Origin of the sequence: Caldibacillus thermoamylovorans, assembly GCF_000751775.1 — a bacterium.
Lineage (GTDB): Bacteria > Bacillota > Bacilli > Bacillales > Caldibacillaceae > Caldifermentibacillus > Caldifermentibacillus hisashii.
The window spans coordinates 57,672-115,342 of sequence record NZ_CCRF01000045.1; the positions used below are offsets into that span (position 1 = coordinate 57,672).

At 37.8% G+C, this 57,671-nt stretch carries 58 protein-coding genes (2 of these 58 cut by a window edge); 57 read left to right on the forward strand and 1 reads right to left on the reverse strand.

From position 1 onward, the window contains the following. The 14 genes from BT1A1_RS07370 to spoVM form a co-directional block, all read left to right on the forward strand. On the forward strand, window positions 1-2,290 hold the 3' portion of the coding sequence (locus BT1A1_RS07370) for a calcium-translocating P-type ATPase, SERCA-type (protein ID WP_034769673.1). It extends 383 nt beyond the left edge of the window; only the last 2,290 of its 2,673 coding nucleotides appear in the window; its start codon lies beyond the left edge, outside the window; it ends in the stop codon at window positions 2,288-2,290. A 202-nt stretch (window positions 2,291-2,492) separates the two neighbouring features. Then, a complete protein-coding gene (locus BT1A1_RS07375; RefSeq protein ID WP_034769674.1) occupies window positions 2,493-3,356 on the forward strand; it encodes a YicC/YloC family endoribonuclease in 864 nt (287 codons plus the stop codon). An 81-nt stretch (window positions 3,357-3,437) separates the two neighbouring features. Beyond that, complete coding sequence (gene gmk, locus BT1A1_RS07380) at window positions 3,438-4,055, forward strand: guanylate kinase (protein ID WP_034769677.1); 618 nt, start codon at window positions 3,438-3,440, stop codon at window positions 4,053-4,055. Then, window positions 4,056-4,250: a DNA-directed RNA polymerase subunit omega gene (gene rpoZ, locus BT1A1_RS07385; protein WP_034769680.1), complete on the forward strand. Its 195-nt coding sequence runs from the start codon at window positions 4,056-4,058 to the stop codon at window positions 4,248-4,250. Between the two features lie 262 nt (window positions 4,251-4,512). Further along, window positions 4,513-5,712, forward strand: coding sequence for a bifunctional phosphopantothenoylcysteine decarboxylase/phosphopantothenate--cysteine ligase CoaBC (gene coaBC, locus BT1A1_RS07390; protein WP_034769683.1), 1,200 nt, complete (start codon window positions 4,513-4,515; stop codon window positions 5,710-5,712). Between the two features lies 1 nt (window position 5,713). Beyond that, a complete protein-coding gene (priA, locus tag BT1A1_RS07395; RefSeq protein WP_034769685.1) occupies window positions 5,714-8,140 on the forward strand; it encodes a primosomal protein N' in 2,427 nt (808 codons plus the stop codon). 26 nt (window positions 8,141-8,166) lie between these two features. Further along, entirely contained in the window at window positions 8,167-9,114 is a 948-nt protein-coding gene (gene fmt / locus BT1A1_RS07400; RefSeq protein ID WP_034769859.1) for a methionyl-tRNA formyltransferase, read from the forward strand. Then, entirely contained in the window at window positions 9,107-10,447 is a 1,341-nt protein-coding gene (rsmB, locus tag BT1A1_RS07405) for a 16S rRNA (cytosine(967)-C(5))-methyltransferase RsmB (RefSeq protein WP_034769687.1), read from the forward strand. The genes fmt and rsmB overlap by 8 nt, the downstream gene beginning before the upstream one ends. Window positions 10,448-10,514: 67 nt before the next feature. After that, entirely contained in the window at window positions 10,515-11,294 is a 780-nt protein-coding gene (locus BT1A1_RS07410; RefSeq protein WP_034769861.1) for a Stp1/IreP family PP2C-type Ser/Thr phosphatase, read from the forward strand. Beyond that, on the forward strand, window positions 11,273-13,225 hold the full coding sequence (gene pknB, locus BT1A1_RS07415; protein WP_034769689.1) for a Stk1 family PASTA domain-containing Ser/Thr kinase: 1,953 nt from the start codon (window positions 11,273-11,275) through the stop codon (window positions 13,223-13,225). The genes BT1A1_RS07410 and pknB overlap by 22 nt, the downstream gene beginning before the upstream one ends. Before the next feature lie 27 nt (window positions 13,226-13,252). Next, on the forward strand, window positions 13,253-14,140 hold the full coding sequence (rsgA, locus tag BT1A1_RS07420) for a ribosome small subunit-dependent GTPase A (RefSeq protein ID WP_034769690.1): 888 nt from the start codon (window positions 13,253-13,255) through the stop codon (window positions 14,138-14,140). Next, a complete protein-coding gene (rpe, locus tag BT1A1_RS07425) occupies window positions 14,137-14,799 on the forward strand; it encodes a ribulose-phosphate 3-epimerase (RefSeq protein ID WP_034769692.1) in 663 nt (220 codons plus the stop codon). The genes rsgA and rpe overlap by 4 nt, the downstream gene beginning before the upstream one ends. After that, window positions 14,796-15,449 (forward strand): thiamine diphosphokinase, encoded by a 654-nt coding sequence (locus BT1A1_RS07430; protein ID WP_034769694.1) that lies wholly within the window; start codon window positions 14,796-14,798, stop codon window positions 15,447-15,449. Before rpe ends, BT1A1_RS07430 begins: the two co-directional genes overlap by 4 nt. A 124-nt stretch (window positions 15,450-15,573) precedes the next feature. Further along, window positions 15,574-15,654, forward strand: a complete 81-nt coding sequence (spoVM, locus tag BT1A1_RS18630) for a stage V sporulation protein SpoVM (protein WP_072012668.1) — start codon at window positions 15,574-15,576, stop codon at window positions 15,652-15,654. A 153-nt stretch (window positions 15,655-15,807) separates the two neighbouring features. Here spoVM and rpmB read toward each other — a convergent pair whose 3' ends face one another. Continuing rightward, window positions 15,808-15,996: a 50S ribosomal protein L28 gene (rpmB, locus tag BT1A1_RS07435; RefSeq protein WP_034769697.1), complete on the reverse strand. Its 189-nt coding sequence runs from the start codon at window positions 15,994-15,996 to the stop codon at window positions 15,808-15,810. 225 nt (window positions 15,997-16,221) lie between these two features. On the opposite strand from rpmB, the gene BT1A1_RS07440 reads away from it, so the two are divergent. From BT1A1_RS07440 to BT1A1_RS07650, 43 genes are all read left to right on the forward strand, one after another. Next, entirely contained in the window at window positions 16,222-16,584 is a 363-nt protein-coding gene (locus BT1A1_RS07440) for an Asp23/Gls24 family envelope stress response protein (RefSeq protein WP_034769699.1), read from the forward strand. Window positions 16,585-16,601: 17 nt separating this feature from the next. Further along, window positions 16,602-18,275, forward strand: a complete 1,674-nt coding sequence (locus BT1A1_RS07445; RefSeq protein ID WP_034769701.1) for a DAK2 domain-containing protein — start codon at window positions 16,602-16,604, stop codon at window positions 18,273-18,275. A 151-nt stretch (window positions 18,276-18,426) separates the two neighbouring features. Further along, window positions 18,427-19,089, forward strand: a complete 663-nt coding sequence (gene sdaAB / locus BT1A1_RS07450) for an L-serine ammonia-lyase, iron-sulfur-dependent subunit beta (protein WP_034769703.1) — start codon at window positions 18,427-18,429, stop codon at window positions 19,087-19,089. Between the two features lie 38 nt (window positions 19,090-19,127). Then, window positions 19,128-20,009, forward strand: coding sequence for an L-serine ammonia-lyase, iron-sulfur-dependent, subunit alpha (sdaAA, locus tag BT1A1_RS07455; RefSeq protein ID WP_034769705.1), 882 nt, complete (start codon window positions 19,128-19,130; stop codon window positions 20,007-20,009). Next, window positions 19,990-22,065 carry an ATP-dependent DNA helicase RecG gene (gene recG, locus BT1A1_RS07460; protein ID WP_051989059.1) on the forward strand — a complete coding sequence of 692 codons (2,076 nt, stop codon included), beginning with the start codon at window positions 19,990-19,992 and terminating at the stop codon, window positions 22,063-22,065. The genes sdaAA and recG overlap by 20 nt, the downstream gene beginning before the upstream one ends. A gap of 129 nt (window positions 22,066-22,194) precedes the next feature. Then, window positions 22,195-22,776 carry a transcription factor FapR gene (gene fapR / locus BT1A1_RS07465; RefSeq protein WP_034769707.1) on the forward strand — a complete coding sequence of 194 codons (582 nt, stop codon included), beginning with the start codon at window positions 22,195-22,197 and terminating at the stop codon, window positions 22,774-22,776. Next, window positions 22,773-23,762 (forward strand): phosphate acyltransferase PlsX, encoded by a 990-nt coding sequence (gene plsX / locus BT1A1_RS07470; protein ID WP_034769708.1) that lies wholly within the window; start codon window positions 22,773-22,775, stop codon window positions 23,760-23,762. The genes fapR and plsX overlap by 4 nt, the downstream gene beginning before the upstream one ends. 43 nt (window positions 23,763-23,805) lie before the next feature. After that, the gene (gene fabD, locus BT1A1_RS07475; protein ID WP_034769709.1) at window positions 23,806-24,753 is read left to right on the forward strand and encodes an ACP S-malonyltransferase; all 948 of its coding nucleotides are present in this window, start codon (window positions 23,806-23,808) and stop codon (window positions 24,751-24,753) included. Then, window positions 24,750-25,493 (forward strand): 3-oxoacyl-[acyl-carrier-protein] reductase, encoded by a 744-nt coding sequence (gene fabG, locus BT1A1_RS07480; RefSeq protein WP_034769710.1) that lies wholly within the window; start codon window positions 24,750-24,752, stop codon window positions 25,491-25,493. The genes fabD and fabG overlap by 4 nt, the downstream gene beginning before the upstream one ends. A 124-nt stretch (window positions 25,494-25,617) precedes the next feature. After that, entirely contained in the window at window positions 25,618-25,851 is a 234-nt protein-coding gene (locus BT1A1_RS07485) for an acyl carrier protein (RefSeq protein ID WP_034769711.1), read from the forward strand. Between the two features lie 322 nt (window positions 25,852-26,173). After that, window positions 26,174-26,917, forward strand: a complete 744-nt coding sequence (rnc, locus tag BT1A1_RS07490) for a ribonuclease III (RefSeq protein ID WP_043988601.1) — start codon at window positions 26,174-26,176, stop codon at window positions 26,915-26,917. Between the two features lie 23 nt (window positions 26,918-26,940). Then, window positions 26,941-30,498, forward strand: a complete 3,558-nt coding sequence (gene smc, locus BT1A1_RS07495; RefSeq protein WP_034769712.1) for a chromosome segregation protein SMC — start codon at window positions 26,941-26,943, stop codon at window positions 30,496-30,498. Window positions 30,499-30,540: 42 nt separating this feature from the next. After that, on the forward strand, window positions 30,541-31,533 hold the full coding sequence (gene ftsY, locus BT1A1_RS07500) for a signal recognition particle-docking protein FtsY (protein WP_034769713.1): 993 nt from the start codon (window positions 30,541-30,543) through the stop codon (window positions 31,531-31,533). Between the two features lie 297 nt (window positions 31,534-31,830). Continuing rightward, window positions 31,831-32,169 carry a putative DNA-binding protein gene (locus BT1A1_RS07505; protein ID WP_034769715.1) on the forward strand — a complete coding sequence of 113 codons (339 nt, stop codon included), beginning with the start codon at window positions 31,831-31,833 and terminating at the stop codon, window positions 32,167-32,169. An 11-nt stretch (window positions 32,170-32,180) separates the two neighbouring features. Next, the gene (gene ffh / locus BT1A1_RS07510; protein WP_034769717.1) at window positions 32,181-33,527 is read left to right on the forward strand and encodes a signal recognition particle protein; all 1,347 of its coding nucleotides are present in this window, start codon (window positions 32,181-32,183) and stop codon (window positions 33,525-33,527) included. 145 nt (window positions 33,528-33,672) lie between these two features. Continuing rightward, window positions 33,673-33,945 (forward strand): 30S ribosomal protein S16, encoded by a 273-nt coding sequence (rpsP, locus tag BT1A1_RS07515; protein ID WP_034769719.1) that lies wholly within the window; start codon window positions 33,673-33,675, stop codon window positions 33,943-33,945. A gap of 8 nt (window positions 33,946-33,953) precedes the next feature. Then, the gene (locus BT1A1_RS07520) at window positions 33,954-34,187 is read left to right on the forward strand and encodes a KH domain-containing protein (RefSeq protein WP_034769723.1); all 234 of its coding nucleotides are present in this window, start codon (window positions 33,954-33,956) and stop codon (window positions 34,185-34,187) included. Window positions 34,188-34,261: 74 nt separating this feature from the next. Continuing rightward, window positions 34,262-34,648, forward strand: coding sequence for a YlqD family protein (locus BT1A1_RS07525; protein WP_034769726.1), 387 nt, complete (start codon window positions 34,262-34,264; stop codon window positions 34,646-34,648). Between the two features lie 11 nt (window positions 34,649-34,659). Beyond that, window positions 34,660-35,178, forward strand: coding sequence for a ribosome maturation factor RimM (gene rimM / locus BT1A1_RS07530; protein WP_034769729.1), 519 nt, complete (start codon window positions 34,660-34,662; stop codon window positions 35,176-35,178). Next, window positions 35,178-35,912, forward strand: coding sequence for a tRNA (guanosine(37)-N1)-methyltransferase TrmD (gene trmD / locus BT1A1_RS07535; RefSeq protein ID WP_034769731.1), 735 nt, complete (start codon window positions 35,178-35,180; stop codon window positions 35,910-35,912). Before rimM ends, trmD begins: the two co-directional genes overlap by 1 nt. A gap of 165 nt (window positions 35,913-36,077) precedes the next feature. Beyond that, window positions 36,078-36,422 carry a 50S ribosomal protein L19 gene (rplS, locus tag BT1A1_RS07540; RefSeq protein ID WP_034769733.1) on the forward strand — a complete coding sequence of 115 codons (345 nt, stop codon included), beginning with the start codon at window positions 36,078-36,080 and terminating at the stop codon, window positions 36,420-36,422. 288 nt (window positions 36,423-36,710) lie between these two features. After that, a complete protein-coding gene (lepB, locus tag BT1A1_RS07545) occupies window positions 36,711-37,238 on the forward strand; it encodes a signal peptidase I (protein WP_034769736.1) in 528 nt (175 codons plus the stop codon). Between the two features lie 47 nt (window positions 37,239-37,285). Beyond that, entirely contained in the window at window positions 37,286-38,173 is an 888-nt protein-coding gene (ylqF, locus tag BT1A1_RS07550) for a ribosome biogenesis GTPase YlqF (RefSeq protein ID WP_034769738.1), read from the forward strand. Then, window positions 38,157-38,939 (forward strand): ribonuclease HII, encoded by a 783-nt coding sequence (locus BT1A1_RS07555; RefSeq protein WP_034769741.1) that lies wholly within the window; start codon window positions 38,157-38,159, stop codon window positions 38,937-38,939. Before ylqF ends, BT1A1_RS07555 begins: the two co-directional genes overlap by 17 nt. A 23-nt stretch (window positions 38,940-38,962) precedes the next feature. Further along, window positions 38,963-40,216 carry a hypothetical protein gene (locus BT1A1_RS07560; RefSeq protein ID WP_034769744.1) on the forward strand — a complete coding sequence of 418 codons (1,254 nt, stop codon included), beginning with the start codon at window positions 38,963-38,965 and terminating at the stop codon, window positions 40,214-40,216. After that, window positions 40,213-40,494: an EscU/YscU/HrcU family type III secretion system export apparatus switch protein gene (locus BT1A1_RS07565; RefSeq protein ID WP_034769746.1), complete on the forward strand. Its 282-nt coding sequence runs from the start codon at window positions 40,213-40,215 to the stop codon at window positions 40,492-40,494. The genes BT1A1_RS07560 and BT1A1_RS07565 overlap by 4 nt, the downstream gene beginning before the upstream one ends. Window positions 40,495-40,628: 134 nt before the next feature. Further along, the gene (gene sucC / locus BT1A1_RS07570) at window positions 40,629-41,792 is read left to right on the forward strand and encodes an ADP-forming succinate--CoA ligase subunit beta (RefSeq protein ID WP_034769750.1); all 1,164 of its coding nucleotides are present in this window, start codon (window positions 40,629-40,631) and stop codon (window positions 41,790-41,792) included. A gap of 57 nt (window positions 41,793-41,849) precedes the next feature. Then, entirely contained in the window at window positions 41,850-42,752 is a 903-nt protein-coding gene (gene sucD, locus BT1A1_RS07575) for a succinate--CoA ligase subunit alpha (RefSeq protein ID WP_034769752.1), read from the forward strand. 64 nt (window positions 42,753-42,816) lie between these two features. Continuing rightward, window positions 42,817-43,704 (forward strand): DNA-processing protein DprA, encoded by an 888-nt coding sequence (gene dprA / locus BT1A1_RS07580; RefSeq protein WP_034769753.1) that lies wholly within the window; start codon window positions 42,817-42,819, stop codon window positions 43,702-43,704. Window positions 43,705-43,989: 285 nt separating this feature from the next. Then, window positions 43,990-46,065 carry a type I DNA topoisomerase gene (gene topA / locus BT1A1_RS07585; RefSeq protein ID WP_034769755.1) on the forward strand — a complete coding sequence of 692 codons (2,076 nt, stop codon included), beginning with the start codon at window positions 43,990-43,992 and terminating at the stop codon, window positions 46,063-46,065. A gap of 517 nt (window positions 46,066-46,582) precedes the next feature. Then, window positions 46,583-47,479 (forward strand): tyrosine recombinase XerC, encoded by an 897-nt coding sequence (xerC, locus tag BT1A1_RS07590; protein WP_034769757.1) that lies wholly within the window; start codon window positions 46,583-46,585, stop codon window positions 47,477-47,479. Between the two features lie 18 nt (window positions 47,480-47,497). Further along, the gene (hslV, locus tag BT1A1_RS07595; protein WP_095141134.1) at window positions 47,498-48,040 is read left to right on the forward strand and encodes an ATP-dependent protease subunit HslV; all 543 of its coding nucleotides are present in this window, start codon (window positions 47,498-47,500) and stop codon (window positions 48,038-48,040) included. A 39-nt stretch (window positions 48,041-48,079) separates the two neighbouring features. Continuing rightward, a complete protein-coding gene (gene hslU / locus BT1A1_RS07600) occupies window positions 48,080-49,489 on the forward strand; it encodes an HslU--HslV peptidase ATPase subunit (protein WP_034769865.1) in 1,410 nt (469 codons plus the stop codon). A gap of 77 nt (window positions 49,490-49,566) precedes the next feature. Then, window positions 49,567-50,343: a GTP-sensing pleiotropic transcriptional regulator CodY gene (codY, locus tag BT1A1_RS07605; protein ID WP_034769761.1), complete on the forward strand. Its 777-nt coding sequence runs from the start codon at window positions 49,567-49,569 to the stop codon at window positions 50,341-50,343. Window positions 50,344-50,695: 352 nt separating this feature from the next. Next, window positions 50,696-51,097, forward strand: a complete 402-nt coding sequence (flgB, locus tag BT1A1_RS07610) for a flagellar basal body rod protein FlgB (protein WP_034769763.1) — start codon at window positions 50,696-50,698, stop codon at window positions 51,095-51,097. Window positions 51,098-51,099: 2 nt separating this feature from the next. Further along, window positions 51,100-51,543 (forward strand): flagellar basal body rod protein FlgC, encoded by a 444-nt coding sequence (flgC, locus tag BT1A1_RS07615; RefSeq protein ID WP_244996521.1) that lies wholly within the window; start codon window positions 51,100-51,102, stop codon window positions 51,541-51,543. A gap of 74 nt (window positions 51,544-51,617) precedes the next feature. Next, on the forward strand, window positions 51,618-51,911 hold the full coding sequence (fliE, locus tag BT1A1_RS07620) for a flagellar hook-basal body complex protein FliE (protein WP_095141161.1): 294 nt from the start codon (window positions 51,618-51,620) through the stop codon (window positions 51,909-51,911). A gap of 56 nt (window positions 51,912-51,967) precedes the next feature. Next, complete coding sequence (gene fliF, locus BT1A1_RS07625) at window positions 51,968-53,566, forward strand: flagellar basal-body MS-ring/collar protein FliF (protein ID WP_034769771.1); 1,599 nt, start codon at window positions 51,968-51,970, stop codon at window positions 53,564-53,566. Window positions 53,567-53,578: 12 nt separating this feature from the next. Continuing rightward, a complete protein-coding gene (fliG, locus tag BT1A1_RS07630) occupies window positions 53,579-54,589 on the forward strand; it encodes a flagellar motor switch protein FliG (RefSeq protein WP_034769772.1) in 1,011 nt (336 codons plus the stop codon). Beyond that, window positions 54,582-55,343, forward strand: coding sequence for a flagellar assembly protein FliH (fliH, locus tag BT1A1_RS07635; protein ID WP_051989060.1), 762 nt, complete (start codon window positions 54,582-54,584; stop codon window positions 55,341-55,343). The genes fliG and fliH overlap by 8 nt, the downstream gene beginning before the upstream one ends. After that, window positions 55,340-56,662: a flagellar protein export ATPase FliI gene (gene fliI / locus BT1A1_RS07640; RefSeq protein WP_034769774.1), complete on the forward strand. Its 1,323-nt coding sequence runs from the start codon at window positions 55,340-55,342 to the stop codon at window positions 56,660-56,662. Before fliH ends, fliI begins: the two co-directional genes overlap by 4 nt. Continuing rightward, entirely contained in the window at window positions 56,659-57,099 is a 441-nt protein-coding gene (gene fliJ / locus BT1A1_RS07645; RefSeq protein ID WP_034769775.1) for a flagellar export protein FliJ, read from the forward strand. Before fliI ends, fliJ begins: the two co-directional genes overlap by 4 nt. Before the next feature lie 7 nt (window positions 57,100-57,106). Next, window positions 57,107-57,671, forward strand: partial view of a MotE family protein gene (locus BT1A1_RS07650; RefSeq protein ID WP_034769776.1) — the 5' portion only. 35 nt of this gene lie beyond the right edge of the window; 565 of the gene's 600 nt are visible here — the first part of the coding sequence; the start codon lies at window positions 57,107-57,109; the stop codon falls past the right edge of the window.

The following is a 57,671-nucleotide window of genomic DNA, read 5'->3' on the forward strand; positions in this document are numbered from 1 at the left end:
TTCTAAAGAAATTGTCCCGGGTGATATTCTCCGTTTTGCCAGTGGTGACAGGATTAGTGCGGACATCCGTTTATTCGAAATAAGTAGTTTAGAAATTGAGGAATCGGCCTTAACCGGTGAATCCGTCCCCGCAGTTAAAGAAATTGCACCAATTCATGGCGAAAATATCGGTCTCGGGGATCTGAACAATATGGCTTTCATGGGTACCATGGTGACGAGGGGAAGCGGAAAAGGGGTTGTCATTGGAACTGGTATGAAAACAGCAATGGGGCAAATTGCTGATTTATTGCAAACCGAACAAAACTTACAAACCCCATTGCAAAGAAGACTTGAACAACTCGGGAAAATATTAATTGTCGTTGCTTTGGTTTTAACTTTACTCGTTGTCGCAATCGGAGTTTGGCAAGGCCATGATTTGTATACGATGTTTTTATCCGGTGTTTCACTAGCTGTTGCGGCGATTCCAGAAGGGCTTCCGGCAATTGTGACGATCGCCTTATCACTTGGTGTGCAACGGATGATTAAGAAAAATGCGATTGTCCGAAAACTTCCGGCTGTTGAAACATTAGGCTGTGCTTCGGTCATTTGCTCCGATAAAACCGGAACAATGACCCAAAATAAAATGACGGTTACACATTTATGGGCAAATGATCAAACTTGGACCGTTTCAGGACAAGGGTATGAACCACAAGGCCATTTTACTCGAAATAATCAAACAATGAATCCTGCCCAAGATGACCATTTTTATAAATTATTGAGTTTTAGTATGCTTTGTAATCATGCAGCTTTGATAGAGGAAAAAGGTAAATATCACGTTGACGGGGATCCGACTGAAGGTGCTTTGCTCGTTTCCGGGATGAAAGCAGGTTTGTCAAGAGATCATTTATTGCAGGAATATCGCATTATTCAAGAGTTTCCGTTTGATTCTTCTAGAAAAATGATGACGGTCATTGTGGAAGATAAAAAAGGACATCGTTTTGCAATTACGAAAGGCGCTCCCGATATTTTAATCAGCTTAAGTGAGTCAGTATATGTTGGTGGAAAAAAACAATATATGTCGCAAATTTGGACTAATAGGCTGCAAACAACGGTCGAACGCCTTGCTTCACAAGCACTCCGAACGATTGCCGTTGCCTATAAGCCGGTTCCAAACCGGTTATTCAATCATGAGGCAGAAGTGGAAAATGAATTGGTTTTTATCGGTTTACAAGGCATGATCGATCCGCCTAGACCTGAGGTGAAAGCAGCAATCCAAGAATGTAAAGCAGCCGGTATAAAAACGGTGATGATTACCGGGGACCATGTGATAACAGCTCGGGCAATAGGGGAACAACTTGGGATTTTAAATAGAGACGACTTTGTTTTGGAAGGCAGGAAGTTGGAGTCGATGTCGCTTAAGGAATTGGATGAGATTGTCGATAATGTTTCCGTTTTTGCACGCGTCTCACCGGAACATAAATTAAAAATAGTCAAAGCACTGCAAAATAAAGGCCATATCGTCGCAATGACCGGTGACGGGGTAAACGATGCCCCGGCAATTAAAGCGGCCGATATCGGTATTGCAATGGGCATAAACGGGACGGATGTTGCAAAAGAATCTTCGGCATTAATCTTACTCGATGATAATTTTGCAACAATTAAAGCGGCGATCCATGAAGGGCGCAATATTTATGAAAATATTCGTAAATTCATTCGCTACTTACTCGCTTCTAATGTTGGGGAAATATTGGTCATGTTATTTGCCATGATTCTGGCATTACCTTTGCCACTTGTTCCGATTCAGATTCTATGGGTAAACCTGGTAACGGATGGACTGCCGGCAATGGCATTAGGACTCGATCAACCTGAGGGAGATGTGATGAAGAGAAAACCAAGACATCCGAAAGAAGGTGTGTTTGCAAGGAGACTTGGCTGGAAGGTGATTTCGCGGGGATTTTTAATCGGCGTGGCTACTTTACTGGCATTTCTTATTGCATATAAACAAAACCCGGATCATTTAGAATATGCGCAAACGGTCGCCTTTGCTACCCTTGTGTTAGCCCAGTTGATTCATGTTTTTGATTGCCGCAGTGAGCATTCTATTTTTGCGAGAAATCCGTTTGGCAATCCGTATTTAGTCTGGGCAGTTCTATCCAGTGTGGTTTTAATGATTATTGTGATTTATTTTCCGCCGCTGCAAACGGTTTTCCATACCGTGGCAATTGTTCCGACAGACTGGTTGTTGATTTTGGCAATGGCAGCTATTCCAACATTTTTACTTGCAGGTTCATTATTTATAAGAAAAAAATAGAGAATGTGATATAATAACGAAAGGGAATCTGGATTCAACCAATTTCCTTTCTTTTTTTAGCTAATAGGAAAGTATAAATTTTTCAATTTCTACTTTCCTAACGCATAAGTGCTCTTGCGGCTCTGCTCTCGCCTAAAGGCTCAGCAATCGCCGAGTTTTCTTTATACATTAATATAGTTGCTTTTATGGAAAAGGTGATGTTATGGTAATGAGTATGACAGGTTTTGGCAGGAGTGAGAGAGACGGGATTGTTGTTGAAATTCGCTCAGTCAATCACCGGTATTTCGATTTCCATACCCGAATTCCGCAGCCATTACTAAAATTGGAAGAGAAAATTAAAAAAATATGTCAACAATATGTCGTACGTGGCCGTGTTGATTGTTCCATTAATATTTCCACATCCGTGCCGACAAATCGTGGATTACATATTGACTGGAATCTTCTGGACGAGTATTATCAATTCATAAACAATTTAAAGGAACGTTATCAACTACATGAAGAAATCGGGATTACCCACTTTTTGCAACATGATGGTCTTATTTCCGTAATTGAACAAGAAGTCGTCAACCCGGAAATGGAAAATACCATTATCATTGCAGTGGAAGAGGCTGTCCAGCAATTACGGAAGATGCGGATCATAGAGGGGAAAGCTTTACAAAATGAAATTGCCAACTACTTGGAATTAATGGATTCATTTGTTCAAGAAATTTTCGAGGCGGCACCAATTGTAAAAGTTGAATATGAGGAAAAACTTCGAAAAAAAATATGCGAATATACCAGTGGTCTTTTTGATGAAACAAGGGTGCTGACAGAGGTCGCCATATTTGCAGATAAAATTGATATTTCCGAAGAGCTAACGCGTTTAAATAGTCATATAAATCAATTTCGAAAATCGCTTAACTCTATGGAACCGATTGGGCGAAAATGTGATTTTCTTGTCCAGGAGATGAATCGGGAAGTCAATACAATCGCAGCAAAAGCAAATCATGCGAATATAAGCAATAAAGTAGTTGAATTGAAAAGTATTATTGAAAAAATTCGGGAACAAGTTCAAAATATTGAATGATCCATATTTTATCGTTTATAAATATAAACCATACATAATATTAGTGTTTTTTATCAATGATTATTTAGGGCAGGTGAAACAATGGAAACAGATAAGGGATTGTTAATTGTTCTTTCCGGTCCGTCCGGAGTCGGGAAAGGAACGGTAAGAAAAGCGGTATTTTCTGAGCCGGATATTAGTTTTGAATATTCTATTTCAGCAACTTCACGACCGATGAGACCAGGTGAAATTGATGGAGTCGATTACTTTTTTAAAACGAGAGAGCAATTTGAACAAATGATTCAAGATGGGGAACTGCTTGAATATACCGAGTATGTCGGAAATTACTACGGAACGCCTGTTCAATATGTAAAAGATACTTTATCAGAAGGAAAAGATGTATTTCTTGAGATCGAAGTAGAAGGCGCAAAACAAGTAAGGGAAAAATTCCCTGATGGTTTATTTATCTTTTTAATTCCACCAAGTTTGAGTGAATTGGAGAACCGGATCAAAACGAGGGGAACGGAATCTGATGAATTAATCAAAAATCGGATGCTTGTTGCTCGTGAAGAATTAAAAATGATGAATTTATATGATTATGTTATTGAAAATGATCGGGTTGATCATGCCGTAAAAAAAATAAAAGCCATCGTTATCGCTGAACATTGTCGGCGAACCCGAATAGAAAAAAGAATAAAAAAATTACTGGGGGTAGATTAAATGTTATATCCTTCGATCGATTCTTTATTGGAAAAAGTAAACTCGAAATATTTGTTGGTCACCATTGCTTCAAAACGTGCCCGGCAAATGCAAGAATTGAATGATTACCAACTAGATCATTACGTTTCCCAAAAAAATGTCGGAAAAGCATTAGAGGAAATTAACGACGGCGTTTTAGTGAAAGATGCAGAATAAAAAAGGCACCAAGGTTTTTTAAAAAATTCAGATAAAAGAGTGGAGCAATCGGATGTACCGATTGCTTTCTTCCTTTTATACATTAAAGAATATATAAATTTGGACGCCCAAGTTTTCTTTATTCTAATAGCACTTCTCTATTTTTATGGTATGATTGTACAAAGGTAATCATTGCTCGGGTAACATCATTCGTGACATGCAATTCATCTAAAATTGAATCAACCTTTTTGAAAAGAAACTTTCAGTGAAAAGAGGTAAAAACATGCAGAAAAAAGTATTGTTGTGTGTATCCGGCGGAATTGCTGCATATAAAGCCGTCCAGTTAACAAGTAAACTAACGCAAAATGGTTTTGATGTGAAAGTAATGATGACAGGAAATGCGACAAAATTTGTTACGCCTTTATCTTTTCAGGCGATTTCCCGCAATGATGTATATACAGATACTTTTGATGAAAAAGACCCGGCAAAAATTGCTCATATTGACTTAGCCGATTGGCCGGATGTCATTATAATTGCACCGGCGACAGCGAATATCATTGGAAAATTGGCAAACGGGATTGCAGATGATATGGTATCGACGACTTTACTCGCTACAGAGAAACCTGTATTTATTGCACCGGCCATGAATGTTCATATGTATAATCACCCCGTTGTCCAAGAAAATATAGCGCGTTTGAAATCATTCGGATATCATTTTATCGAGCCGAGTGAAGGTTATTTGGCTTGCGGGTATGTTGGCAAAGGAAGGCTTGAAGAACCTGAAATCATTGTTGAGCATGTAAAAACATTTTTTGTTCAAAACAAGCAACAATTTTTACGAGGAAAGACGGTGTTAATTTCCGCCGGTCCAACCCGAGAAAAGATTGATCCGGTTCGTTATTTATCTAATTATTCATCGGGAAAGATGGGCTATGCGATTGCCGAAGTGGCGCAACATTTGGGGGCAAATGTGATCCTTATTTCCGGTCCGGTGAGCCTGGAAGTGCCCGTCGGAGTACAGATCATCCGGGTTGAAAGTGCTGAGGAGATGTATGAAGCGGTTCTGCAGTATTTTGATGAAGCCGATATTGTTATTAAGTCTGCCGCTGTCAGTGATTACCGGCCGAAAAAAATCTTACAACAAAAGATGAAAAAACAATCACAGGAACTTGTCATCGAATTGGAACGTACAGTCGATATTTTAGCAGAATTAGGAAAAAGGAAAAAGGCTCAATTTTTAATAGGGTTCGCTGCTGAAACGAATCATGTTGAAGAATACGCGAAACAAAAATTACAGAGTAAAAATGCGGATATGATCGTCGCCAATAATGTCATGCAAGAAGGGGCCGGGTTCGGAACGGATACGAATATAGTAACCTTTTATAAAGCGAACAATGAAAAGAAACAATTTCCTAAATTAACGAAACATGAAGTCGCATATGAAATTTTAAAAGAAGCATATGAAGCAAAAAAGGGCGAGTAGTATGAATAGAATTGCAAGTGTAATCGTTGATGTACCAACCGCACAAACGGATCGGTCATTTGATTATTTGATTCCTGATGAATTAAAGGATAATTTGGAAGTGGGCATGCGCGTCATTGTCCCTTTTGGTAACAGGCAGGTTCAAGGTTTTGTTATTGCTTTTAAAGAAACATCCACCGTGTCCGGTTTAAAAGAAATTATCGAACCAATGGATATTGAACCTGTTCTTAATCAGGAACTTTTACAGTTGGGGGAATTTTTGGCTAATGAAACACTTTGCTTAAAAATTTCCGCCTATCAGGTCATGTTGCCTCCTGCGTTAAAAGCAAAGTATGACAAATATATAACGTTAGCGAAGGATCGAGAAATCGGGGAATTGCCAAAGGAACTGGAACCTCTCTTTTTGAAACAGAAAAAAGTAAACTGGAAAGACGCGGAAAAGCTCGTACCATCATCCTATTTGTATCGACAAGCACGGGCAGGTTTATTTGATGTTTCATATGAAATTAAAAATAAAGGAAATAAAAAGAAAAATATTTACTATGTGCCGTTTTCGGATCAAGCTCAATTTTTAAATAAACTAAATCAATTGAACCTTACCGGTAAAAAGCAGTTACAAGTAGTGAATATATATTTGCAAGATTTTGCCCCGCATACGGTAAAACAGATTGAAACAAAAGTTCCCAACGCCCGTTCATCATTAAATCAACTGGTTAGTAAAGGTCTGTTGAAAAAAGAAGAGTATGAGGAATATCGTGACCCTTATCAAAATAAAAAATTTCAAGAAACGAAAGCATTGCCTTTAACAGATGAACAAGAACTTGTCATCAAGCCAATTCTTGATTCGATTGAACATTCCACCCATGAAGTGTTTCTGCTTCACGGTGTAACAGGCAGCGGTAAAACAGAAGTATATTTACAGTCGATTGAAAAGGTCATGAAGAATGGAAAAGAAGCCATTGTCCTTGTTCCGGAAATTTCTCTTACCCCGCAAATGGTAGAACGTTTTAAAGGAAGATTTGGAAACAAAGTAGCTGTCCTCCATAGCGGGCTATCGCTTGGTGAAAAATATGACGAGTGGCGGAAAATTCAGCGAAAAGAAGTACAAGTCGTCGTTGGTGCCCGTTCGGCAATATTTGCTCCGTTTGAAAATATCGGGATTATTATTATTGATGAAGAACATGAGACAAGTTATAAGCAGGAAGACAATCCCCGTTACCATGCAAGGGATGTGGCGATTGAACGGGGGAAAAATCATCATTGTCCTGTCGTCTTGGGCAGTGCGACACCGTCCTTGGAATCTTTCGCCAGAGCTCAAAAAGGGGTATATCACCTATTAACTATGCAAAAACGAATGAACAATTCCCAACTGCCTGTTGTCGAAATTGTTGACATGCGGGAGGAACTGAGAACGGGAAATCGCTCAATGTTTTCTACTGCTTTGTTGGAAAAAATGCGGTTGCGCCTGGAAAGATCTGAACAGATTGTCTTAATGTTAAATCGCCGGGGCTATTCATCTTTTGTTATGTGTCGAAACTGCGGTTATGTGTTAAAATGTCCAAATTGCGATATTTCCTTAACCTATCATAAAGTGACTGATCAAGTAAAATGCCATTATTGCGGTTTTGAGATGCGTACGCCTAAACAATGTCCGGAATGTTCGAGCAATCATATTCGCTTTTTTGGTACCGGGACACAAAAAGTAGAAGAAGAGCTTGGAAGAATTTTACCGGAAGCCCGGGTCATTCGAATGGATGTTGATACAACCACCAGGAAAGGATCACATGAAAAATTGTTGACAGCTTTTCAAGAAAAAAAAGCAGATATTTTACTGGGAACACAAATGATTGCGAAAGGACTTGATTTTCCCAACATTACTTTAGTGGGGGTATTATCGGCTGACAGCTCTCTACATATTCCGGATTTCCGATCAAGCGAGAGAACTTTTCAATTGCTGACACAAGTAAGTGGCCGGGCCGGGCGTCACGAATTGCCCGGAGAAGTCATTATTCAAACATATACACCTGAACATTACAGTATTAATTTTGCGAAAGAACATGATTATTTAACATTCTACCAGTATGAAATGATGATAAGAAAACGCGGGCAATATCCACCGTTTTATTACTTAGCACTGATCAATGTGAGCCATGAAAACTTGCAATATACGTATACGGTCATAGAAAAAATTACTTCATTTGTTCGGGGACAACTTGCAGACGGAAAAGGAGAAACCCTCATCCTTGGTCCGGCAGTCTCACCGATTCTAAAAATCAAAAATAGATATCGTTATCAGTGTTTGATAAAATACAAAAATGAACCGAACCTAATCTCAACATTAAAGCAGGTATTGGAACATTTTCAGGAAGATCAAGTCAAACGAGGTCTTCATATATCAATTGATTTAAATCCTTATTCAATGATGTAAATGTAAGGTGAAAGGAATGGATGAAAATGGTAAAAGTTGTTTTTATGGGTACACCAGATTTTTCCGTACCGATTCTCAACCGGCTATTAACAGACGGCTATGAAGTGATTGGTGTTGTAACCCAACCGGATCGTCCTGTTGGTCGTAAAAAAACGATGACACCGCCACCGGTTAAGATTGCGGCAGAACAACACGGCATTCCTGTTTTTCAACCGGAAAAACTGCGGGATGAAGCATCACTTCAGGCTATATTAAATTTAAATCCGGATTTGGTCATTACTGCGGCATATGGTCAAATTTTACCAAAAAAATTGCTTGATGCTCCAACATACGGTTGTATCAATGTCCATGCTTCCTTACTGCCCGAGTTAAGAGGCGGAGCCCCCATCCATTATGCCATTATTCAGGGAAAAGAAAAGACAGGGATTACGATTATGTATATGGCTGAAAAATTAGATGCCGGCGACATTTTAGCGCAAACGGTAGTACCCATTGCTGAAAGAGACACGGTTGGTACCCTTCATAATAAACTTAGTGAAGCAGGGGCCGATTTATTAAGTGTTACGTTACCGAAACTGTTAAACGGAGAGATTACACCAATCAAACAAGATGATCGTGAAGCCACTTTTGCCCCAAACATAAAACATGAGCAGGAAAAAATTGATTGGCATAAGACCGGAGAAGAAATTTATAATCACATTCGCGGTCTCAACCCGTGGCCGGTTGCGTATACGACATTAGACGGGAAACCGATTAAAATTTGGTGGGGCGAAAAACAGCCGCGTCCAAAGATCGAACAGCCCGGGACTATTGTTGCCGTTGAAAAGGACGGATTTATCGTGGCAACCGGAAATTCAACCGCTATTAAAATTACTGAACTACAACCTGCGGGAAAAAAACGAATGCCGGCCGCACAATTTTTACTTGGAAAACCTGATTTAGAAAGAAGTATACTGGGGGTAGAAGATGAGTAAAAAGGTAAGGGAAGCGGCTCTGGATATCCTGGAATTTGTTGAAAAAAACGGAGCTTACAGCAATCTTGTTTTAAACAATACGATCAATAAAAACAAATATTCCAGTATGGATGCCGCCTTATTAACAGAACTTTGTTACGGAACATTGCAGCGGCAAATAACCCTTGATTTTTTTCTCAATCCTTTTATTAAAAAACAAAAGCGGATTGATTCCTGGGTACGACAATTGTTACGATTATCTGTCTATCAAATGGTCTATCTTGATAAAATACCGGATCATGCCATTATTAATGAAGCTGTTCAAATTGCTAAGAAGCGGGGGAATAAAGGTATTAGCGGCTTTGTTAACGGAGTCTTACGATCTGTTCAAAGAGAAGGTGTTCCTCCTCTTGCCGCCATTCAAGATTCAATCGAACGTCTTTCAATTGAAACAAGTCATCCGAAATGGCTGGTTGAGCGATGGGTTCAACAATATGGTTTTGAAAAAACAAAGCAAATGTGTGAAGAAAATGTACGGCCGGCAAAACAAACCGCTCGCATCAATGAGTGGAAAACGAATATTGATTATGTGATTGAATCCCTTGGTAAGGAAGGAATTTCGGTTGAAAAAAGCTCTTCTATTCCGGTGGCGGTAAAAGCAGATAAAGGTAATTTCGTTCACTCCCTCGCATTTCAAAACGGTTTACTAACGATGCAAGATGAAAGTTCCATGATTGTTGCGTATGTGGTGGCACCGGAAAAAGGAGAAAAAATCCTAGATGCTTGTGCTGCTCCCGGTGGAAAGACGACACATATGGCTGAAAGAATGGAAAATACCGGAGAAATTATCGCCTTAGATCTGCATGAGCATAAAGTGAAACTGATTAATCAAAATGCGGCAAGACTTGGATTAACGAATATTCGAGCAAAGCAAACGGACAGTCGCCAAATGGGGACCCATTTTGAGAAAGAATCCTTTGATCGTATATTAGTTGATGCGCCTTGTTCAGGATTCGGAGTACTGAAAAGAAAACCGGATGTGAAATATACAAAAACTGAAAAAGATATTAAAAATTTAACAAAACTGCAATTGGAGTTATTAAACCAAGCTGCCCCTCTTGTCAAACCGGGAGGAATATTGGTATACAGTACATGTACAGTTGACCAAGATGAAAATCAGAGCGTAACGGAAAAATTTTTAGCCGAACATCCGGATTTTGCAGGCGATGAAACAATTTACGAGCGGGTTCCGCAAGCGATTAGACCGTTTGTACACCATCATGAGATCGAAATTTTGCCACAGTATTTAAAAAGTGATGGTTTTTATATTGCATGCTTTCAAAAGAAGGTGTAACTTTTGAAATAGAAGGTATAAAATGAAGATAAATAAACTGGTTAAGGCATATGAACGAGGTGAAATTATGAAGGTTGTCCAACGTACGGATCGAGGAAAAGTAAGAAATCACAATGAAGATCACGTAGGTATTTTTACAAATCATTCAGGACATCTGTTGGCGGTGGTTGCTGATGGCATGGGTGGCCATTTAGCCGGAGATGTTGCTAGTAAAATGACAATTGAGTTAATTCAAGACTTGTGGGACAACAATGCGCCGAATACAGAAGTCCCGGACCAAACGGAAATGTGGTTCCAACAAGCCATTCAAGAGATCAACGAAAAAATATACACCTATGCCAACGAAAATCCTGAATGTAAAGGAATGGGCACTACTTTAGTTGCCGCTTTATGCACAAATAAATTTGTCTCTATCGCACATATTGGTGATAGCCGCTGTTACATATTAAATGAACATGGATTTCGTCAATTAACTGATGATCACTCATTAGTCAATGAACTGGTCAAAAGTGGACAAATTTCAAAAGAAGATGCTGAACACCATCCACGGAAAAATGTATTACTAAGGGCATTGGGGACAGAACCATCTGTTACCATTGACACAATTACCGTTGATTTTGATATAGGTGATTATTTGATTCTTTGTACGGATGGTTTGTCTAATAAAGTATCTGATAAAGAAATTGCCGAAATTCTTAGTTTGGATGAAAAATTGGAAGATAAGGCAGATCAATTGATTCAACTGGCCAATGATAATGGGGGCGAAGATAATATAACACTGGCAATCATACATAACAGCGAATGCGAGAAAGCAGGTGATAATTCATGCTCATTGGCAAGCGAATAAACGATCGATATAAGATCATCGAATATATTGGCGGGGGAGGTATGGCCAACGTATATCTTGCTCGTGATATGATTCTCGAGAGGGATGTAGCCGTCAAAGTTTTACGACTCGATTTAGCCAATGATGATGAACTTATTCGCCGCTTTCATCGTGAAGCACAATCTGCCACAAGTCTTGTTCATCCGAATATCGTTAATATTTATGATGTCGGTGAAGAAGACAACATTTATTATATTGTCATGGAGTATGTTGATGGAGAAACCTTAAAACAATATATCCAAAATCATTTTCCCATACCCATTGAAAAGGTCATAGATATTACACTGCAAATCACATCGGCAATTAGTCATGCACATCAAAATAATATTATCCATCGAGATATTAAACCGCAAAATATTTTGATCGATAAAAAAGGAAATGTGAAAATAACGGATTTTGGTATTGCAGTTGCCTTGACATCAACAACGATTACCCAAACGAATTCCGTGTTGGGAACTGTTCATTATATCTCTCCTGAGCAAGCTCGGGGCGGAGTAGCAACAAAAAAATCTGATATTTACTCTTTGGGCATCGTTTTATTTGAGTTATTAACAGGCAGACTTCCATTCTCAGGTGAATCGGCAGTTTCCATCGCACTGAAACATTTGCAAACTGAAACTCCTCATCCGCGAAGTTGGAATCCGTCCATTCCACAATCTGTTGAAAATATTATTTTGAAGGCGACGGCCAAAGATCCGTTTTACCGATATGACGACATTGAAGAGTTTAAAGCTGATTTACTTACTTGCCTTGACCCGTCACGTATCAACGAGCCTCCATTTGTTTTACCTGTAGATGAAGAAGCAACAAAAGTAATACCGGTTATAAAAGAACCAAAAGAATCAAAGGAAGAGCTTAAGATTGATAATGATTCGGGAAAAGATAAAGGAAAGAAAGATAAAAAGAAAAAAAAGGGAAATAAACAAAAACGAAAAAAATGGCCGTTTGTATTAATTTTCACTTCCCTACTTATTATTTTAATGGGTATTCTTGTATTAACAACAGATGTTTTTGGTGCGAAAGACGTAAAAGTTCCCGATGTTCGCAATATGAAATTAGATGATGCCATTAAAGAACTGGAAAAAGCCAATTTTGTTATCGGTGATACGATTGAAAAGCCGGATGATAAGATTCGGGAAAATTACGTCTTAAAAACAAATCCAAAAGCAGGGAGTATGAAAGCGGAAGGCAGCAAAATTACGATTTATGTCAGTACCGGGAAAGAAACAATAGAAATGGAAGATTATCGCGGAGAACAATTTGACGAGGTTCAAGCATTATTAACTGAACAAGAGTTAAATTTTAAAAGCATCGAGGTAAATGAAGAATACAGTGACAAGGAAGCAGGAATCATTCTTGATCAAAATCCCGCACCCGGTAAAAAGGTTGTTCCGGAAGATACCGATTTAGTTTTCACTGTAAGTAAAGGTGATCAAAGCATTTCACTAAAAGATTTAACGAATTATTCAACAGAAGATTTAAATTATTATATGAAAGCGACCGGTATCAATATAACAACGACAGAACAATACCATGATACGATTCCTAAAGGTAACGTGATTAGTCAAGACGTAAAACCCGGAACTTCTTTAAAAAAGGGTGCCACTGTCCATGTTGTTGTTTCAAAAGGAAAAGAAGAAAAACCGCCTAAAACGGTGACGATCGATATTTCCGTTGTTTATACAGGGAATCCGGAAGAAAAACAAGTACAACACGTGCAAATTTTTATAGATGATATGAATCATGACTTTTCAGTACCTTATGAAACATTTGATATGACAGAAACAACGAGGAAAAGATTTGATCTCGTGATTCAACCAAATTCAAGCGGCAGATATAAAGTTGTTATCGATAACCAAGTTGTTCAAGATCAAGTCGTTCCATATGAATAACAATTAATATAATAAAAGGGTGATGCTATGCAGGAAGGAAAAATAATTAAAGCATTAAGTGGTTTTTATTATGTGAAAACGGATGACGGTATTTTTCAATGTCGGGGAAGAGGTGTCTTTCGGAAAAATAAAAAAAATCCGTTAGTCGGGGATAATGTTGAATTTATTGCAGAAAACAGGCAAGAAGGATATATTCTCGATATAAAAGAGCGGGAAAATGAACTGGTTCGACCACCAATTGCCAATGTTGATCAAGCTATTCTCATTTTTTCTGCCAAAAATCCTGATTTTAACACAACACTATTGGATCGTTTTTTAGTGTTAATCGAAGCGAACCACATTCGTCCGGTTATTGTCATTACAAAAATCGACCTTCTGAATGAACGTGAATTGGTTAACATGGAAAATTTTATCAATGATTATAAACAATTAGGCTATGAAGTTGCCCTTGCTTCTTCAACAAAAGGAGAAGGTATGCAACAATTTTTCCCGATCCTAAAAAATAAAATTTCCGTTTTTGCCGGTCAATCCGGTGTCGGCAAATCATCTTTGTTAAATGCACTCCGGCCTGACTTGAAACTGGAAACGAATGCGATTTCCAAACATTTGGGGCGTGGCAAACATACTACTAGACATGTGGAATTATTGGAAATTGGCGGGGGCCTGGTCGCTGATACCCCCGGCTTCAGCTCATTGGAATTTAAAACCATTGAGGTGGAGGAATTGTCGTTCTTTTTTCCTGAAATGAAGGAACGTATCAATGACTGCAAATTTCGGGGTTGTCTCCATTTAAAAGAACCGGACTGTGCGGTCAAAGAAGCTGTGAAAAATGGAGCTATTAAAGATTATCGCTATCAGCACTATCTATCCTTTTTAGAAGAAATCAGACAAAGAAAGCCGAGGTATGAAAAATGATCAAAATTGCACCATCGATATTGTCAGCTGATTTTTCAATTTTAGGGAAAGAAGTAAAAGATGTAGAAAAAGCCGGTGCGGATTATATTCATATTGATGTCATGGATGGTCATTTCGTCCCAAACATTACCATCGGACCGTTAATTGTTGAAGCAATAAGACCGGTCACCTCTTTACCATTTGATGTCCATTTAATGATTGAAAATCCGGAAAAATATATTCAAAATTTTGTCCGTGCCGGTGCTGATATTATATCGGTTCATACAGAGAGTTGTCGACATCTCCATCGCACCATTTATCAAATAAAAGAGCAAGGGATAAAAGCCGGTGTTGTTTTAAATCCCGCGACTCCCGTAGAAATGATCCGTGATGTTTTAACAGATATCGATTTAGTCTTATTAATGACAGTAAACCCGGGATTTGGCGGACAAACTTTTATACCTAATGTATTAAAAAAGATTGAACAAGTGAAGCGGTGGAAAGACGAGCAAAATTTAACATTTGAAATTGAGGTTGATGGCGGCATTAATGATGAAACCGCAAAACAGTGTGTGGAAAAAGGTGTAGACGTGTTAGTTGCCGGTTCTTATATATTTAATAATAAAAACCGGGTACAAGCCATTGAGATGATTCGAACAAGAGTCAGTGAAGTTCAATGATTGTACATATTGTTGCCGGTGGCCCGGAACGATTCCTCACTGATTTTGAAGAGTATGAAACTGAAACAAAGATAAAGTGGATTGGTGTAGATCGAGGAACAAATTATTTAATGGAAAGAGGCATCCATCCGGATATGGCGATTGGCGATTTTGATTCCATCTCAAAAGAGACGCTTCATGCACTGAAAGATAAGAATATACATCTTCTAAAATATCCGTCAGAAAAGGATGAAACCGATATGGAATTAGCTTTACAACATGCTTTAAAGCTGAAACCTGAAATCATTCGTATTTTCGGTGCAACCGGCGGAAGACTTGATCATTTTTTGGCAAACATTCAACTTTTTAGTGTTTCAGCTGAAAAAGACCCGTCTATTTCCATCATGATTATTGATCAAAAAAATGAAATAGAAATTAAAAATCCCGGTACATTTGAAATAAAGAAGTCTTCTGCTAAACCATATATTTCCTTTGTTCCCGTTACAAAAATGGTCGAAAATCTGACGTTGGAAGGCTTTAAATATCCTTTGAAAAATCGTCATATTTTTTTCGGATCGACATTATGTATAAGTAATGAACTTATTTATGATTTCGGTACTTATTCATTTACAAATGGCATATTATTAGTAATAAGAAGTTGTGACGATTAGGAAAAACAAGCCTATTTTATTCATTGAAATGTACTTTTCGGATATATTGGGAATATGATAGGGATATATTCGGATAGTCATATGTCTACGGATCCTATTGTTTGTATCGGGGAGGGAATATTCATTGAAATTTTACACAATTAAATTACCTAGATTTCTTGGTGGGTTTATAAGAGCGATATTAGGTACTTTTAAAAAAGGATAAGTAAGAAAAGATCACTTACTGAACCTTTGTTGGAATGAATCTGACAAAGGTTTTTTCTTGTCTTTTTATTTATACATATTTCAGCTGTTGAACGCTAATTTTAATTTCAGTTGAAAAATAAAAAGGACATCTTTTTGTGATGCCCTTTCTTTATTAAACACGTTCAACCTTCCCGGATTTTAGAGCACGAGCAGAAACGTATACACGTTTTGGTTTCCCGTTTACTAAAATACGAACTTTTTGTAAATTAGCGCCCCATTTACGGCGATTAGCATTCAGTGCGTGGGATCGTGCGTTACCAAAAGAAGCCTTTTTACCTGTAACAATGCATTTGCGAGCCATTTATGTCCCCTCCTTACTTAAAACCGTTATACAATATGAAAACGAATTGTTAAAGATACTAAAATACTTTACCATATATTATACAATAATGCAACAGCTTGAAAAAGTGCTTGACATCTTGTTTCCGTTCACGTTTATATTATTAAGGGACAGCTTGTCTTTTAAAATGAGGATTGTTATAGTAAAATAAATCTAGCAGTTGAAACTGAAAAGGGGGAACCTGTCATGTCCATTGAAATGAAAACGAATTACGGACATATTGAAATCTCAAATGAAACCATTGCACAAATTTGTGGTGGTGCTGCTGTAGATTGTTACGGTATTGTAGGAATGGCTTCAAAAAATCAAATTAAGGATGGAATTTCAGAAATATTACGGAAAGAAAATTATTCAAAAGGCGTCATTGTAAGACAAGAAGATGACCTTACGCATATCGATTTGTATATTATTGTTGGTTATGGAACAAAAATTTCTGAAGTTGCTCATAATGTTCAATCAAAAGTAAAATATGTACTTGAACAAACAATTGGTTTAAAAGCTGATTCTGTCAATATATTTGTCCAAGGTGTTCGGGTAACGAACCCGTAGGTAAGGAGGAAAAATTAGTGTCTATTACTATGATAGATGGGAAACGTTTTGCAGAAATGATCTTCTATGGAGCAAATCGTTTGTCTCAAAACGCTAAATATGTAGATTCTTTAAATGTCTTCCCTGTTCCTGACGGTGATACAGGTACAAACATGAATTTATCCATTCAGTCAGGGGCAAAAGAAGTTAGAAACAATATTGTGCCTCATGTAGGAAAGGTTGGGCAAGCTTTATCCAGAGGTTTACTCATGGGTGCCCGCGGGAATTCCGGAGTGATTCTATCACAGCTATTTCGGGGTTTTGCAAAAGCGATCGAAGCGAAAGAATCACTTGACATAACAGATTTTGCTGAAGCACTTAATGCAGGAGTTACAACTGCATATAAAGCTGTTATGAAACCCGTGGAAGGGACGATACTTACAGTTGCCAAAGATTCCGCAAAAAAAGCTTTAGAGGTTAGCAAAACAACAACGGACATGACTGTTTTAATGGAAGAAGTCGTTAAAGAGGCAAAAGCATCATTAAAACGGACGCCCGAACTGCTACCGGTTCTAAAAGAAGTCGGGGTTGTTGACAGTGGTGGGCAAGGTCTCGTTTTTGTTTATGAAGGATTTCTTGCTCAATTAAAAGGTGAAAAGGTTGATGAGCTGACAACTGCTGAGGTTTCAATGGATCAACTGGTCAAACAAGAACACCATAAAAGTGTGCAAGGCTTTATAAATACCGAAGACATTGTATACGGGTATTGTACCGAATTCATGGTAAAATTTAAGGATAGTAAATTGAAAAATCACCCGTTTTCAGAGGAAAAATTTCGCAATGATTTAAGTGAATATGGTGATTCTCTTCTTGTTATTGCCGATGATCAACTTGCAAAAGTACATATTCATACAGAACAACCCGGTGTTGTTCTTACATATGGACAACAATACGGTGACCTTATTAATCTGAAAATCGAAAATATGCGTCAGCAGCATACAACGATACTCGAAAATGACAAGGTGAATACTGTTCAGGAACAGCAAAAACAACCGTCAGAATACGGGATTGTAGCTGTTTCAATGGGAAGCGGTATTCGTGATCTTTTTAAAAGTATCGGGGCCGAAGTAGTGATTGAAGGCGGTCAAACGATGAATCCAAGCATCGAGGATATCGTGAAAGCTATTGAACAAGTGAATGCTGAAAAAGTTTTTATCTTACCAAATAACAAAAATATTATTTTAGCCGCTGAACAGGCAAGGGACGTTTGCGACCAGCAAGTAATTGTCATTCCTTCTAAAACAGTTCCTCAAGGGTTAGCAGCTTTACTTGCATTTAATCCGAGTGTAGATGCTGAAAAAAATGAAAAAGCAATGAATGATGCTTTGAAAACTGTAAAATCAGGTCAAATCACTTTTGCGATCCGTGATACGATGATTGATAACTTAACGATTAAAAAAGATGATTATATGGGAATTGAAGAAGGCTCCATCGTTGTATCCAATCGTGACTTAAATGTTACTGCGAAAGAATTATTAAATAAAATGTTGGATGAAGATAGTGAGATTTTAACAATCATCAAAGGTGAAGAAGCAACAGAAGAACAGACAAAAGCTTTAATCCAATTTGTTGAAGAAAAGTTTCCGGAAGTTGAAATTGAAATACATGATGGAAAGCAGCCGCTCTATCAATTTATTTTTTCTGTGGAATAATTGTTATAACCAAAGGTCCTTTATTTCGGGACCTTTTTCTTTTTGTACTCATTTACATTTGATTTTTCATATTAATATAATATGATTAGAAATGTATATAATTTATTTTATGTTGATTTTAAAGAATATGACCTACGAGGGAGGCATTCGTGTGAAATTCCGCAGTGTTTTTGATATTATTGGTCCAATTATGATCGGTCCATCCAGTTCGCATACAGCCGGTGCACTCCGGATTGGAAAAGTTGCCAGAAACTTGTTTGGTAGAAGACCCAAATGGGCACATATTCATTTGTATGGATCTTTTGCCGAAACTTATAAAGGTCATGGAACAGATGTTGCCATTGTCGGGGGTCTGTTAAATTTTGATACATTTGATGATAGACTTATCAGGTCTTTTGAAATTGCCAAAGAAGAAGGACTGGATTATGCATTTTTTATCGAACAAGGGATTCCCGACCATCCAAATACCGCAAAAATTGTAGTAGGCGATGAATTGGGTGAACTTGAAGTTGTCGGTATTTCTGTCGGTGGCGGGAAGATCGAAATAGCGGAAATAAACGGATTTAAATTAAAATTAACCGGGGATAATCCTGCCATCGTCATTCTTAACAATGATCGGTTTGGTTGTATTGCTAATGTAGCTAATATCCTGGCAAAACATGAGATCAACATCGGCCATATGGAGGTTTCCCGGAAAGAAAAAGGGAAGTTGGCTTTAATGGTGTTAGAACTTGATGAAAATATTAATAACGAGATAATGGACGAAATTCATGCATTACCGAATATCCTGCAAGTTGCGAGAATTGTAGAGTAACAGACAGCAAGAACTTACAAGAAGATAGGGGGATGTATATGCTTTTCAAAACAGTCCGTGATTTAGTTGAACTTGCGGAAAAAGAAAATAAAAAGATCAGTCATATTATGATTGAACAAGAAATGTTAGTAACAAAGAAAAGTCGTGAAGAAATTATTGCCCAAATGGATAAAAATCTTCAAATAATGGAAAATGCGGTTCAGAAAGGTTTGTCCGGGGTAACTTCACATTCCGGATTAACCGGAGGCGATGCAGTACTTTTGCAAAAATACATTGAAAAAGGTAATCATTTATCAGGCGATTTGTTACTTCAAGCGGTAAGTATGGCGGTGGCAACAAATGAAGTAAATGCGGCGATGGGAATGATTTGTGCAACGCCGACTGCCGGTAGCGCCGGGGTTGTTCCCGGAACATTGTTTGCTGTCAAAAATAAATTTCATCCGTCTCGGCAAGAGATGATTGAATTTTTGTTTACTGCAGGTGCTTTCGGGTATGTTGTGGCCAATAACTCGTTTATTTCCGGAGCGGCTGGCGGTTGTCAGGCAGAGGTCGGTTCAGCGAGTGGAATGGCAAGTGCGGCAATTGTTGAGATGGCCGGGGGGACACCAAGACAATCCGCTCATGCAATGGCCATTACGTTAAAAAATATGCTCGGGTTGGTTTGTGATCCTGTTGCAGGACTTGTTGAAGTTCCGTGTATAAAAAGAAATGCGATGGGGGCAGCCAATGCAATTGTTGCCGCCGATATGGCACTGGCAGGAATTGAGAGTAAAATCCCTTGTGATGAAGTCATTGAAGCTATGTTTCGTGTCGGGAAGATGATGCCGTCCAGTTTGCGAGAAACAGCACAAGGCGGCCTTGCCGTAACGCCGACAGCCTTAAAAATTCAAAAAGAAATTCATGCCGGAGGAGAAAAATAACGTGGGTGCAAGATTGAAACAACCGGTAAGCATGGTAAAAGGAATTGGAACGGAAGCGGTACAATTACTGGCTGATTTAAACATTTACACGGTTGAAGATTTACTCATGTATTTTCCTTACCGCTATGATGATAACCGGATTCGTGATTTGGCCGAAGTCGGGCATGATGAACGAGTCACTGTTGAAGGAAAAGTGATCAGTCAACCTTTACTTAGCTATTACGGTCGTAAAAAATCACGATTATCGATCAAGATCATGGTTGAAAATTATGTGGTCACAGCTGTCTTTTTTAACCAGGCCTATTTAAAAAACAAAATCAATATAAATGAGACGATTACTGTTACAGGAAAGTGGAATCGACACCGACAACAAATCTCTGTCATTTCTTATCACCTCGGTTCAACGATCCATACAAATGCCATTGATTTCCAACCGGTCTATTCAGTTAAAGGCAATTTAACCGTCAAAGGTTTGAAACGATTTATTCGCCTGACATTTGAGCAATTTGGAAATGAAATCGAAGAAACATTGCCCCCTCATTTGCTAAAACAATATCGTCTTTATTCATTAAAACAAGCCGTCCGGGCATTGCATTTTCCACAAAATGCATTGGATATAAAGCAAGGCCGCAGAAGGATTGTTTATGAAGAGTTTTTACTGTTTCAATTAAAAATGCAAGCTTTAAGGAAATTTGAGCGAGAAAATCAGCAAGGTGTAGAAATTCCCTACAAAAATGAATTATTAAAAAGATTTATTGCTGCATTGCCATATCCTTTAACAAATGCACAAAAACGAGTCATAAACGAAATTTTGAAAGATTTACGGTCTCCGTATCGCATGAACCGTTTGCTCCAAGGTGATGTCGGTTCCGGAAAAACAGTTGTTGCCGCCGTCAGTTTGTATGCTGCTGTTACGGCGGGTTTTCAAGCTGCATTAATGGTACCGACAGAAATTTTAGCCGAACAACATGCGAATAGTTTACAAGCGATGTTTTCTCCATTTCATATACAAGTTGCCCTGCTTACCGGTTCAACAAAGAAAAAGGAAAGAGCAGAAATTTTGCAGGGATTACTTGACGGAACTGTTTCTATTGTGGTGGGGACCCATGCATTAATACAAGATGAAGTTAACTTTAGAAAATTAGGACTTGTCATCACTGATGAACAACATCGCTTCGGGGTGGAACAAAGACGAATTTTACGGGAAAAAGGTGAATATCCTAATTCTTTATTTTTGACCGCGACCCCCATCCCCCGAACGCTTGCCATTACGGCCTTTGGTGAAATGGATGTTTCAATCATTGATGAAATGCCTCAAGGCCGGAAAAAGATTCTTACGTATTGGGTAAAACCGAATATGTTTGAGCGAGTTTTGGCGATGATGGAAAAAGAACTTCAATCAGGTAGACAAGCTTATGTGATTTGTCCGCTAATCGAGGAATCAGATAAATTGGATGTGCAAAATGCCATTGATGTACACGCCCAGCTTGTTCAATATTTTCGTGGCCGTTACCGAGTCGGGTTAATGCACGGCCGGCTCAGCTCGGATGAAAAAGACGATGTGATGAAATTGTTTAGCGAGAATAAAGTGCAGATTCTTGTTTCGACAACGGTTGTGGAAGTCGGTGTGAACGTCGCTAATGCAACCATGATGGTGATCTATGATGCGGAACGTTTCGGGTTGGCACAATTACATCAATTAAGGGGCAGAGTTGGACGCGCTGAACACCAGTCTTATTGTATTTTGTTAGCCGAACCGAAATCCGAAGTTGGGAAAGAACGGATGAAAATTATGACGGAAACAACGGATGGTTTTGTATTGAGCGAAAAAGATTTAGAATTACGTGGACCGGGTGACTTTTTTGGTAAAAAGCAAAGCGGCTTACCGGAATTTAAAGTGGCAGATATGGTTCATGACTATCGGGCTTTAGAAACGGCAAGACAAGATGCCTATCACTTGATTGAATCCCCTGCTTTTTGGAACGATCCTGAATATCTCTATTTACGAAACTATATTGTGGAGTCAGGCGTCATGTCCGGGGAAAAACTCGATTGATTGAGAAACAGGTATTTTCGAAATGAAAGTTATGATCCTGAAGGCTTATTAAATTTTTTCCTTGCATTCTATTTTTTGCTTATATATACTACTATTAGTACCTAGTCATAAAATCAGAGTGGAGTAAGTATGAGACTAAATAAAAAAGAACGACAAAGGCTCTTAAAAGAAACCATTTTGGAAAATCCATTTGTTACCGATGAAGAATTGGCTGAAAAATTTTCAGTCAGCATTCAAACCATCAGGCTGGACCGGTTAGAGTTAAATATACCTGAACTTCGAGAACGTATTAAAAATGTTGCACAAAAGAATTTTTCAGAAGAAGTACGATCTTTACCAATTGAAGAAGTCATTGGAGAAATTATTGACATCGAGCTGGATGAGCACGCTATTTCTCTATTGGATATTAAAGAAGAACATGTTTTTAAGCGAAATAACATTGCTCGTGGACATCATCTGTTTGCTCAAGCAAATTCCCTTGCCGTTGCCGTCATAAATGATGAATTGGCCTTGACGATAAAAAGTAATATTCAATTTATCCGCCAAGTGAAATTAGGGGAACGAGTTATTGCAAAAGCGAAAGTAGTAGAGAAAGAGATGGAAAAAGGAAGAACCGTTGTTCATGTGGAAAGTTTTGTGAATCACGAACTCGTATTTAAAGGTGAATTTCACATGTACCGTCCAAAACATAAAGAAGGTGTGCAAAAATGAATATAGCGATAGACGCAATGGGTGGCGATCATGCTCCTGAAGCAGTAATAAAAGGGACGCTTAAAGCGATCGAAAATTTCCCTGATTTACATATTACATTAATTGGCAATGAAAAAAAGATAAAACCATATCTTTCATCAAGCGACAGGATTCACATGATTAATACAGAAGAAGTGATTTCAGGTGAAGACGAACCGGTCCGTGCTGTTCGCAGGAAAAAAGATGCATCCATGGTTTTAATGGCAAAAGAGGTTGCAGAAGGACGGTGTAACGCTTGTATTTCTGCCGGAAATACGGGAGCGTTGATGGCAAGCGGTTTGTTTATCGTCGGGAGAATTGATGGAATTGAACGTCCTGCCCTAGCACCAACATTACCGACGATTGACGGAAAGGGTTTTTTACTGTTAGATGTTGGTGCCAATGCTGATGCAAAATCGTCTCATCTTTTACAATATGCCTATATGGGTGCAATTTATAGCGAAAAAGTGCGGGGTATAAAAAATCCGCGGGTCGGTTTGTTGAATATCGGGACAGAGTCAAAAAAGGGCAATGAATTAACTAGACAAGCATATGAATTATTAAGCAATGCGAAATTAAATTTTATCGGTAATATTGAAGCGAGAGAATTGATGAATGGTGTTTGTGACGTTGCCGTTACTGACGGTTTTACTGGCAATATGGTGTTAAAAACGATTGAAGGGACTGCATCATCTGTATTCAAAATGGTCAAAGAAGTATTGATGAGCAATTTCAAAACAAAAATGGCGGCAGCTGTCATTAAGTCTGATTTAGGAAAATTAAAAAGCAAAATGGACTACTCGGAATATGGAGGTGCTTCACTTTTCGGTTTAAAAGCACCTGTCGTAAAAGCACATGGTTCTTCGGATGAATTAGCTTTTTTCCATGCCATACGTCAAACAAGAGATATGGTAATGGGCGAAGTTCCTCTTAAGATTGCTGAAGCAGTTAAAGACATAAGTAAATAAATATTTATCTATTCAAAATGGAAATAGAGAAAGGAGCCGTTTCATGGGGAAAATTGCATTTCTGTTTCCGGGACAAGGTTCCCAGACGGTCGGAATGGGGAAAGAACTTGCTGTGAGTGACCAGAAAGTGGCGGACATCTTTTCGAAGGCTGATAAAGCACTACAGTTTCCGCTTTCTTCGGTCATTTTTGAAGGACCAAAAGAAAAATTAACATTGACAACAAATGCCCAACCTGCGTTATTAACAACAAGTATTGCCATTTTGCAAAAGTTTACCGAGTTTAACATTAAACCTGATTTTGTTGCCGGTCATAGTTTGGGGGAATATACTGCACTTGTAGCAGCAAATGCTTTGTCCTTTACAGATGGTGTCCAAATCGTTCATAAACGTGGAGAATTTATGGAAGAGGCGGTACCGCACGGGCAAGGAACAATGGCGGCAATATTAGGGATGGACCGCGAAAAACTGACTGAAATAACGGAAAAAGTAACAGAAACGGTTGGGTCTGTTCAACTGGCTAATCTAAATTGTCCCGGACAGATTGTCATTTCAGGGACAAAAGATGGGGTCGATAAGGCTTGTGAGCTGGCTAAAGTGAACGGTGCGAGACGGGCCATTCCGTTAGAAGTCAGCGGACCTTTTCATTCCCGGTTAATGGAGCCGGCTTCAAACCGATTACATAAATTGCTGACGACTGTCAACATCCGAAATGCCGAGATTCCGGTCATATCAAATGTAACGGCAAAACCGGTCCAAGATGCAGAGGAAATAAAACAATTATTAGTTCAACAGTTGTTTTCACCGGTACTTTGGGAAGATTCCATTCGATATTTACTTGAAAATGGTGTAGATACATTTATTGAAATTGGTCCGGGGAAAGTTTTAACCGGGTTGGTGAAGAAAATCGATCGTACCGTTCATACCTTTGCAATATTTGATGAAGAGAGTATCAATCATACGGTTCGAGAACTTGAAGGAGGGAAGTCATGACTTTAGCTGGTAAAACCGCACTCGTTACAGGTGCTTCTCGGGGAATCGGGAAGGAAATTGCTTTGGAACTTGCAAGAAATGGAGCAAATATTGTCGTGAATTATGCCGGTAATACACAACTGGCTGAACAAGTGGCTGATGAAATTCGTTCAATTGGAAGAGAAAGTATAGCAATTCAAGCAGACGTGGCTAACAGTGAAGCAGTTGAACAAATGGTAAAAGAAACGGTGAACATGTTTGGCACACTTGATATTTTAGTAAATAATGCGGGAATTACCAGAGACCAACTGCTGATGCGTATGAAAGAAAGTGATTGGGACGATGTCTTAAATACGAATCTTAAAAGCGTCTTTTTAACGACAAAAGCTGTTTCACGTCAAATGATGAAACAACGGAAAGGAAGAATCATCAATATTTCTTCGATTGTTGGCGTAAGCGGAAATGCCGGTCAAGCAAACTATGTAGCTGCTAAAGCAGGAATCATCGGCTTAACAAAAACGGCGGCAAAAGAATTAGCACCGCGTAATATTACTGTAAACGCCGTTGCACCCGGTTTTATCACAACGGATATGACTGACAAATTACCGGAGGACGTAAAACAGGAGTTATATAAGCAGATTCCCTTGGCAAGACTTGGTGAACCGAAAGATATTGCCTATGTTGTTGCTTTCTTGGCATCAGAGAAAAGCAGTTATATTACCGGTCAAACGATTCATGTAAACGGCGGGATGTACATGTAATTTTAAAGATAAGAAGTTGGAATTTTCAGAGCTTGAAAAATTTGGATACTAGGGTAAAATTTTTTTAACTTACCCTTTATATTATTTGTCTATTTATATATAATACTTGAGGGGAGGTGAAGTAATGTCGAACGTACTGGAACGTGTAACGAAAATAATTGTTGACCGCCTTGGGGTTGATGAATCAAAAGTTACACCTGAAGCCACTTTTAAGGAAGATCTTGGTGCAGACTCCCTTGATGTAGTCGAATTAGTCATGGAACTAGAGGATGAATTTGGTCTGCAATTTTCTGATGAAGATTCAGAAAAGATTGTTACTGTAGGAGATGCTGTATCTTACATAGAAAGTAAACTTTAATTTGGAATACTTGTTGTAAATCAATCCAAGTGATTTATAATTAAATAGTATTGACGAATACACTTCACTTGTAAAAGTGAGGTGTTTTCTATTGATTTAGGGATTTATTTTAAAAAACTCGGAATTGCAGATTCTGAAGAGTAAAGCGTGGTGCCTCTTCACAGAAACGTCATTTTTCGGTTATGATTTTAATAGTAACGATGCGTCTTTTGCGCCGTCTAAAGGAAAAAATCTTTGGCAAAAATAAAAGGTGAAAAAATATCTTTACGAGTATGACTTTGGTAGTCTAAACTTGATTGTATAAAACAAGAGGTGTAAATCAATGACAAAAATAAAACGGACGAAAGACATGAATAAAAACCAATTGGAAAATAAATTTAAAGAGTTTCAAGATAGGGTCGGTATCCATTTCCAAAATGAAGCTTTACTCGTACAGGCTTTTACCCATTCATCATATGTGAATGAGCATCGCAGAAAAAGAAGAGAAGATAATGAGCGCTTGGAATTTTTAGGGGATGCTGTTTTAGAATTAACGGTTTCCGATTTTCTCTATAAAACGTACCCGATGATGGAAGAAGGCGATATGACCAAGTTACGGGCGGCAATTGTTTGTGAACCTTCTCTTTTATCTTTTGCTCAGGAGTTAGACTTTGGTGATTTGATGCGCCTTGGTAAAGGCGAAGAATTAACCGGCGGAAGAAAACGTCCCGCATTACTTGCTGATGCTTTTGAAGCTTTTATTGGAGCCACCTATTTGGATCAAGGGTTGGAAACAGTTGTCAAGTTTTTAGAGAAGGTCGTTTTTCCTAAAATACTACAAGGTGCTTTTTCTCATGTGATGGATTATAAAAGCCAATTGCAAGAACTTGTTCAACGAGATGGTTTGGGTACGCTTGAATATGAAATTCTCGCTGAAAAAGGCCCTGCACACAATCGAGAATTCGTTACACAAGTAAAATTAAATAATCAAAGCTTAGGTACGGGTGTTGGAAAATCAAAAAAAGAGGCTGAGCAAAAAGCAGCCCATATGGCGTTAACGAAACTGTCCAAAACGCCGGAATCATGACAATAGTAGTTAGGAGGGGCTAGATGTTTCTCAAACGTTTGGAATTAGTTGGTTTTAAATCTTTTGCGGAGAGAATTTCGGTCGATTTTGTTCCGGGTGTTACAGCCGTAGTAGGGCCAAATGGCAGTGGGAAAAGTAATATCACCGATGCGATTCGCTGGGTATTAGGAGAACAGTCTGCGAAATCATTGCGTGGCGGCAAAATGGAGGATATCATCTTTGCCGGAAGCGATACGAGAAAGCCGCTCAATTTTGCCGAAGTTTCGTTAACATTGGAAAATGAGGACCATTTTTTGCCGATCGATTACAATGAAGTGTGTATTATAAGAAGAATGTACCGTTCAGGTGAAAGTGAGTACTTTATTAATAAACAGCCATGTCGCCTGAAAGATATCGTCGATTTATTAATGGATACCGGATTTGGAAGGGATTCTTTTTCAATTATTAGCCAAGGAAAAGTGGAAGAAATTTTAAACAGTAAATCCGAAGAAAGAAGAACGATCTTTGAGGAGGCAGCCGGTGTTTTAAAATATAAAACAAGGAAAAAGAAGGCTGAAGTGAAATTAAAAGAAACTGAAGAAAATTTGAACAGAGTTCGGGATATCATTCATGAATTGGAAGCTCAAGAGGAACCTTTAAAAATTCAAGCCTCCATGGCAAAAGATTACTTGCAAAAAAAAGATGAATTGCAACAATATGAAATCAGTTTGTTAGTGTATGAAATTGAACAGCTTCATGAAAAATGGGAAAAGCAGAAAAAGCAATTAGAAGAAAATAAAGATAAAGAGCTGGAATTATCTACGCAATTACAATCAAAAGAAGCGAATGTGACCCGGTTGCGTGATCAAATGACAGCTTTGGATGAATCAATTGATCAACTACAACATTTGTTGCTGATTACGAGTGAAGAATTGGAAAAATTGGAAGGGAAACGGGAAGTTTTAAAAGAGCGGAAAAAAAATGCCGATCAAATTCGAACCCAGCTCAAGCAGGCAATTGATGAAGGAGAACAAAAATTAATTGCACTTGATCAGGAAATTGCCATTTTGGAGCAGCAAAAAAATGAAACCAGCACAAGATTAAATGAAGAAAAGGAGAAATTGAAGGATTTACAAAAATTATTGGCAGCGTATTCCGTTGATGTAGAAGAAAAAATCGAATCTTTAAAGAGTGACTATATTGAACTGCTGAACAAACAAGCTGCTATAAAAAATGACCATCGTCATATTACCCAGCAATTAGAGCAACTTAAATTGAAGCAAGAACGACTTCGAAATGATAACCATAAGTATATTGCCGAAAGAAATGAAATCCTTTTTAAAAAGGGTGAGTTGGAAAAACAACTTGCTAACTTGGAAAAACAAATTGACCTGACTGCCGGACAATTTCGGGATGAGCGAAATCAATTAGAGCAATTGACAAGACAATATGAAAAAGTTGAAAAAACATATTATCAAGCTCTTCAATATGTCCAACAGGCAAAGTCACGGAAAGAATTGCTGGAAGAAATGGAAGAAGACTATTCCGGATTTTACCAAGGCGTTAAGGAAATTTTGAAAGCAAAAGACCAGCTTCAAGGCATTGAAGGTGCTGTCGCAGAACTGATTAAAGTTAAAAAATCCTTTCAAGTGGCATTGGATGTTGCCTTGTCGAGCAGTCAACAGTATATTGTCGTTCAAACAGAAGAACATGCAAGACAGGCGATCAAGTTTTTAAAAGCTCATGGGTATGGACGAGCGACATTTCTTCCGTTATCTGTCATTCAACCGAAAGAATTACCAAAAAACATGCGAGAACGTCTGGAAACTCACCCAAGTTATATTGGCATCGCAGCTGAATTATTGGACTATGATCAAAAATATCAAAACATCATTCACAATCTACTCGGAAATGTAATTATCAGTAAAGATCTTCGCGGTGCAAATGATCTTGCAGCACTTTCCGGACATCGCTACCGAATCGTTACCTTAGAAGGGGATGTAGTGAACCCGGGTGGTTCCATGACCGGGGGATCCTTAAAGAAAAATACCGGTTCATTATTAAGCCGAAAACTGGAACTTGATACCTTAAAACAAAAACTTGTCGAGATGGAAAACCAATGTACGAAACTTGAAAAGGATGTAAAAGTAAAAAAACACCTGATGAAGGAGAAAGAAGAAAAACTGCAAACCATTCAAAAAACAGGTGAAACACTCCGTCAACAAGAATTGCAACTAAAGGATCAACTGAAAGAAATCCAGTGGAACGAAAAAAACATCCAGGAGCGGCTTACTTTATTTGATACGGAAGATGTTGCATACGATGAAGAAATATCCGGCCTGCTGGACAAAAAGGCAGCGAATGAAAAAGTATTCGAGGAAATCAATGCGAAAATTGCGGAAACCGATCAATTAATTAACGAACTATCTGAAAAGCGAAACCTTGATCAATCGAAAAAAACGGATATTACCGAAGAAATAAATAATTTAAAAGTAAATATTGCCAAGATGGAAGAACAACTTCATCATGTGCTAAATCAACTCCAGACAAATAAAGAAAGACATGAAGAAATTCACAACCAACTAAAAAATAACCAAGAAGATTTGTCACTGCTAATGAAAGAAATGGAAACCGATCATTCCGGAGAAAACAAAATTGCCGAAGAAGCGAAACGAAAAGCCATGGAAAAAAATAAAACAATTGAACTAATTGCGGAGCGGCGAAAACAGCGGCTGGAATTTCAACAAGCATTGGAAGACTTAGAGCAGGAAGTAAAGGAGTTAAAACGGCAGCATAAAGGATTGACGCAAAGTTTAACGGATGAAGAAGTGAAGTTGAACCGGATGGATGTTGATCTTGAAAATCGATTAACGACATTAAGTGAAGAATATATGTTAACGTTTGAAAGAGCAAAAGAGCAATATCCAATGACGGTTGCTTATGAGGAAGCGAAGAAAAAAGTAAAATTAATCAAGTTGGCGATCGATGAATTAGGAACTGTCAATTTGGGTGCCATTGATGAATATGAAAGAATATCAGAGCGATTAAAGTTTTTGACAGAGCAAAGAGATGATTTGCTATCGGCAAAAAATACATTGTTTCAAGTCATCGAAGAAATGGATGACGAGATGATAAAACGGTTCAGTGAAACATTTACTGCCATCAAGTCACAGTTTGATTCCGTGTTTAAGTCGCTGTTCGGTGGTGGACGAGCTGAATTGAAATTAACAATGCCGGATGATTTATTGAATACAGGCGTTGACATTATCGCTCAGCCACCGGGGAAAAAATTACAAAACTTAGGTTTGTTATCCGGCGGCGAACGGGCATTGACAGCAATCGCTCTTTTATTCTCAATTTTAAAAGTTAGACCGGTCCCGTTCTGTATTTTAGATGAAGTAGAAGCGGCCTTGGATGAAGCAAATGTATACCGTTTCGCCCAATATTTAAAACATTTCAGCAGTGAAACCCAATTCATCGTCATCACTCATCGGAAAGGAACGATGGAAGAAGCGGATGTATTATATGGTGTAACCATGCAGGAATCAGGTGTATCCAAACTTGTTTCCGTTCGTTTGGAAGATACCGCAAATGTGGGCTAAAAAACGGGAAAGGTAAATTACAGTGCTAAGGGATGTGTGGCTATGGGTTTTTTTGATAAGTTGAAAGAAAAATTGACGAAACAAACAGAAACGGTTACCGAGAAGTTTAAAGATGGATTAACAAAGACACGACAAAGCTTTTCAGACAAAATGAATGATCTTGTTGCCCGCTATCGAAAAGTAGATGAAGATTTTTTTGAAGAACTTGAAGAAGTGTTGATTCAGGCCGATGTTGGTTTTGATACAGTTTTGGAATTAGTCGATGAATTAAAAATGGAAGTGAAAAGACGCAATATCCAGGAAAGTTCACAAGTAAAAGAAATTATCGTGGAAAAATTAGTTGATATCTATGAGTCCGATGATGAACAAATTACTTCCTTAAATATTCAAGATAATGGTTTGACTGTCATTTTATTTGTTGGCGTTAACGGTGTGGGAAAAACGACGACCATCGGTAAACTTGCTTATAAATTCAAACAAGAGGGGAAGAAGGTGTTGTTGGCAGCCGGTGATACATTCCGAGCAGGTGCAATTGAACAGTTGGAAGTGTGGGGCAAGCGGGTCGGTGTAGACGTCATTAAGCAAAATGAAGGGTCAGACCCTGCAGCGGTAATGTATGATGCTATTCAGGCTGCCCGGTCGCGTAAGGCCGATATTTTATTATGTGATACAGCCGGACGACTGCAAAACAAAGTGAATTTAATGAAAGAATTAGAGAAAGTAAAACGAGTTATTGAACGTGAAATCCCCGGTGCCCCGCACGAAGTACTGCTTGTTCTTGATGCGACAACCGGACAAAACGCAATGATCCAAGCGAAACAATTCAAGGAGGCAACTGATGTCACCGGTATCGTTCTTACCAAACTGGACGGCACAGCAAAAGGCGGAATTGTGATTGCGATTAGAAAAGAATTAAACATCCCTGTAAAGTTTGTTGGTCTTGGAGAAAAAATGGATGATCTGCAACCCTTTGATTTGGAACAATATGTATACGGTCTATTTGCAGGTTTGGCAGATGAAAACAAAGAAGATTGATGTTTCACCTTGCCCCGCATGAACGGGCACTAATCTCCTTCCTTAAGGATTAAGTCAACCAAGAAAGCAAAAGGAAGGAGGGAAGTGTCCGTAACATGCCCGATTTGGTTCAACTAACCAGGAGCTGTCCAGAAAGCCAAAAATCAACCGAACCTATTCTTTTAGCAATAAAATTTTAGAAGTTGTACTATTAGGATAGCCCCTGGAAGTTTCACCTATTCCGGATTGACATTTTCTTTTAAACTATGTAAGATTAGCGGTGTAAAGGTGTTTTGCTTAACAGTGGAGGGTGAAACAATGTTAGAAAAAACAACAAGAATGAATTATTTGTTTGATTTTTATCAAGATTTGCTCACTCCAAAACAACAAAATTACATGTCTCTTTATTATTTGGACGATTTTTCCCTTGGAGAAATTGCAGAACAATTTGAAGTCTCAAGACAAGCGGTTTATGATAACATCAAGCGTACTGAAGCAATGCTGGAAGAATACGAGGATAAACTACATCTTTATGAAAAATTCCTTATGCGGCAAAAAATGTTTAAAAAACTCTCCTCCTTATTGGAAAAACATATAAAAAAAGAGGAAAGCAAGGAAATTTTTGATGTTCTAAAGGAAATACAAGAATTAGATTAGGAGGTCGACCTATGGCGTTTGAAGGATTAGCTGACAGGTTGCAGAAAACCATGCAAAAAATCCGCGGTAAAGGAAAAGTTACCGAGGCGGATGTGAAAGAAATGATGAGAGAAGTCCGTCTTGCTTTACTCTATGCCGACGTCAACCTAAAAGTCGTTAAAGATTTTATCAAAAAAGTAAGTGAACGGGCAATTGGGCAAGAGGTAATGAAAAGTCTTACCCCCGGTCAACAAGTGATTAAAGTTGTTAAAGAAGAATTAACTGAATTGATGGGTGGCGAACAAAGTAAAATTGCTGTCAGTCCAAAGCCTCCAACCGTAATTATGATGGTCGGATTGCAAGGGGCAGGGAAAACAACAACTTCAGGGAAACTGGCTAATTTACTCAGGAAAAATTACAATCGAAAGCCGCTCTTGGTTGCCGCGGATATTTATCGTCCGGCCGCCATTAATCAGTTGCAAACGTTGGGAAAACAGCTTACTATGCCGGTTTTTTCTCTAGGTGATCAGGTGAGTCCGGTCGAAATTGCTGCGAAAGCGATTGAACATGCAAAAGCAGAACATCATGATTATGTTTTAATTGACACAGCCGGTCGACTCCATATTGATGAAAACTTAATGGATGAATTAAAAAATATAAAAGAAGCGGTTAAACCGGATGAAATTTTTCTTGTTGTCGATGCAATGACCGGTCAAGATGCGGTGAATGTTGCAACGAGTTTTAACGATCAACTCGGTATTACCGGTGTAATTTTAACGAAACTGGACGGGGATACAAGAGGCGGGGCAGCCCTTTCAATCCGGGCCGTTACGGGAAAACCGATTAAATTTGTCGGGATGGGTGAAAAAATGGACGCGCTTGAACCGTTTCATCCGGAACGAATGGCATCCCGAATTCTTGGTATGGGTGATGTTCTATCATTAATTGAAAAAGCACAAGCCAATGTCGATGAAGAAAAAGCAAGAGAATTAGAAAAGAAAATGCGATCCGCCTCATTAACATTGGACGATTTTCTTGAACAATTATCACAAGTGCGTAACATGGGACCGTTGGATGACTTGATTAAAATGTTGCCTGGGGCTAATAAAATAAAGGGGCTTAACAATTTAAAGATCGACGAAAAGCAAATAGCTCACGTTGAAGCTATCATTCGTTCCATGACAAAGGAAGAAAAAGAACATCCGGAAATTATTAATGCTTCTAGAAGAAAACGAATTGCCAAAGGGAGCGGAAGAACAGTCCCGGAAGTAAATCGTTTGCTTAAACAATTTGAAGAAATGAAGAAAATGATGAAACAAATGAACAATATGACGAAAAAAGGCAAGAAAAAAGGCGGATTTAAATTACCATTCATGTAATATATAATTTGTTATCATCTTGCCTTTTGGAAAAAAATTTGCTAATCTATAAAAAGAATAGCTGTTAAGAAAAAATACTTTACAAACAATTTATTTCTTGCTATTATATCTACTTGTGTGAAACTATTTGGAGGTGCAATATATTATGGCAGTAAAAATTCGTTTAAAACGTATGGGAGCAAAAAAATCTCCTTTTTATCGTATCGTTGTAGCAGATTCACGTTCCCCTCGTGACGGACGTCAAATCGAAACAATCGGAACTTATAATCCGTTAACAGATCCGGCAACACTCGAAATCAATGAAGAGTTAGCCTTGAAATGGTTAAGAAATGGTGCAAAACCTTCTGACACAGTTCGGAATCTTCTTTCTAAAAAAGGTGTTTTAGAAAAATTCCATAATGAAAAATACGGTAAATAAGTGATATCATGGAAAACTTGATCGAAACTATCGTCAAACCCCTTGTCGATTTTCCTGAGGACGTAAAAATTGATGTGGAAGAAAATGAAAACCGCATTATTTACAAATTGAAAGTTAACAGTAAAGACATCGGGAAAGTTATCGGGAAACAAGGTAGAGTGGCAAAGGCGATTCGGACTGTTGTTTATGCTCATGCACATGCAACATTGAAGAAGAAGGTTTTTCTGGAGATCAGTGAATAAGGAGGGGGCCCATTAGGGAATTCCCTCCTTTTTTCGTATATAGATTAAGATCAGGGAGGAGGGGAATTTTTAACATGCAAATAATAACCACCATAACGGTTAATCAAATATTAACCGAATCAAGTAAAAAACAGTTGTTTATATCCTTTCAAGAAAGAAGACAACAATTATTAAAGGAAATCGACCAACTGAAATTTGAAATGAAGCGTATGGAAAAAATGAAAAAATACCCTGTTTCCAGCATAAATACATATTTTGAAAAAGAAATAGAGAAAAGAAAAGAGAAGGTAAAATTGCTAGAATTTCAAATAGAACAACTTGACCTTCTTCCTTTAGGCTCCGAATTAAAAGAGCGAGAGATACAAGGACTTATTGACGTTAATATTGGTGATAATTGGAATGAATCACTCCTTAACAGAAAAATTACTGTTAAAGATGGAATTGTCGTAGATATAAAATAGAGGTGATATGTTTGCAAACGTATTTCAATGTCGGCAAGATTGTTAATACCCACGGGATTAATGGAGAAGTACGAGTGATTTCCGTTACAGATTTTCCCGAACAACGCTATCAAAAGGGGGCAACCTTATATTTATTTTTACAAAATGCGAAGGAACCGATCTCTTTGACAATTAAAAATTGGCGACGTCATAAAAACTTTGATTTATTACAATTTGAAGGGTATACAAACATTAATGAAGTTGAAAAATTTAAAGGCGGATTATTAAAAATAGCGGCTGATCAATTGGACCGACTGGAAGAAAATGAATATTATTTTCATGAAATCATCGGTTGCACGGTGAAAGGACCGGACGAAAAGGAATACGGGATCATTACAGAAATCTTAACACCCGGTGCCAATGATGTTTGGGTGATTAAAGGTAAAGATCATAAAGAATACTACCTTCCCTATATTGAGGAAATTGTAAAAAAAGTGGATGTGAATGAAAAAGTGGTTTGGATTGAACCAATGGAAGGATTGTTTGATTAATGCGCATCGATATTTTAACGCTTTTTCCCAACATGTTTACAGGAGTTATCAACGAGTCGATTTTAAAAAAAGCAATGGAATTAGGAAAAGTTCAGTACCATATAACAAATTTCCGCGATTTTTCCACGGATAAACATCAAGCGGTAGATGATTATCCATATGGCGGCGGGGCAGGGATGGTTTTAAAACCGGAACCGATTTTCCATGCGGTTGAACATATTGAGAGCGTAACGAATTCATCACCAAGAGTGATTCTTCTTTGTCCCCAAGGAGAGCGTTATACACAAAAGAAAGCGGAACAATTGGCAAGAGAGGAACATCTTTTATTTATTTGCGGACATTATGAGGGATATGACGAAAGAATCCGGGAAAATCTTGTAACCGATGAAATTTCCATCGGCGATTTTGTTTTAACAGGCGGTGAATTAGCTGCAATGGTAGTCGTTGATAGTATCGTCCGATTGTTACCGGGTGTTTTAGGTAATGAGGACTCACCTGTTCTTGATTCGTTTTCAACCGGGCTTTTAGAGCATCCCCATTACACAAGACCTGCCGAATTTCGCGGGATGCGAGTACCCGATGTACTTTTATCCGGTAATCATAAGCTTATTGATGAGTGGAGAAGAAAACAATCGCTGAAACGGACGCTTGAACGCAGGCCGGATCTGTTGGAATCCTATCCGTTAACGGAACAGGAAATTGAATGGTTAAACGAATTGAAACGAAACGGTTAGTTGCAAGAAGAATACAACAAAAAAATAAAAACTTTATTGATTTACTACTATTCTGTGTGGTAATATATAACTTGTGGTTTTGGATATTGATCCATGCCTGTTATAACGATGTTCCGCTGCAGTGAATTGTTCTGTATGAGCATCTGTTGGAAGGAGTTGATTCGAATGCAAGGTATTATCGATGAAATTACAAAAGAGCAACTTCGCACAGACCTGCCTGCATTCCGTCCTGGTGACACTGTTCGTGTTCATGTTAAGGTAGTGGAAGGAAACCGGGAACGTGTGCAATTGTTTGAAGGTGTTGTAATCAAACGTCGTGGCGGCGGAATCAGTGAAACTTTCACTGTGCGTAAAGTTTCCTACGGGGTTGGTGTAGAACGGACATTCCCTCTTCATTCACCAAAAATCGTAAAACTTGAAGTGGTACGCCGTGGTAAAGTTAGACGCGCGAAACTATATTACCTACGTAATCTGCGTGGGAAAGCAGCACGAATTAAAGAAATTCTTTAATAAAACATTGCTGCTGATGCATGAAAAAAAGAGCTTGCCTACAAGCTCTTTTTTTCATCCTATCCACAAATTTGCTTATTTTAAAATACTTTTTTAAAATATTTAGAAGATGTTTATTGAAAATTTCCGATTGTTTAGCAACAATAAAAATTTTCCTTTGACCGTAAGTTTTTAGAAAATGGGCTTTTTAAGTCTAACCATTATATTTATTCTATAAAATAGTTATAATTAAGCATACATACAATTATAGAAGCTGAAAATTTTTTTGAGAAAAGAGAGGGCGTTCATATGGCAAAAAATAGTGAATTATGGGAGTGGATAAAAATTCTCGTCTTTGCGGCTGCATTAACAGCAGTCATTCGTTTATTTCTTTTTACTCCAATTATCGTTGACGGTGAATCCATGATGCCGACATTGGAGGATCGTGACCGGATGATCGTTAATAAACTATCATACAAAATAGGTGAGCCAAAACGTTTTGATATCGTTGTTTTCCACGCATCAGAAGAAAAGGATTATATAAAACGGGTCATCGGTCTTCCCGGCGAAACCATTGAATACAATAATGATACTTTATATGTTAATGGAAAAGCGATGGACGAGCCTTATTTAGATGATTATAAAAAAGACTTGATAGGTGGAACGCTAACAGAACCTTTTACTGTAAAAGTTCCGGAAGGCTATGTGTTTGTTATGGGAGATAATCGCAGATACAGTAAAGACAGCAGACATATCGGTCCTGTACCAATTAATGAAATCCTTGGGAAAGCAAGTATTATTTACTGGCCTTTGGAAGAATTTCGTTGGATTCATTAAAGAAGTGAACAACACCAGAGACTTTGTTTAGACTGGAGGGTGAGATTATGTCGATCCAATGGTTTCCAGGCCATATGGCAAAAGCAAGAAGAGAAGTAACCGAAAAATTGAAATTAATCGATATTGTATATGAATTGATAGATGCACGCATACCTTTGTCTTCACGCAATCCAATGATTGATGAAATTATTAAACAGAAACCTAGAATTGTCTTATTAAATAAAGCAGATATGGCTGATGCAAAAAAAACGAAAGAATGGGTTTCCTATTTTCAAAAACAAGGCGTTGTCGCCATTCCAATTAATTCTCAATCGGGAGCAGGAATGGCAGCAGTCGTAACAACGACAAAACAAATCGTTAGTGAAAAGTTTGATAAAATGCGGGCAAAAGGAATAAAACCGCGTGCCATTAGAGCGATGGTCGTGGGAATACCAAATTCCGGTAAATCAACGTTAATCAATCGTCTGGCCAAAAAAAACATCGCCAAAACCGGAAATACTCCCGGTGTAACGAAAGCGCAGCAATGGATTAAAGTTGGAAAGGAAATCGAACTATTGGATACGCCCGGAATCCTCTGGCCAAAATTTGAAGATCAACAGGTGGGCTTTAACCTTGCTTTGACAGGGGCCATTAAAGATACGATTTTAAACTTACAAGATGTTGCCGTTTTTGCTCTTCGCTTTCTGGAAAAAGAGTATCCGGATCGTTTAATGGAACGATATGGGTTTCATCATATTCCCGAAGAAATTGTTGAGATATTTGATGCCATCGGGACAAGAAGGGGATGCTTGGCGGGTGGAGGCATGGTTGATTATGATAAAACCGCAGAGGTGATTATCCGTGATATCCGTTCACTGAAACTTGGCCGCCTCACTTTCGAAATGCCACCTGAACAAATAAAAAAAGAGGGCCTGTCAAATGAAACAAACAATTAAAGAAATCGAAATGATTTTGCAATCTGTAACAGAACCAGATGACCCTTTTGTTAAAAAATGTCAGCAAGATGAACGGAAAGGTGTCCAAGCACTTCTCCAACGTTGGAAGAAAAAACAAGAAGAGTTAATGGCAGAGAAGCGGCGTTTTGAAAAAATGATGGTATATGAAAAAGAAGCACAAAAGCAAGGTTTCCAATATGTTGCCGGAATTGATGAAGTAGGTCGAGGTCCGTTGGCAGGTCCGGTTGTTGCTGCGGCTGTTATTTTACCGGAAAATATATTTATTTCCGGAATTAATGATTCAAAAAAACTATCAAGCAAAAAACGTGAACAGTTATATCAAGAGATTAAAAACGAGGCGTTAGCTATCGGTATCGGTGTGGTTGGAGCCGATGTAATTGACGAAATCAATATTTATCAAGCGACAAAAAAAGCAATGAATATAGCAATTAACCAATTATCAATTTTTCCTGACTTTCTTTTAATTGATGCAATGAAGATTGATACGCCTATTACCCAGCGATCATTAATAAAAGGTGATTCATTATCGGTGTCCATCGCCAGTGCATCAATTATTGCAAAAGTTTATCGTGATCGGCTAATGATGGAATACAGTAAAAAGTATCCCGAGTATCAGTTTGAAAAAAATGCCGGTTACGGAACCCGTGAACATATTCAAGCAATCCGTAAATTTGGTCCGACCCCCATTCATCGAAAGACATTCGCTCCGATAAAAGAATATATACATAACGAAAATGAAAAATAAAGAAATTGATCGGGATGATGCAAATGAACATCGATTCGATGCAATCAATTATACAATCAAACAAAAGATCGCAACTTGACCGAACTCCAGTTTTTAAACCGGGGCAAATTTTTTGTGGCAAAGTCCGGTATATTGATCCTTCTAATCATGCCATTATTCAAATTGGCGGAGAAAAAATAATCGCCAACATCGAGGCTCCCCTCGACGTCCGAAAAGATTATTGGTTTGAAGTGGTTAAAACAGACGGAACCATTCAATTAAAAGTTTTGGATAATATCTCAAATAATGATGCGTTTTTATCATTTTTACATTTACCGAAAACAAAATTGATGAATGAATTTTTACAACAATGGAAACAAATGAATTTTTCGTTTGAGAGAAATGTTCTAACAAAAGTTGCCGATTGGATAAATCAAGTCAATGATATTCAAAAAGTTCTTGAGATCGTCCAGCAGATGGATAAACATAATTTACCGATGACGGATGTTGTATTTCAAAGCTTATTATCCATGAAAAGCAGTCCCCCTTTATCGGTTCTTATTGAAAATTTGTATCAACAACTGAATCAAGATAGCCAGGCAAAGAACCTGCCCATTTTCCAAACCTTACAGCATTTATTGGGTAAAGATGATCCGAATATTGCTTTCTCTTTAAATGGGTCAGACGGGAATAAAATCCATCAACTTTTCCGCCAATTAAACACTTTGCTCGGCATGAACTATGAAGCATTAATAAATGGGGCAGAAATGAAAAATTTGCCATTAAAAGGTCAATTAATCCAACTATTGACGATGGACGGGCTGCCTTTACCGGTAAAAAAAGAAGCGGAACAATTATTTCACAAAATTATAGGTACACAATTAGTCAATATCGAAAGCAACGGATTACTACAAATGACTCTATCTCTTCCGCTTCCACTGGCTGAAAAAGTGATCGATGCGAATATCCATTGGCGTGGAAAAAAAACAGAAGATGGTAAATTAGATCCGAATTTTTGCCTGATTATTTTTGATCTTCAAATGCCCAGTCTGGGAAAAATTGTGTCTCGCATGCAAGTCCAAAATAGAACAATCAACCTTTATATTTTTTGCGAAGATGACAAGATTGAACATCTTAGTCAACCATTTGTTGATTTATTAAAGGAAAACTTGAAAAAGCTAAACTATCAGCTCGCTGCAATTAAATTTGAAAAAATCGATGCCAACCGGCAAACAAATTCGGGGGAACAAAATCTTATTCCACCTGTGCAATCGGGAAGCTTGGATGTGAGAATATGAAAAAAGAAGATGAACGAAAAGAAGCAGTGGTTTTAAAATATGATGAAGCAGCAAATATTGCTCCTGTTGTGAAAGCAAAAGGGAGGGGTAAAATTGCCGAAAATATTATCCGTGAAGCCGCAAAACATAACATTCCCATTCACGAAGATGCAGCACTTGTAGAATTATTAGGGAAAATCAATATAAATGAAACAATTCCCGAAGAATTATATAAAGCTGTTGCAGAAGTACTCGCCTTTATTTATCAAATTGATAGGGTTCGAGAACGTGGAAAGTAGTCATGATCAAAAGTTTTAGCCATGAAAAAAGAAACTTAAAGAAAGATATTTTTGCATAAAACTAGACAATATTTTCTGCATTATATTACAATTGGTATGCAACCTTATTTTTTTGTTTGACAGGAGGATGGAGAATGAATATTCATGAATACCAAGGAAAAGAACTTCTCAGAAAGTATGGAGTTTCTGTTCCGGATGGTAAAGTTGCATTTACAGTTGATGAAGCAGTTCAAGCTGCAAAAGAATTGAACAGTAATGTCGTTGTTGTAAAAGCGCAAATTCATGCCGGTGGAAGGGGAAAAGCAGGCGGTGTGAAAATTGCGAAAAATTTAGATGAAGTTCGTACATATGCGGGTGAGTTGCTGGGGAAAACCCTTGTTACCCATCAAACGGGTCCTGAGGGGAAGGAAGTTAAACGCTTACTCATTGAAAAGGGTTGCGATATCAAAAAAGAATATTATATTGGTATTGTTTTAGACCGTGCCACTTCAAGAGTGACTTTAATGGCATCCAGTGAAGGCGGTATGGAAATTGAAGAAGTAGCTGAAAAAACACCAGAGAAAATATTTAAAGAAACCATTGACCCGCTTATTGGTCTTGCACCATTCCAAGCAAGAAGGATTGCCTTTAATATTGGCATTCCGAAAGAGCTCGTCAATCAAGCTGTCAAATTTATGACCGGATTATACACGGTATTTGTAGAAAAAGATTGTTCCATTGCTGAAATCAATCCGCTTGTTATAACAGGCGACGGGAAGGTAATGGCATTAGATGCAAAATTGAATTTTGACAGCAATGCATTGTATCGTCATCCGGATATCCTCGAATACCGCGATCTTGACGAAGAGGATCCAAAAGAGATTGAAGCTTCAAAATATGACTTAAGCTATATAAAATTAAACGGAAATATTGGATGTATGGTTAATGGAGCAGGTCTCGCCATGGCAACAATGGATATCATTAAATATTACGGCGGGGAACCGGCTAACTTCCTTGATGTCGGTGGCGGTGCAACGGCTGAGAAAGTTACGGAAGCATTTAAAATCATTTTGTCTGATAATAATGTCAAAGGAATTTTTGTCAATATTTTCGGCGGAATTATGAAATGCGATGTTATTGCAACCGGTGTCGTAGAAGCAGCAAAACAAATCGGTTTATCTGTACCGTTAGTCGTACGGTTGGAAGGAACAAATGTAGAATTAGGAAAAAATATTTTACATGAATCCGGCTTGAATATTGTTCCTGCCGAATCGATGGCAGATGGTGCACAAAAAATCGTGGATTTAGTTGGTAAATGATCATTTAGGGATTGCACGTGTAACAAACAGGACAATTGCGAAAAGTGGGGGAAAAGTATGAGCGTTTTTATCAATAAAGACACAAAGGTGATTGTGCAAGGTATTACAGGGAAAACAGCACTTTTTCATACAAAACAAATGCTGGAATACGGGACAAAAATTGTCGGAGGTACTTCACCCGGTAAAGGTGGAACGGAAGTTGAGGGAGTACCTGTTTTTAATACAGTAAGTGAAGCTGTAAAAGCTACGGGAGCAAATGCATCAGTTATTTACGTTCCGGCTCCGTTTGCGGCCGATGCGATTATTGAAGCAGTCGATGCAGAATTGGATTTAGTTATATGTATCACTGAACATATACCGGTTTTGGATATGGTTAAAGTGAAACGATATATGGAAGGGAAGAAGACACGTCTCGTCGGTCCAAACTGTCCGGGTGTCATTACCGCTGATGAATGTAAAATTGGTATTATGCCGGGATATATTCACAAAAAAGGACATGTCGGCGTTGTTTCCCGCTCCGGAACATTAACATATGAAGCCGTCCATCAGTTGACTCAGGCTGGTATTGGTCAAACAACCGCTGTCGGAATTGGTGGCGACCCGGTTAACGGCACGAATTTTATTGATGTGTTAAAAGCATTCAATGAAGATCCGGAAACATATGCTGTGATCATGATTGGGGAAATTGGCGGTACAGCGGAAGAAGAGGCGGCACAATGGATAAAGGCGAATATGACAAAACCGGTAGTCGGCTTTATCGGTGGCCGGACAGCACCCCCTGGAAAGCGAATGGGGCATGCCGGTGCGATTATTTCCGGTGGTAAAGGTACGGCTGATGAAAAAATTCGAGTCATGAATGAATGTGGTATACAAGTGGCTGATACTCCATCTGTTATTGGAGAAACACTAATTAACGTGTTAAAAGAAAAAGGTTTGTACGAAAAATGTAAAACCCATTAATTTATAACAAAAAGGACACCGCATTCTTGTGGTGTCCCCTATTTTTTATAAAGGAGTTGCTCAAGTGAAAGAAGTAAGTACGAGAGAGCGGTTAATTCATCTTCATGAATGTCGCGGGATTGGAGTTAAAACGATTTACAAAATGCTATCATATGATCCGACGTTAAAGTCGATCTATTTCATGAGTCCCCATGATTTACGGGAACAATTCCAAATACCCTCACTATATGTTTCGTTATTTTTTAACGATCTTCATACAAAAAATATTTCTGAAATATTATCCGATTATAATAAAAAACATATTACAATCATAACAATCGTTGATAAAGAATATCCATTTTTATTAAAACAAATTTATATGCCTCCATATGTTCTCTATTGCCAGGGAGACACCGGGCTATTGCAGAAAAAAATGATAGCGGTGGTCGGTACACGAATCCCAACTGTTTACGGACTAAACGCAACGAGACTAATCGTGAAAGAGCTGGTGGAAAAGGACTTTATAATAGTAAGCGGTTTAGCTAAAGGTGTCGACTTTGAAGCTCATAAACAAGCTATCGCTGCAAACGGTAAGACAATTGCAGTTTTAGGAAGTGGTTTTGAGCATATTTATCCTAGGGAGCATATTACTATGGCAGAAGAAATGAAAAATAAGCATTTATTATTAACCGAGTATCCGCCATATATAAAACCCCATAAATCTTATTTTCCGGCAAGAAATCGAATCATTAGCGGTCTTTCTCTTGGAACCCTTGTAATAGAGGCAAAGGAAAAAAGCGGATCGTTAATTACCGCACAATTCGCTTTGAATGAAGGAAGAGAAGTTTTTGCTGTTCCGGGTTCGATATTTTCGCCAACATCAAAAGGGACAAACTTACTGATTCAAGAAGGGGCAAAACTGGTCATGTCAATTGAAGATATATTAACTGAATTTGAATATTCCTCTGATTAAATGTACGTTTCCAGTACATTTTACATATAATCGGGTATATAATATGAAAAATGAAATTGAAAGGTTTTTCTGGAACTAATGACTTTCTTATTGACAAATCATTAAATTATCTTTAATAATAAGTGATAGTTTATTGCTGGGAAGAAAATCCTTTCAAATGAACTTATTTTTGGAATATAAGGAGAAGGCTTTTCAAAACGTATAAACATATAATAAGAGGGAAACAAATTAATTTGGAAGTTTCTAAATTAAAAGCAGTAGCGGAAACCTCTAAGGAGGATCTATATGTCAGATTATTTAGTGATTGTAGAATCACCAGCAAAAGCAAAAACGATTGAAAAATATTTAGGAAAAAAATATAAAGTGAAAGCATCCATGGGGCATGTCCGGGATTTGCCAAAAAGTCAAACCGGGGTTGATGTCGATAATAACTATGAACCGAAATATATTACGATTCGGGGAAAAGGACCAGTCTTAAAAGAATTAAAATCAGCGGCAAAAAAGGCAAAAAAAATTTACTTGGCAGCTGACCCTGATCGTGAAGGTGAGGCAATTGCCTGGCATTTGGCACATACACTGGATCTCGATACAACATCCGATTGCCGGGTTGTTTTTAATGAAATTACCAAAGATGCCATCAAAGAATCGTTTAAGCATCCAAGACCCATTAATATGGATTTGGTTGATGCTCAGCAAGCAAGAAGAATACTGGACCGGCTTGTCGGTTATAAAATCAGTCCGTTGTTATGGAAGAAGGTTAAAAAAGGTTTAAGTGCGGGCCGTGTTCAATCGGTTGCCGTCAAACTAATTATTGATCGAGAAAATGAGATAAACAATTTTATTCCTGAAGAATACTGGACGATCAGTGGACAGTTCGAGTATGGAAATATAACTTTTCCTGCACAGTTTTTCGGGATTGGAAAAGAAAAATTGGAACTAAAGTCCGAACAAGAAGTGAACAAAATCCTATCACAATTGGATAAAAAAGAATTTCAAGTGAATTCAATTGTAAAAAGAGAAAGAAAACGAAATCCGGCACCACCTTTTACCACTTCATCTTTACAACAAGAGGCAGCAAGAAAGTTAAATTTTCGGGCCCGAAAAACGATGATGATTGCACAACAATTGTATGAAGGAATTGATCTTGGGAAAGAAGGATCTGTCGGATTAATCACTTATATGAGAACGGATTCAGTTCGTGTTTCGGAAACCGCTCAAAAAGAAGCAAAAGAGTTTATTACAGCTGAATTTGGCAAAGAGTATGCGGAACAAGTTGAAGTAAAAGGAAAAAAACAAGGGAATGTCCAAGATGCCCACGAAGCGATCCGACCGACAAGTGTGATAAGGACGCCGAACAGCATAAAAGACTTTTTGTCCAGAGATCAATGGAAACTGTATAAACTTATTTGGGAACGTTTTGTGGCCAGTCAAATGTCCCCGGCAATCATGGATACGATGACGGTGGATTTAGTAAATGGGCAAGTCGTTTTTCGTGCGAATGGTTCTAAAGTGAAGTTTCAAGGTTTCATGAAAGTATATGTCGAAGCGACAGATGATAATCAAGAAACAAAAGATATTCTTCTTCCGGATCTAAAGGAAGGCGAGGTAATAAAAAATAAGGATATCGAACCGAAACAACACTTTACCCAGCCACCGCCAAGATATTCAGAAGCCCGATTAGTGAAAACACTGGAAGAATTAGGGATTGGTAGACCTTCTACTTATGCACCGACATTGGATACCATCCAAAAAAGGGGTTATGTATCCCTTGAAAATAAAAGATTCGTACCGACAGAACTGGGTGAAATTGTCATTCAACTTATGTCTGAATTTTTCCCTGAAATTATTAATGTGGAGTTTACCGCAAAAATGGAACGGGAACTGGATGAAATTGAAGAAGGAAAAGTCCAATGGGTTAAAGTCATCGATGAGTTCTATAAAGATTTCAGGAAGTATTTAGAAAAAGCTGAATTGGAAATGGAAAAAATAGAAATCAAGGATGAATACGCAGGGGAAGATTGTGAAATTTGCGGGAACCCGATGGTAATTAAAATGGGACGATTCGGGAAATTTATGGCTTGTAGCAATTTTCCCGATTGTCGAAATACGAAACCGATTATTAAAGAAATCGGTGTTCCTTGTCCAAAATGTAACAAAGGTCAAGTTATTGAAAGAAAAAGTAAAAAAAACCGCATCTTTTATGGTTGCAGCCGCTATCCTGAATGTGACTTCTTGTCCTGGGATAAACCGGTCGCGAGGCCATGTCCAAAATGTAACGGAATGCTGGTCGAGAAAAAGATTAAAAAAGGTGTACAAATCCAATGTACGAATTGCGATTATAAAGAAAAACCACAAGAGTGAGTGTAAACTTGCTCTTTCTTTTTTTAGTATAAGAAAGTATAAAAATACAAGTAAATAACTTGGGATTAGTTTTATTGTCTAGCTCCGAGCGCCAGCGACTAGCAAACTTCACTCCCCTCCACTACGATAAGTCAACATCGGCTCGTGCCTCGCCGTGTTTCCTTTATCTCATTGCGGGGCGCTCCAGTTTGTACGTCGCTAAGCGGGCGCTCTGCGCTTTTCTTACTTATAAGTTTTTTATGGATTCTAATTCATTAAAATAATGGTTTGCTTTCCCTTTCAAAAAACTTTCAAAATTTAACGGTTATTATAGATTTTTTTTATGGACAAAATATATATATATGTGTAATAATGTTCAATGTTGCGTGTTGTCGAAAATTGACTCATTATCTGCTGAAATTGAAAACTTCTTTACAGCGTGAGGCTATTCAGAAATTTATGAATAAATCGTGAACACCTATTGCAATATTCAAAAATTTATGGTAGTATGAAGTAGCCGCCTAAAGAGGTGAAACGGATGGAAAATGTAAATTTATTGCTTAAGGAGTTCATCGAATATTTGCAGCTGGAAAAAAATTACTCACAACTCACGATCGACAGTTATGAACATGAATTGAAAACTTTTTTCATGTTCATGGATGAACAAGCTATTCCAAGCATTAATGAGGTTACCCATCAAGATGCACGTTTATATTTAACCAAATTATTTGAGCAACGATTTGCAAAGAAAACGATTTCTCGAAAAATTTCAAGCATCCGTTCCTTCTTTAAGTTTTTAATGAGAGAATCTAAAGTAGACACGAATCCTTTTGCTCAAGTTTCCTTACCAAAATTGGAAAAAAAGCTTCCTGACTTCTTTTACGAAGAAGAACTTGAAGTTCTTTTTCAATCCGTTGACTGCTCAACACCAGCTGGTCAAAGGGACAAAGCTCTGCTGGAAATCATATATGCTACAGGTATACGCGTAAGTGAATGTGCCGGGATTAAGCTTAGTGATTTAGACCAACATTTATCGATTCTTCTTGTAAAAGGAAAAGGAAATAAAGAGCGCTATGTACCGTATGGAAAATTTGCCAATCAAGCAATTCACGAATATATTGAATATGGTCGTAAAAAACTGATGGGTAAACAAAACCATCCGTATCTTTTTGTGAACCAAAAGGGTACTCCCCTTACAGCAAGAGGTATTCGATATATTTTTGATGAAATGATCAAACAATCAGGAATGAATAAACATATTCATCCACATATGATCAGACATTCTTTTGCAACCCATTTATTGAACCGTGGCGCGGATTTACGAACGGTTCAAGAATTGCTCGGCCATTCTTCCATATCGTCTACTCAGACGTATACGCATCTTACAAAAGAGCATTTAAAAAAAACTTATCTTGCACATCATCCGCGTGCTTGAGTAAAAGGAGGCATGGGAGTGGAACAATTTCACGCAACAACTATTTTCGCCATTCATCATAATGGCAAGGGTGCAATGGCTGGTGATGGTCAGGTAACTTTAGGGAACTCCGTTGTAATGAAACATACAGCTAGAAAAGTGCGGAGACTTTATGGCGGCAAAGTATTGGCAGGTTTTGCCGGCTCAGTCGCTGATGCATTCACTCTTTTTGAAATGTTTGAAGGAAAATTAGAAGAATTTAACGGGAACTTGCAAAGAGCCGCAGTGGAATTGGCGAAACTTTGGAGGAGTGACCGGGTATTACGAAAGTTGGAAGCAATGCTCATTGTCATGGATAAAAAGGAAATGCTACTTATATCGGGCACAGGTGAAGTGATTGAACCGGATGATGATATTCTAGCAATTGGGTCCGGTGGAAATTATGCATTGGCTGCTGGAAGAGCGCTAAAACAATTTGCCGGTGAAAGTCTGTCAGCTAAAGAAATTGCAAAAGCGTCCTTAGAGATCGCTGCAAACATTTGTGTTTTTACAAATGGAAACATTATTGTTGAAGAGATTTAACGACGGGGTTCATTTAAGGAGTGAAACAAAATGGTTGAAATGAAAAAGTCTATTGAATTAACTCCGCGGCAAATAGTCGAGAGGTTAGATCAATTTATCGTTGGTCAAACGGCGGCAAAAAGAGCTGTAGCCATTGCACTACGTAATCGATACCGAAGAAGTTTATTGCCTGACAAAATTCGTGATGAGATTATTCCAAAAAATATTTTAATGATTGGTCCGACCGGTGTTGGTAAAACGGAAATAGCAAGAAGAATTGCCAAATTGGTAAAAGCGCCGTTCGTAAAGGTTGAAGCGACTAAGTTTACAGAAGTAGGCTATGTTGGACGTGATGTCGAATCCATGGTTCGTGACCTAGTGGAAACGAGCGTACGGTTAGTGAAACAAGAAATGATGCTACAAGTAAAAGAAAAAGCAGAAGAAAATGCAAATAATCGTCTTGTCGACATTCTCGTTCCATCCGGCAAAAAAGAAACGAATTTTAAAAACCCGTTTGAAATGTTGTTTGGTAATAGCAGTCAACCGAATCAAGAGGAACAGTTGAAAAATGATTCAGATGAATTAAACAGAGCTGAAAAGAGAAGATTGATCCGGGAAAAACTTGCGAATGGTGAATTAGAAGAGGAAATTGTTACCATCGAAATCGAAGAACAACAACCTTCCATGTTTGATATGTTTCAGGGGACCGGCATTGAACAGATGGGTATGAATATGCAGGATGCTCTAACTAGCCTGTTACCTAAAAAGAAAAAGAAAAGAAAACTGCCGGTAAAAGACGCACGAAAAATATTAATTAATGAGGAAGCAAACAAACTTATTGATATGGATGAGGTTATCCAAGAAGCAATTTTCCGTGCTGAACAAACCGGTATCATCTTCATTGATGAAATTGATAAAATTACCAGCAAAAGTTCAAATAATTCAGCTGACGTTTCCAGGGAAGGTGTACAGCGGGATATTTTACCAATTGTTGAAGGTTCAACCGTTGTAACGAAATATGGTCCGGTAAAAACGGATCACATATTATTTATTGCAGCAGGTGCGTTCCATACGGCAAAACCATCGGACTTGATCCCTGAGTTACAGGGAAGATTTCCAATCCGTGTTGAGCTCAATAAATTACTAATTGAAGATTTCATTCGGATTCTTGTTGAGCCGAATAATGCCATTATCAAACAATATGTTGCATTATTGGAAACAGAAGGTATAAAAATAGAATTTTCTGACGATGCTATTCATAGAATTGCTGAAGTTGCATTTGAAGTAAATCAACAAACAGATAATATTGGAGCAAGAAGATTACATACAATCATGGAAAAATTACTTGAGGATCTCTCATTTGAGGCTCCTGAGATTTCGCTGGAGAAAATTGTAATAAATGCCCAATATGTTGACGAAAAACTTGAAGTTATCGTAAAAGATAAGGATTTAAGTCGATTTATTCTCTAGCAGTGCTTCAACACCTGCAATTTAGCAATGTCGAAATAATATTCAAAGCAAAATTCAAATTATTAGGAGGAAGAATAATGGAACTATTATCAAGAACAAGAAAGATTAATGCAATGTTACAAAGCGCAGGAGCAAAACCAGTTAACTTTAAGGAAATGTCGGAAACCTTATGTGAAGTTATTGATGCAAATGTGTTTATCGTAAGCAGAAGAGGAAAATTATTAGGATATGCCATTACCGAGCAAATTGAAAACGATCGAATGAAACAAATGTTAGAAGATCGTCAATTCCCGGAAGAATATACAAAGAGTTTATTCAATGTTATTGAAACAACAGCAAACATAGATGTAAACAGTGAATACACTGCATTTCCAGTCGAAAATAAAGAACTATTTAATACAGGTTTAACGACTATTGTACCAATTAACGGCGGTGGCGAGAGATTGGGAACATTAATTCTTTCCCGTTTAGGTCGTGAATTTAATAATGATGATCTGCTTTTAGCTGAATATGGTGCTACTGTTGTCGGTATGGAAATTTTACGCGAAAAATCGGAAGAAATTGAAGAAGAAGCACGCAGTAAAGCAGTTGTGCAAATGGCAATCAGTTCACTTTCTTATAGTGAATTAGAAGCAATTGAACATATTTTTGAGGAATTAAACGGAAAAGAAGGTCTACTTGTCGCATCGAAAATTGCCGACCGAGTAGGAATTACCCGTTCAGTCATCGTCAATGCATTGAGAAAATTAGAAAGTGCCGGTGTCATCGAATCTCGTTCTTTAGGTATGAAAGGTACGTTTATTAAAGTATTGAACGATAAGTTTTTAGAAGAACTTGAAAAAGTTAGATCATAATAAATAAATTATTGAATGAAAGAGTGCGGCCATGCCTAGTTCTTTTTTCACAGGACATTATGTTCCTAGTGGATAAGAGCAGGAAGATGGTCGCGCTTTTTCTTTTTGAAATTTTTGTCACAATAGAAGGAAAATTACTATGATATGTCGAATAATAAAAAACAATGTCATTTTTTTTAGTAATAATGGCATGATTTTTTTGTTCACATAGGAAAAATAGGTAGAATTACCTATGAATATATTGGGACCTCTTATAGACATTATCTACATTACGATTTAAAATAGATGAAGAATGCGAAATTTGTCGTATATATGTGTTTTATGTCAATTTGATGACAAGGAGTAGACTGGGATGAAAATATTTTCTGATACAATTTCTATTTTGGGTCAAGCACTGGATTACTCAACAACAAAACAAAAAGTTATTTCGCAAAATATTGCCAATGTTGACACGCCAAATTATAAGGCACAAGAGGTATTACCTTTTAAAACCGTATTAAAAAATGAGCTAAAAAACACAAATCACTTATCTGCACAAATAACAAACAATAAACATATACCCTTCCCACCTTCAGAAAATGGAACTGTAACAATTGTAAAAAATAATATCCAATATAATGAAAGCGGCAATAGTGTCGATGTCGATCAAGAAATGACAAAATTGGCGGAAAACCAAATTTATTACAATGCATTAATCGATAGAATAAGCGGGAAGTTTCAAACGCTCCAATCGGTTATTAAGGGAGGAAAATAAAATTGTTTTCAGGTCTGAACATTACTTCCAGTGCATTGACAGCACAAAGATTACGGATGGATGTAATATCGTCAAATGTTGCCAATGTTGACTCTACCCGTGCAGAATACGTAAATGGCAGTTGGGTTCCTTATCGCCGGAAAATGGTTGTTCTGGAACCAAAGGGTGAACAATTTTCAACTTTATTAAATAAGGCGATGAATAAAGATACGGTAACCTCGGGTGTAAAAGTTTCAAGAATTGTAGAAGACGAAACTCCTTATAAACTTGTTTATAACCCTGACCATCCTGATGCGAATGAAAATGGTTATGTACAGATGCCAAATGTGGATCCTCTAAAGGAAATGGTTGATTTAATTAGTGCAACAAGATCTTATGAAGCGAATGTTACCGTCTTTAATGCTTCAAAATCAATGTTAGTTAAAGCATTGGACATTGGAAAATAGGTATATGGTGAATGAATGATAGATACATAGTTTTTCGCTAGTAAAATCAAATTACGGAGGTGTTATTATTGGCAATCAACCCGATTTCTCTGAATGTCGGTGCTGTTTCGGAGGCGAGTCATTCGGCAGTTACTCCGTATAAAGCGCAAAAAACATTCTCGAATTTTTTAAAGGATGCCATTAATCAAGTAAATGATGCTCAAATACAGTCTGACAACTTAACAAAGAAAATGGCTTTAGGAGAAAACGTAGAATTGCATGATGTTATGATTGCTTCCCAAAAGGCTTCCATTACATTACAGGCAACAATGGAAGTACGTAATAAAGTAGTTGAAGCTTACCAAGAAATTATGAGAATGCAAGTCTAAAAAGCAAAAGATATTTGAGGTACTTTAATTAAAAATCACTGTTCGGAGAGAGATAGATGAAAGAAACGTTGCAAAACACAATAGAGAAAATAAAAAATAATTGGCAGGGGAAAACAAAACGTCATAAGTTCCTTTTGATCGGTTCAATTATTTTATTTATTATAATTGTTTCTGTTCTTGTTTTTTTTACTACGAGAACAACGATGGTTCCTTTATACAGTAATCTCACTCCAGCAGAAACAGGGAGCATAAAAGAGGCGCTAGATGCAAAAGGGATTCGATCTGAAATTACAGATGGCGGTACGACAATAAACGTACCTAAAGAATCTGTTAACACATTACTTGTGGAACTGGCGGCAGAAGGAATTCCTAAAACAGGCAGTATCGATTACTCATTTTTTAGTGAAAACGCCGGGCTTGGCATGACAGATAATGAGTTTGATGTCATGAAATTGGATGCTATGCAAACCGAGCTGGCCAACTTGATTAAAAGCATTGACGGAATTAAAGATGCAAATGTCATGATTACCCTTCCGGAAAATGGCATCTTTGTCAAGGACCAAAATGAAGAAGCTTCCGCATCAATTGTGTTAACAACAGAATCCGGATACGATTTTTCGGAAGGACAAATTAAAGCATTGTATACACTTGTATCAAAATCAGTACCAAACCTTCCTACTGATAATATCGTCATCATGGATCAAAATTTTGAGTACTATGACTTAGAAAATGCAAAAAATTCTTCAAATGGAACAGATTTACAAAATCAATTTGCTGTTAAAAAAGAAATAGAACGTGATATACAACGGCAGGTTCAGAGCATGCTGGGTACGTTGATGGGTCAAAATAAAGTAGCTGTATCGGTGACGGCCGATATCGACTTTACACAAGAGAGCCGTGAAGAAAACCTAGTCGAACCTGTTGATGAAGAAAATATGGAAGGAATTGCTGTCAGCGCTCAACGAATTAGTGAAACATACACAGGTGAAAATGCCGCAAACGGTGGCGTTCCACAAGCAGAAGATACCGGAGATACTTTGACCGGTTATACGGAAGGAACAACAGGTAATGGGGATTACGAAAAAACGGAAGAAACGATCAATTATGAAGTGAATAAAATCCGTAAAGAAATTGTTGAAAGTCCTTTTAAAATTCGCGACTTGGGAATCCAAGTGATTGTTGAACCGCCAAATGCCAAAAGTCCCGATTCTGTTTCGACGGAGGTAGAGCAAGCAATTCAGGATATGTTAAGCACAATTGTCCGTACATCGATTGATAAATCCGATAATAATGCTAATTTGACCGATGCGGATATTGAAAATAAAATTTCTGTCACTTTCCAACCGTTATTAGGAAAAGCGACGAATCCAAGTCAAACAACAGAAAGTAGTTTTCCTGTTTGGGGTTATATCGTTATCGGTATTCTTGCACTTGTGATTATTGTTTTACTCATTTTGTTTTTACGTAAACGACGGGAAGAACTAGAGGTTGAAGAAGAAGTTATTGAAACAAAACAAGAACCGCTATATGTTCCGGATTTAAATGAACCGAAAGAAACAGAAGAAATGATTAGAAAGAACCAAATTGAAAAGATGGCAAAAGAAAAACCAGATGAATTTGTCAAACTAATACGTACATGGCTTTCTCAAGAGTAAGGAGGTGATTTTTTGGCTGAAAAAAAAGAATTGACCGGAAAACAAAAAGCCGCTATCCTTCTCATCTCGCTTGGTCCCGACGTATCAGCATCTGTTTATAAATATTTAACAGAGGAAGAAATTGAAAAATTAACATTGGAAATTTCCACGATAAAAAATGTTACAGCTGATAAGAAAGAAGAAGTTATTGAGGAATTCCATAATCTTGCCTTAGCTCAAGATTATATTTCACAAGGCGGGATCGGCTATGCAAAAATGATACTAGAGAAAGCTTTAGGAAGTGAGCAGGCAACAGCCATACTCAATCGTTTGACTTCAGCATTACAAGTGAGACCGTTTGATTTTGCCAGAAAAGCGGATCCAAATCAAATATTAAATTTTATTCAAAATGAGCATCCGCAAACGATCGCCTTAATTCTGTCCTATTTAGACGCTAACCAGGCAGCAACCATTTTGTCCAATTTACCTGAGGAAATGCAGGCGGATGTTGCTAGGAGAATAGCTTTAATGGACAGCACATCACCGGAAGTAATTTATGAGGTAGAACAAATTTTGGAACAAAAACTTTCCGCAACATTTACGCATGATTATACGCAAACCGGTGGTATAGAGGCGATTGTGGAAGTATTGAACGGTGTCGATCGGGCGACAGAGAGAACAATACTCGAAGGTTTGGAAAAGAAAGATCCTGAGCTGGCAGAGGAAATTAAGAAACGGATGTTTGTCTTTGAAGATATTGTCACTCTTGATAATCGTGCTATTCAAATGATTATTCGAGATTGCGAAAATGAAGACTTACTGCTTGCACTAAAAGTCGCCAGTGATGAAGTGAAAGAAATCATCTTTCGAAATATGTCAACACGGATGCGTGATACATTTAAAGAAGAACTTGAGATTATGGGGCCTGTCCGTTTACGTGATGTTGAGGAGGCACAAGGAAGGATCGTTTCGATCATTCGTGGACTGGAAGAAGCAGGAGAAATCATTATTGTTCGTGGGGGAGGAGATGATATCATTGTCTAACGTTGTTAAAAGAACCAATACAGATGAAATGGAAGAAAAAATAACGATCCGTTTACTGACAATGAATCGTTCAAGACAACCACACGAAGAAACAGACGGTTCCATTCAACCTCTTCAAAATAATGAACAAATCGAAAAGGCTACTAAAGAAGCAAATTTAATTGTTGAACGTGCGAATCAAGAAGCAGAACAAATTCGCCGGCAAATAGAAAAAGAAAAACAGTTATTTGCCAAAGAAAAAGAGAAAATATACCAACAAGCTCATCATGAAGGTTATACAAAAGGAATTCAACTTGGTCAAGAAAAAGGTTATCGGAAAGTGGAAGAACTTATTCAATTTGCAAAGTCCATTGTTGATGATGCAAAGATTGAATATCAAAAATGTGTCGATAAATCCGAACAAACAATCTTGACTTTAAGTCTTAAAGTTGCTGAAAAAATTCTTTGCTCAAGTTTACATGAAAATGAAGAAAGGTTTTTACCGTTAGTAAAAAAGGCAATTGATGAAGTGAAAAATTATAAAGAGGTTCAAATATATGTAAATCCGAGCCGTTACGCCTTACTTGTCAAGAAAAAAGATGAACTTTTGCCTCATTTTCATGATGGACAACTATATATTTATCCTGATGAAAATTTATCAGAAACGGGCTGTATTATTGAAACGGATGGATTACGGATGGATGTCGGCCTTGATACCCAACTCCGGGAAATAAAAAAGAAATTGTTTGAACTATTCATTGGTGATGAAGAATGAAAGCAATCGATTTAGTACATCATCTTGCAACCATTGATACTTACAAACGATACGGCAGGGTTAAACAAGTTGTGGGAATCATGATTGAATCAAAAGGACCGACTTGTTCGATTGGCGATATTTGTTACATTTATCCGAAAAGCGGCTCAGGGAAGAAAAAAATATTAGGAGAAGTCGTCGGGTTTAAAGACGAAAATGTCTATATTATGCCTTTTACAACGGTAAGTGATATTGCTCCTGGCTGGTTGGTAGAAAGTACGGAAAAACCTTTGGATATTAAAGTAGGGGATGCATTGATAGGGAATGTACTTGATTCCATGGGAAAACCATTGGATGGTTCGCTCCTCCCTGATAATTTACGTAGCTGGCCAACTGAACGAAAACCTCCCAATCCGCTTCATCGGCCGCCAATTACGAAACCGTTAGAAGTTGGTGTTCGTTCCATTGATGGCTTATTAACGATTGGAAAAGGGCAACGAATCGGTATTTTTGCAGGTAGTGGAGTCGGGAAGAGTACATTGCTGGGGATGATTGCCCGAAATACAAAAGCAGACTTAAATGTAATAGCATTAATTGGTGAACGAGGTAGGGAAGTTCGAGAATTTATTGAACATGATCTCGGTCCAGAAGGATTAAAACGTTCGATTGTAGTGGCAGCGACAAGTGATCAACCTGCCTTGATGAGAATTAAAGGTGCATATACAGCAACGGCAATAGCAGAATATTATCGCGACAAAGGTTTAGATGTGATGCTGATGATGGATTCCATCACCCGGATTGCGATGGCACAAAGAGAAGTAGGACTGGCAACCGGTGAACCACCAGCAACAAAAGGATACACGCCTTCTGTATTTTCCATGCTGCCCGTTTTACTGGAACGGACCGGTACTAATGCAAATGGATCCATTACGGCGATTTATACTGTACTCGTTGATGGTGATGATTTTAATGAACCAATTGCGGATACTGTTCGTGGGATATTGGACGGACATATTGTATTAGACCGAAATTTGGCTAACAAAGGACAATACCCCGCCATCAATATCTTGAAAAGTATCAGTAGATTAATGAACTCTTTAGTCACAAGAGAGCATTTTGATGCGGCCAACCGTTTTAGAGATTTATTAAATACATATGAACAATCGGAGGATTTAATCAACATAGGTGCTTATAAAAAAGGCTCTTCAAAAGAAATCGATGAAGCCATTGAGTATTATCCAAAAATCATTTCATATTTAAAACAACGAACTGATGAAAAAATTTCAATGGAAGAAAGTATTACTCTATTAAATAAACTTTTCGCAGGTGATTATCAGTGAAATTTACATTTAAACTGGAAAAACTTTTAGACTTGCGTGAAAAAGAAAAAGAAGAGCAGGTATTTATGTATGAAAAAGCCATCCGTAAGTTTGAAGAAGTCGCAGAAAAGCTATATCACTTATTGAAGAAAAAGGAAGATATTGAACAACAGCAATTAAAAAAAATTGAATCCGGGGTCAGTATCCGGGAAATTCGTTTAGGACAACATTATTTATTAAATTTACAAAAAGAAATTGACAGCTACCAACAATTAGTCTTTCATGCCCGCAAACATATGCAGGAAGAGGAACAACGCCTGATTGAAAAAAATATTGAAGTTAAAAAAATGGAAAAGATGAAAAGCAAAGAATACGAAAAATTTCTCCATTTTCTGGATGTGGAAGATCGTAAAGTAATGGACGAAATTTCTATGCAAATCGTGGCGAGGGAGAAGTAATGTCACAATGAGAGAGGAAAATAAAACAATGGAAGAAAACAAATCGGGAATTTTAAAGAAGCTATTTTATTTTGTCATCATCCCTTTTTTGCTTATTCTAACCATTGTTCTCATTATATCTACCGTTTCGGGATTGAATATTTTTCAGGAAGCAGCAAAAATACCTGTCATTGGAAGTTTGTTTTCTAGTAAGGATATGGCAACCACTTCAATAGAAGAATATGATCAGCAAATCAATAAACTTCAGGCCCAATTAAAAAATCAGGAAAAAAAGGTTGAAGATTTGCAGTCGGAATTAGAAAAGAAAGACCAAGAAATAGCAACTTTGCAAGAGGAAAAAGAAAACTTCGAAAACACTCAAGTGGAGCCGGGAAATGAAAATGTAAATGCAAATGATCAGAATGAAACAGATACGCAATGGAACGAAGTTATCAAAACTTATGAAAAGATGAAACCACAAAGCGCCGCAAACATTCTTGCGCAGATGGATGAAACAACAGCTCTTAATATTATGACCGATTTAAAAGAGGATACATTGGCACGGATTCTGGAAAAAATGCCGGTAGAAAAGG

Bases quoted from the DNA above. Each gene is read 5' to 3' on its own strand.
- ylqF (WP_034769738.1), top strand. From the start codon at position 37,286: ATGTCGATCCAATGGTTTCCAGGCCATATGGCAAAAGCAAGAAGAGAA.
- hslU (WP_034769865.1), top strand. From the start codon at position 48,080: ATGAAAAAGTCTATTGAATTAACTCCGCGGCAAATAGTCGAGAGGTTA.
- fmt (WP_034769859.1), top strand. From the start codon at position 8,167: ATGGTAAAAGTTGTTTTTATGGGTACACCAGATTTTTCCGTACCGATT.
- BT1A1_RS07565 (WP_034769746.1), top strand. From the start codon at position 40,213: ATGAAAAAAGAAGATGAACGAAAAGAAGCAGTGGTTTTAAAATATGAT.
- gmk (WP_034769677.1), top strand. From the start codon at position 3,438: ATGGAAACAGATAAGGGATTGTTAATTGTTCTTTCCGGTCCGTCCGGA.
- fabD (WP_034769709.1), top strand. From the start codon at position 23,806: ATGGGGAAAATTGCATTTCTGTTTCCGGGACAAGGTTCCCAGACGGTC.
- fliF (WP_034769771.1), top strand. From the start codon at position 51,968: ATGAAAGAAACGTTGCAAAACACAATAGAGAAAATAAAAAATAATTGG.
- BT1A1_RS07410 (WP_034769861.1), top strand. From the start codon at position 10,515: ATGAAGGTTGTCCAACGTACGGATCGAGGAAAAGTAAGAAATCACAAT.
- xerC (WP_034769757.1), top strand. From the start codon at position 46,583: ATGGAAAATGTAAATTTATTGCTTAAGGAGTTCATCGAATATTTGCAG.
- BT1A1_RS07505 (WP_034769715.1), top strand. From the start codon at position 31,831: ATGTTAGAAAAAACAACAAGAATGAATTATTTGTTTGATTTTTATCAA.
- BT1A1_RS07375 (WP_034769674.1), top strand. From the start codon at position 2,493: ATGGTAATGAGTATGACAGGTTTTGGCAGGAGTGAGAGAGACGGGATT.
- sucD (WP_034769752.1), top strand. From the start codon at position 41,850: ATGAGCGTTTTTATCAATAAAGACACAAAGGTGATTGTGCAAGGTATT.
- sdaAA (WP_034769705.1), top strand. From the start codon at position 19,128: ATGCTTTTCAAAACAGTCCGTGATTTAGTTGAACTTGCGGAAAAAGAA.
- coaBC (WP_034769683.1), top strand. From the start codon at position 4,513: ATGCAGAAAAAAGTATTGTTGTGTGTATCCGGCGGAATTGCTGCATAT.
- sucC (WP_034769750.1), top strand. From the start codon at position 40,629: ATGAATATTCATGAATACCAAGGAAAAGAACTTCTCAGAAAGTATGGA.
- flgB (WP_034769763.1), top strand. From the start codon at position 50,696: ATGAAAATATTTTCTGATACAATTTCTATTTTGGGTCAAGCACTGGAT.
- priA (WP_034769685.1), top strand. From the start codon at position 5,714: ATGAATAGAATTGCAAGTGTAATCGTTGATGTACCAACCGCACAAACG.
- recG (WP_051989059.1), top strand. From the start codon at position 19,990: ATGCCGGAGGAGAAAAATAACGTGGGTGCAAGATTGAAACAACCGGTA.
- fabG (WP_034769710.1), top strand. From the start codon at position 24,750: ATGACTTTAGCTGGTAAAACCGCACTCGTTACAGGTGCTTCTCGGGGA.
- BT1A1_RS07525 (WP_034769726.1), top strand. From the start codon at position 34,262: ATGCAAATAATAACCACCATAACGGTTAATCAAATATTAACCGAATCA.
- BT1A1_RS07485 (WP_034769711.1), top strand. From the start codon at position 25,618: ATGTCGAACGTACTGGAACGTGTAACGAAAATAATTGTTGACCGCCTT.
- BT1A1_RS07520 (WP_034769723.1), top strand. From the start codon at position 33,954: ATGGAAAACTTGATCGAAACTATCGTCAAACCCCTTGTCGATTTTCCT.
- rpmB (WP_034769697.1), bottom strand. From the start codon at position 15,996: ATGGCTCGCAAATGCATTGTTACAGGTAAAAAGGCTTCTTTTGGTAAC.
- plsX (WP_034769708.1), top strand. From the start codon at position 22,773: ATGAATATAGCGATAGACGCAATGGGTGGCGATCATGCTCCTGAAGCA.
- smc (WP_034769712.1), top strand. From the start codon at position 26,941: ATGTTTCTCAAACGTTTGGAATTAGTTGGTTTTAAATCTTTTGCGGAG.
- trmD (WP_034769731.1), top strand. From the start codon at position 35,178: ATGCGCATCGATATTTTAACGCTTTTTCCCAACATGTTTACAGGAGTT.
- rnc (WP_043988601.1), top strand. From the start codon at position 26,174: ATGACAAAAATAAAACGGACGAAAGACATGAATAAAAACCAATTGGAA.
- rpe (WP_034769692.1), top strand. From the start codon at position 14,137: ATGATCAAAATTGCACCATCGATATTGTCAGCTGATTTTTCAATTTTA.
- fliI (WP_034769774.1), top strand. From the start codon at position 55,340: ATGAAAGCAATCGATTTAGTACATCATCTTGCAACCATTGATACTTAC.
- rpsP (WP_034769719.1), top strand. From the start codon at position 33,673: ATGGCAGTAAAAATTCGTTTAAAACGTATGGGAGCAAAAAAATCTCCT.
- rsmB (WP_034769687.1), top strand. From the start codon at position 9,107: ATGAGTAAAAAGGTAAGGGAAGCGGCTCTGGATATCCTGGAATTTGTT.
- rpoZ (WP_034769680.1), top strand. From the start codon at position 4,056: ATGTTATATCCTTCGATCGATTCTTTATTGGAAAAAGTAAACTCGAAA.
- rsgA (WP_034769690.1), top strand. From the start codon at position 13,253: ATGCAGGAAGGAAAAATAATTAAAGCATTAAGTGGTTTTTATTATGTG.
- pknB (WP_034769689.1), top strand. From the start codon at position 11,273: ATGCTCATTGGCAAGCGAATAAACGATCGATATAAGATCATCGAATAT.
- ftsY (WP_034769713.1), top strand. From the start codon at position 30,541: ATGGGTTTTTTTGATAAGTTGAAAGAAAAATTGACGAAACAAACAGAA.
- topA (WP_034769755.1), top strand. From the start codon at position 43,990: ATGTCAGATTATTTAGTGATTGTAGAATCACCAGCAAAAGCAAAAACG.
- rplS (WP_034769733.1), top strand. From the start codon at position 36,078: ATGCAAGGTATTATCGATGAAATTACAAAAGAGCAACTTCGCACAGAC.
- codY (WP_034769761.1), top strand. From the start codon at position 49,567: ATGGAACTATTATCAAGAACAAGAAAGATTAATGCAATGTTACAAAGC.
- BT1A1_RS07430 (WP_034769694.1), top strand. From the start codon at position 14,796: ATGATTGTACATATTGTTGCCGGTGGCCCGGAACGATTCCTCACTGAT.
- BT1A1_RS07560 (WP_034769744.1), top strand. From the start codon at position 38,963: ATGAACATCGATTCGATGCAATCAATTATACAATCAAACAAAAGATCG.
- BT1A1_RS07555 (WP_034769741.1), top strand. From the start codon at position 38,157: ATGAAACAAACAATTAAAGAAATCGAAATGATTTTGCAATCTGTAACA.
- lepB (WP_034769736.1), top strand. From the start codon at position 36,711: ATGGCAAAAAATAGTGAATTATGGGAGTGGATAAAAATTCTCGTCTTT.
- ffh (WP_034769717.1), top strand. From the start codon at position 32,181: ATGGCGTTTGAAGGATTAGCTGACAGGTTGCAGAAAACCATGCAAAAA.
- fapR (WP_034769707.1), top strand. From the start codon at position 22,195: ATGAGACTAAATAAAAAAGAACGACAAAGGCTCTTAAAAGAAACCATT.
- BT1A1_RS07440 (WP_034769699.1), top strand. From the start codon at position 16,222: ATGTCCATTGAAATGAAAACGAATTACGGACATATTGAAATCTCAAAT.